Source organism: Streptomyces sp. NBC_00080 (assembly GCF_045041255.1).
Lineage (GTDB): Bacteria > Actinomycetota > Actinomycetes > Streptomycetales > Streptomycetaceae > Streptomyces > Streptomyces coriariae.
Genome location: NZ_CP108235.1, coordinates 7,203,707 through 7,258,976, shown reverse-complemented (window position 1 = coordinate 7,258,976; position 55,270 = coordinate 7,203,707). Strand labels below are relative to the sequence as shown.

Here is a 55,270-nt window from a genome sequence, read left to right as displayed (position 1 = left end):
CGCCACCCGCCAGTCCCAGCACTACCTGCGCCCCTTCACCCGGGTCGGGCGCCGTCTGCCCGCCCACTCCACCTCGCTGGGCAAGGCTCTGCTGAGCACCTACACCGACGAGCAGGTCCGCAAGCTGCTGCCGGAGACGCTGCCCGCGCTGACCGAGCACACGATCACGGACCGCGAGAAGCTCATCGAGGAACTGCACCAGATCCGTGAGCAGGGCTTCTCGGTGGACCGCGAGGAGAACACGCTGGGCCTGCGCTGCTTCGGCGTGGCGATCCCGTACCGCACGCCGGCCCGGGACGCGATCAGCTGCTCGGTGCCGGTGGCGAGGCTCACCCCCGCGCACGAGCAGCTGGTGAAGGACGCGCTGTTCGACGCACGCGACCGGCTCACGCTGGCCACCCGTAGGCTCTGAGACATGCTGATCTCCCTGCGCCAGGTCCACGACAGCGATCTGCCGGTGTTCTTCCGGCAGATGAACGACCCCGAGTCGCTGCGGATGGCCGCGTTCACCGCGAAGGATCCGGCCGACCGGGACGCGTTCGACGCCCACTGGACGAGGATCCGCGCCTCGTCCGCCGTGCCGCGCACGATCCTGGCCGACGGGGACGTCGTCGGCAGCGCGGCGGTGTACGGGGAGCCGGGCGAGCGCGAGGTGACGTACTGGGTGGACCGCGCCTACTGGGGCCGGGGCATCGCCACGCAGGCGTTGCGGGCGCTGGTGTCCGAGGTCGGCGAACGGCCGCTGTTCGCGCGGGCGGCGGCCGACAACGCGGGCTCCCTGCGCGTCCTGGAGAAGTGCGGCTTCCGGGCCACCGCCCGGGCCAGCGGCTACGCGAACGCGCGGGGCGGGGAGATCGAGGAGATCGTGCTGCGGCTGGAGGCCTGAGCCCGGCGGTGGACGGTCCCCGGTGAACCGGTTTCAGATGAACGGTCGATGAGAAAACGGGTGGAAGGGAACGATCTTCCCCCTCCCGCTCGTCTTTCTGTTCGCAATGAACAAGACGATCAGGCGCGCCTCGGTCTTCGCGCTGCTGCTGGTGTTCGCCCTGCTGCTCCGGGCGACCTGGGTGCAGTTCTACGAGGGCCGGGCACTCGCGGACGACAAGGACAACCGGCGCAACGCGATCGAGACGTACGCGGAGCCGCTCGGGAACATCATCGTGGCCGGAAAGGCGATCACCGGCTCGGCCGTCACCACGGGCGGCGACCTCAGATACAAGCGCACGTACACCGACGGCGAGCTGTACGCGGCGGTGACGGGCTACGCCTCGCAGAGCTACGCCCCCACGCAGCTGGAGGGCATCTACGCGGACCTGCTCAACGGCACGGACACCCGCCTGAAGACCGCGCTGGACACGGTCACCGACAAGCGGGCCGACCCGGGCAACGTGATCACCACGATCGACCCGGACGTGCAGAAGGCGGCGTACGACGCGCTCGGCGACAAGAAGGGCGCGGCCGTCGCGGTCGACCCGACGACCGGCCAGATCCTCGCGGTGGTGTCGACCCCGTCGTACGACCCGTCGACGCTGACCGACGCCAACACCGCCGGGACGGCCTGGAAGAAGCTCAACGCGGACTCCGACAAGCCGCTCACCAACCGGGCGCTGCGGCAGCCGCTGGCACCGGGTTCGACGTTCAAGCTGGTCGTGGCGGCGGCCGCGCTGGAGGACGGGCTGTACGCGTCGGTGGACGAGAAGACCGAGAGCGAGGACCCGTACACCCTGCCGGGCACGCGCACGGTCCTGAAGAACGAGAACACGTCCGCGCCCTGCGAGAACGCCACGATCCGGGTCGCGCTCCAGTACTCCTGCAACAACGTGTTCGCGCACATGGCCGTCCAGCTCGGACAGGACAAGCTGAGGGCAACGGCCGAGAAGTTCGGCTTCAACGACGCCGGCCAGGACGTGCCGGTGCGGGCGTACCCGAGCGTGTACCCGTCCGGCATGGACGAGTCGTCCACCGCCCTGACCGGCATCGGCCAGTTCGACGTGACCGCGACGCCGTTGCAGATGGCCATGGTGTCGGCCGCCATCGCCAACGGCGGCAAGCTCGTCTCGCCGCACATGGTCTCGCAGATCACCGACGGCGGCGGCGACGTCCTCGAGGACTACGACGACGAGGCGTCGACCACGCAGATCGTCAGCTCCTCCACCGCCGAGCAGTTGCAGTCGGCGATGCAGACGGTCGTCGAGAAGGGCACCGGCACGAACGCGCTCATCGACGGCGTCACCGTCGGCGGCAAGACGGGCACGGCCCAGAACGGCGAGAACAACAGCAAGGCGCCGTACGCCTGGTTCACGTCGTACGGGAAGTCCGACTCCTCCGGCAAGCAGGTCGCCGTGGCGGTCGTGGTCGAGCAGTCCGACGCCGCGCGGTCCGAGGTCAGCGGGAACGGTCTGGCCGCGCCGGTCGCGAAGGCGATGATGGAAGCGGCGCTGCGGAGCTGAGCACCGGTATCCCCGGCCGGGAACCGCTCCCGGCCGGGGGTCCGGGGTCGCCCCCGGGAACTACACGCCCAGCACCTGCTCGATGGGGTCGATCGCGAAGTACACGACGAACAGCGCCGAGGCCCCCCACAGCAGCCAGTGAACCTCCTTCGCCTTGCCGAGCACCGTCTTGATGACGACATAGGCGAGGAAGCCCGCGCCGATGCCGTTGGTGATCGAGTAGGTGAACGGCATCACGGCGATGGTGAGGAACGCCGGGATCGCGATCTCGTACCTGTCCCAGTCGATGTTCTTGACCTGGGTCATCATCAGGAAGCCGACGGCGACCAGGGCGGGGGCCGCCGCCTGGAGCGGGACGATGGTCAGGAGCGGCGTCAGGAACAGGGCGCACGCGAACAGCGAGCCGGTGACCAGGTTGGAGAAGCCGGTGCGTGACCCCTCGCCGACGCCGGCGGCCGACTCGATGTAGGAGGTCGCGGAGGACGACGAGGCCGCGCCGCCCGCGACCGCCGCCGCGCCGTCGATGAGCAGCACCCGGCCGAGGCCCGGCACGTCGCCCTTCTCGTCCAGCAGTCCGGCCTCCGCGCTGATGCCGACGACGGTGCCCATGGTGTCGAAGAAGTCGGACAGGATCAGGGTGAAGATCAGCAGGACGACGGTGATGACGCTGGTCTCACCGAAGGCGCCGAACAGGCTGAAGTGACCGATCAGCCCGAAGTCGGGGGTGTCGACGATCTTGTCGGGCCACGAGGGCGTGGTCAGGCCCCAGGACTTGATGTCAGCGATCGAGTTGATGACGATCGCGAGGACCGTCATCGTCACGATGCTGATCAGGATCGCGCCCTTGACCTTGCGGGCCAGCAGACCGATCGTCAGCAGCACACCGAGGCAGAAGACCAGCACCGGCCAGCCGGAGAGGGTGCCGGTGCCGCCGAGCTGCACGGGGACGGTCGTGTTCGCGACGTCGGGGATGCGGCTGACGAAGCCGGCGTCGACGAAGCCGATGAAGGCGATGAACAGGCCGATGCCGACGCTGATCGCCTGCTTCAGCGGTTGCGGGATGGCGTGCATGACGGCCTCGCGCAGACCGGTCACCACCAGCACGCAGATCAGCAGGCCTTCGAGCACGATGAGGCCCATCGCGTCGTCCCAGCTCATCAGCGGGGCGATCTGGAAGGCGACGACCGCGTTCAGGCCCAGGCCCGCGGCGAGGGCGAGGGGCAGGTTGCCGCCGACGCCCATGATGATCGTCATCACCGCGGCCACCAGGGCGGTGGCGGTGGTGAGTTGGACGGCGTCGAGCTGGTGCCCGAACTTGTCCTTGGCGCTGCCCAGGATGATGGGATTCAGGACAAGGATGTAGGCCATGGTGAAGAACGTGGCGAAGCCGCCGCGTATCTCCCGGCCGAAGGTGGACCCCCGCTCGGAGATCCTGAAGTACCGGTCGACGCTGTTCGCCGCGGGTGGCGCGGTACCTGGCCGGTCGGCCGTCACTTGCGTCTCGGACATGGCTGGTGCTCCTAGGTGCCTGAATGATCTGGGTGCGGATGCTGGCTGGATTGTTCCCGCGTTGAACCGTCTTCAGGTTTTCGGCGTGTTACGGAATCGGACTCCGGAGTCGTTCGGCCTGCCACTTGACGTTCGAACCCCCGTACCAAGTCGAGTAGTCGATCACTGCTACGCTTCCCGATCTCGCCCCGGCCACCTCCTCGGGGCATCCGCATGTCATTCACATGACACACACAGGCATACCAGTCGTTCCGAGAAGAGGTCACCCGTGGGCACAGTCGTCGACGACGCCGCCTCCGTGGAATTCCATGCCTTCTTCGATCGCCACTACGCCGAACTGTCCCGTCTCGCCCACCTGCTGACCGGTGAGGCGGACGCCGCCGACGATCTCGCGGCGGACGCGCTGCTCGCGCTGTGGAACCGCTGGGACCGGGTGCGCGCGGCCGACCATCCGTTGGCGTACGCCCGCGGCGTCGTCGCCAACCTCGCCCGCACCCGCATCCGCAGCGCCGTCCGGGAGCGCCGCAGGATCGCGCTGTTCTGGTCGCAGCGCGAGGAGAAGACGGAGAACCCCGACATCGCGGGCGTGGTGGACGTCCAGTCGGCGCTGCGTAGACTTCCGTTCCGCAAACGGGCCTGTGTGGTGCTGCGGCACGCCTTCGACCTGTCGGAGAAGGACACGGCGCTCGCCCTGGGGGTCTCGGTCGGTACGGTGAAGAGCCAGACCTCGAAGGGAATGGCCGAGCTCCAGAAACTGCTCGGTGCCAAGGGAGCTCCGCTCAAGATGCCTGCCATGGTGCGCACCGGTGAGGCCTCGGCCTCAGGAAGGGACCGATGACGATGCAGCGGGACGTGCACGACGATCTGCGCGCCCGGCTGCACGAGGCGGCCGAGGCACACGAACCCGACCGGGCGTACATCCTGGCCCGCGTCGAGCGGGGCATGGCGGGACAGGGGCAGGGACAGGAACGGTCCGATCACCGGGCGAGCCGCCCGGTCCTGTGGGGCTGGGCCCGGATCGTGGGCGCCACGGCGGCGGTCGCGGGCATGCTCGCGGTCGGCGGCTACGCGGTAGCGTCCGCCGTGAAGGACGACACCCCGGCGCAGCAGACGGTCTCCGTCTCCCCGCCGCCGGTGGAGTCCCCGGACGCGACGAGCCGCCCGCCGGCCTCCCCGAAGGCCACGCCGAGTTCCGGCGGCGGCGCGAAGGACCCGGCGAAACCGAGCACTTCCCCGTCGCAGAGCTCCGCGGCGAAGCCCTCCGCGCCCGCGGCGGCCACGCTGCTGCCGGCGACGACCGACGACGAGGACGGGCCGCTGTGGTCGGACGGTTCGGTCGACCCGCACAGCAACGACTTCTGGGCGCAGAGCAACATCACGATCAAGACGTCCGAGGCGCTCACCGGACTGACCGTGCAGTTGAAGGTCGCGCAGACCGGCGGGGTCTCGTCGGCGGGCGCCTGGCGCTCACTGCCCGAGGACGACTTCACGTTCTCGGTCGATGAGCGGGACGGCTTCCTGGTCTACACCTGGGTGCTCAAGGAGGGCCGGACGGTCGCCAAGGGCGAGTGGGTGTTCGCCGGGCAGTACGACCACGACCGCGGCGGCCGCGACGCCAAGGACGACACCTACGCGGTCACCGGCCGGTCGGAGCAGCAACAGGGCTCCGTGGGCGGCGACTTCGCCTCCGCCGAGGGCGACGAAGGCGACTCCTGACCCCCAGGGCCCGGCCCACCGCCCGCCCTAGTCCATCGTCGATCCGACGGTGGTCGAGCCCGTGGTCAGGAAGGTCGTCGCGGGCAGCGAGCCGTCCGCCTTCCGGGCGCCGTACGCCGTCGTCGCGTCCGTCGAGGTGAACGCCGGCGTGGACACCCCGCTGTCCCAGCTGTTCGCCGCGGAGACGGCCGACGAACCCCGTTTGTCCGGCCCGCCCTTGTTGCCCACCGAGAGATTCCGGGCGAGCCTGGCCTTGCCGGTGGCGAAGTGGAAGCCCGCCTCGGTGTTGGCGTAGGCGGTGTTGCGGTTCAGCGCGATCGCCCCGGCGTTGGAGTTCTCGGTGAACCCGTTCAGCAAGTTGTCCCAGGCCGCGTTGTTGTTGACGGCATGGGCGACGGCCACGCCCCCGCCGCCCAGCTTGAACCCGTTGCCGTTGCCCTCGAACGCGGCGTCGTTCCACCGGTTCCTGCCGTTGCCGAAGGCCCACGAGTGCTCGATGGTGACCGCCGTGGAGAACTGCCACAGGTCGAGGCCGTCGTCCGAGTTGTTGTACAGCCGGGCGCCGGTGATCCTGTTGCCCGCCCCGGAGCCGAACTTGACGGCGATGCCGTCCGCGTTCTGGCCGTGCCCGGCGGCGTCGTAGTTGCCGAAACTGTCGAGGTTCTGCACGAGGTTGTTCACCGTGTTGTCGCCGCGCAGGGTGAAGCCGGAGTCGCCGTTGTTGCCGGTGACCAGGTTCCTGAAGACGCCGCCGGTCGACGAGGTGACGACGACGCCCTGGGCCGGGGAGGACTGGAAGGTGAGGTTCTGCACGGTCCAGTAGCTGCCGTGGATCCCGGCGAGCCAGGAGCCGGCGGGCAGCTTGGAACCGTCGATCTCCACCTTCTCGGTGCCGTACGCCTGCAGCGTGATCCGGGCCGAACTCGTGCCGCTGGCAGTCGACTTGAGCGTGGCCGTCGGATAGTACGTGCCGCCGCGGACCTGGATGACGGTGCCGGCGAAAGCGTTGCGCACGGCCGTCTCCAGCTGGGCGGTGGTGGAGACGGTGACCGTCGACGAGGCGGCTTCGGCACCGCCGTCGGACAGGCCGAGGTAGACGCCTCCCGCCCCCGCGGAGACCGCCACCGCGGCGGCGATCGAGAGGGTGCGGGTCCCGCGGTGGCGTCCGGTGCTCATGCGCACGGGGGCGTTCCTTCCGGTGAGCGAGTGAGAGCGGAAACGGGCCGGAGGGGCCGCCCCGGCCCGTTTCCGCTCCTCTGTGGTCACCGTGGCCACGACAGGTTGCCGCGCCACCGAAAGGGATCGAAAAAGTTGCGTCAGCTCACGTAGTACGTCGGGTTCGGCAGCTTGTACGTCCGGTCGGCGTAGCCGCCTTCGAGATCGGAGTACTGGTCGCCGAAGTTCGCGATGATCTCGTAGCCGAGGTCGCGCTCGATGTGCTTGCGGGTGCCGGACTTGTACTGGACGGTCGTGCAGGTCCAGGCGCCCGGGGTGGCACAGCCGCTCAGGTACGACGGCGGGGTGGCCGCGTTCTTGAGGAACATGTGGTCGGCGTCGAGGTTGATGTCGGCGCCCACCTTCTTCAGGTTCTCCACGGCGGCGGAGCGCTGCGCCTCGGCGAGGCCCGAGTTGTAGAAGACCTCGACGCCCTTCTTCTCGGCGTACTGCACGAGTTCAGGGCTGCCGAACACCGCCGGGCGGTCGGCCTTGTTCACGTACGCCGCCCAAGTGGCGGAGTTGTACGTGTAGTTGTACCGCTTCTCGTAGTCGAGGCTGAGCAGCAGCGTGTCGTCGACGTCGAAGACGACCGCGGGCTTCTCGCCCTTCCTGACCGCCTTGCGGGCGGCCTGGTCGATGTACTTCTTCGCGGCCTTGTCGATGCTCGCGAGGTCCTTGGCGTACGGGCTGGTCGGCGACGCCTGGTAAACGCCGTTCGCGTCCGGCGCGGTGCCGTAGTAGGTGTCGAGGTCCTTCACCAGGAGCCCGATGTTGTAGGGCTCGTGGGTCGAGTTGGCCGTGGACTGGCCGGCCGTGGCCGCGCCGGCGCCGTACAGGGCGGCGCCGGCGACGGCGCAGGCAGCGGCGACGGCCGCGATGCGCAGTGGCTTATGCATGACACGTTTTCTACGCGCGTCACACGGCCGAGCGCGAGACCCGTTGCCCGATCGATACCCGTTCACGGGCAAAAAACGGGTCAAGCGCTCGAGGCGGGCGATCGGATCAGGCGCCCGGACGGCCCGGTCGGTACCCGGCAGGTCAGTCCATGGTCGCTCCGATGGTCGTCGAACCCGTCGTCAGGAACGTGGTCGTGGGCAGGGTGCCGCTCGAGCCGCGCGCGTTGTACGTGGAGCTCGCGTCGGTGGACCTGAAGGCCGGCGTGGAGATGCCGGAGTCCCAGTTGTTGCCGGCCGAGGTGACCGACGAGCTCTTGCTGACCGCGCCACCGCCGTTGCTGACCGCCAGGTTCTTGCCGAGCTTGGCGGCGCCGGTGGCGAAGTAGTAGCCCCACTTGCTGTTGGCGTAGGCGGTGGTGCGGTTGATGACGATCGCGCCCTTGTTGGAGTTCTCGGTGAAACCGTTTCCGGCGTTGCCCCAGGCGGCCGAGTTGTTGACGACGTGCGCGACCACCTCGCCGTCCCCGCCCAGCTTGTAGCCGTTGCCGTCGCCCGCGAAGGCCGAGTCGGACCAGCGGTTGACGCCGTTGCCGAAGGCCCAGGTGTGCTCGATGGTGACGGGCGAGGAGAAGGACCAGAAGTCGATGCCGTCGTCCGAGTTGTTGTAGAGGCGGGCTCCGGTGATGAGGTTGCCGGTGCCGGAGCCGTACTTCACGGCGACACCGTCGGCGTTCTCGCCGTGGTTGGCGGCGTCGTAGTGGCCGTAGGAGTCGATGTTCCTGACCGTGTTGTTGACCGTGCCGTCTCCGGTGAGGGTGAAGCCGGAGTCGCCGCCGTTGATGGTCTTGATGTTGTTCCAGTTGGTGCCGGTGCAGGACTGGCAGACGACCGCGCTGTCCGGGGAGTTCTGAAAGGTGATGTTGGAGACGTTCCAGTAGTCGGCGGTCAGCTTGAAGATCCAGTCGCCGTCGGGCAGCGACGAGCCGTCGATCTTCACGGTCTCCGAGCCGTACGCCGTGAGGGTGATGGGCGACGAGGAGGTGCCGTTGGCCGTGGACTGGAGGGTGGCCGTCGGGTAGTAGGTGCCGGCGCGGACCTGGATGACCGTGCCGGCGGTGGCGTTCTTGATGGCGTTGGACAGGTCGGTGGAGTTGCTGACCACCACGGTGGCGGCCTGCGCCTGGGTGGGGAGGGCGGCGAGCCCGGCGCCCAGGGTGAGGGCGGCGACGGCCGTGAGAGCGGTACGACGAGACATGGAGTGCGGGTCCTTTCCGTCGTTCAGGGGGATGGGGCGAGGGAGCGGTTCACAGGACGGTGTCGAGCCAGCTGAAGACCTCGTCCTGCATGCGGTCGACGAAGACATGGCCGAGGTCGGGCCAGCTCTTCAGGTGCAACCGCTCCTCGGCGTGACGGGAGCGCCAGACGGCGCGCAGCCGGTCGTGGGCCGCGCGGACGCCGTCGGCGGGGAACAGCGGATCGAGCCCGCCGTCGAAGAACAGCATCGGCCCGGGTGCGGCGATGCTCGCCACGTCGGGGAAGTCGAGGAACCGGGGAAGCCCGGGGTGGAGCATGTAGTACGAGGACTGCCCGCGCAGGGTGTTGTTGCCGGGCACCATCATTTCCTTCAGGCCGGTCATCCAGCAGACGGCCGCCGCGGCGGCGAGGTCGTCGCTGAGCGCGGCCGCCTGCCAGGCGCGGAAGGCGCCCATGGAGAACCCGACGGCCGCGACCCGGCCCCGGTCGACCCGGTCGAGGCCGGCCAGGAATCCGGCGGCCCTTGCGTCCTCGCGGGCCATGAGCCCGGCGAGCGAGGAGCCGAGGTTGAAGAAGTTGGAGGCGAGGGCCTGCTGCTGGTCGTAGGCGAGGGGCCCGCGGTCGCCCCAGCCGAGGGCGTCCGCGCACAGCACGACATACCCCCGCCGGGCCAGCTCGTCGCCGACGAACCGTCCACTGAAGTAACGCTCCGACCAGCCCTGCGCGGAGGCGAGCCGGGTGTCGTCGTACCAGGGCCGGACCAGTTTCTCCTTCCCGATGTCGAACTTCGCCCCGTGGTCGTGCAGGAGCAGTACGGCCGGGAAGGGGCCGGGACCGTCCGGGGTGAGGAGCGCGGCGCGGACGCGTTCGTGACGGGTGAGGGAGAGGGTCACCAACTCGCTCGTGTAACCGTCCTGTCGGCGCCGGTCGGTGAACTCGGGGGCGTACGGCGTCCGGTCCTGTGATCCGACGACCAGCAGCTCCTCGACCTTGGCGCGGGCGGCCCGGCGCCAGGCGCCGAAGTCGCGGATCGGGGACTTTCCCCAGGCCAGGGGAAAGGTCAGCTCGGCTTTGAGCGCGGGGTGGAAGTCCGGCAGCGGCCCGTCCACGACGGCCGTCGGCCCCTCCACGACGGCTGCCGGTCCCTCCACGGCGGCCGCCCGCGCGTCGGCGGGGGCGACGGCCCCGGTCAGGAGCGCGGCTCCGGTGCCGGCCACGAACGCCCGCCGCCCCACCCCCGGGTCACGGGCGCCCATACGGCCTCCAGTCCCCGAGATAGGTCCGCCGGGTGTGGGTGGCCGCCTCCTCGGTGGTCAGCTGCGGCCGGTTCTCCGGCACCGGGACGGCGGCGCCGGGGCCGGAGTTGGCGTGTTCGCGAAAGCGCATGGTCTGCCAGGGATAGGCGTCGCGCATGTTGGTGTACGGGGCGACCGCGTCGATACCGGGGCCGATCCAGGTGTCCCGCACGACCAGCGAGGGCCAGGCGGTCGTCTCGTACGAGGGCACCCAGGGGCGGGCGATCTTGTACGCGGCGTCCTCGGCGCCGGAGGTGATCCGGCCGCGCAGGGCGAGGAAGCCGTAGGGGTTGGCCCGGGCGGTGGCGGGGGCGAAGACCATGCCCTTGGGGGTGAAGGTCACGTCCCGCCGGAGGGTGTGGAAGTGACAGGCGTCGAAGACGGCCCGGCCCCGCCCGAAGACGAAGTCGACGTCCCCCTCGATGTAGCAGCGGTGGAAGTACTGCCGGTCGAAGGCGTCCAGCGCGGTGGTGTCGGCGAACAGGGTGTCCTGGTGGGCCAGCAGGCGCACGTTCTCGAAGTGTGTGCGGTCGCCGGTGACGTAGGCGGCCACCGCCTGGGTGCCGGTGATCTCCGGGTGGTCGGCGCGCAGCCAGTCGTTGGCGAGGGTGAGGTCGCGGACGGTGAGACCGGGCGCGGCGGAGGTGAAGGTGGCCGAGCCCGCGGTGCCGTAGGTTCCGGACCCGTCGGGCTTGGCGGTCCCGTTGGCGTTGTCGTACACGAGGACGGCGGCGCGCGGGTCGCGCAAGGCGCCGCGGATCGTCAGCTCACCTTTCTCCGCAGGCACGTTCACGACTTCCCGGTACGTACCCGGGTGCACGACGATCGTCGCGCCGGGGCCGTCGACGGCGTCCACGGCGGCCTGGAGGGAGTCGCCGGGGCGGACGTGCAGGACGCGGCGGGACCGGGCGTGGGCCGGGGTCGCGGTGATGAGGGCAGCGCCCGTGATGCCCGCGAGGAGGGTGCGTCGGCGCAGCATCTCAGCACTCCCCCTTCCAGGGCTCCCAGTCGCCCAGGTAGGCCCCGCGGGTCGCCGATCGCGCCTGTTCCGGGGTGAGTTGAGGGCGGTTCTCGGGGACGGTGATCCGCGCTCCCGGCCCGGTGTTGCGGTACTCGGCGAACCGCTGGCTCTGCCAGGGGAAGGAGGCCGACATGTTGGTGTAGGGCGCGACGGCGTCGATCCCGGCGTCCAGACGGGTGTCGCGGACGGTGAGGCTCGGGCGGGCGGTGGTGTCGGAGCTGGGGACCCAGGGACGGGCCAGCTTGTAGTAGGCGTCGGGTGCCTCGCTGCTGATCCGGCCCCGGACGACCAGGTAGCCGAGCGGGTTGGCGCCCGCCGTCGAGGGGGCGAAGACGAAGCCGTAGGGGGCCGCGGCCAGGTCGGTGCGGTTCAGGGTGCGGAAGTGGCAGTGCTCGTAGACGGCCGTCGCCCGGCCGAAGACGAAGTCCACGTCCCCCTCGACGTAGCAGTGCGCGTAGTACTGCCGGGCGAAGGCGGTGAGGGCGAGGGAGTCGGCGTACAGGGTGTCCTGGTGGCCGAGGAAGCGGCAGTGGTGGAAGGCGGAGCGGTCGCCCTGGACCTTGATGGCGACGGCCTGGGTGCCGGTGATGTCGGGGTGGTCGGCGCGCAGCCAGTCGTTGGCGAAGGTGATCCAGCGAGCGGTGAAGCCGTCGGCCTGCACGGTGGTGGTGGCCGACCCGGTGGTGCCGTAGGTGCCGCCGCCGGGCTTGGCGGTGCCGGCCGCGTTGTCATGGACGATGACGACGTCACGGGGGTCCTCGGAGGCGCCGATCCAGGTGGCCTCGCTACGGGTGGCGTCCAGGGCGACGGTCTCCCGGTAGGTGCCGGGGGCGAGGACCAGCGTCCAGCCGGTGCCGGTGGTGGCGGCGACGGCGTCCCGGACGGCGGTGAAGTCGCCCCGGCCCAGCGGGTCGACGTACAGGGTCCGCGGGGTGAGCCGGTCGGCCGGCGAGCCGTGGCGGCCGAACGGGCCGCGGCGCGCGGTGGCGGCCCGCGCGGGTGCGGCGGCGAGGCCGAGGGCGGCGAGCGTACCGGCGGTCGCCGTCAGGAATCCTCTTCTGGAGAGCGGGAGTCGGGGGTGGTGGGGGTGGTGGGGGTGTCGGGGCGAGGACATGCGGGTGCTCCTTGGCAGTGCGGCTCTGCTGAGGGGGCCGGGGCGGCGACGGGCGCCGCGCGCCCCGGCCTTCGTAGGAGGGGTCAGCCCAGACGCCCGGCGCCCGCGCCGCAGTCGACGATCCGGGGGACGGCCTTCGCCGGGTCGACCTTGGTGCGCAGGGTCGGCGTCCAGCCCGCGCCGGACTCCAGGACCTCGGCCGGGATCTCCGCGTTGTGCACGGCGATCAGGTCCGTGAGCCTGCCGTTGACGTAGTTGTCGTCGGCGGTGAGCGGCGCCACGTTCCACCGCTTCAGCACCTTGGCCGCGCTGACGCCCGCCGGCAGTGTGAACGCGTTGTGCTGGGCGACGAGTTGGGACTCCTTGCCGATGCCGAAGCTGTAGGCGAAGGCGTCGTCGGCGACGAAGTGGTTGTTGTAGGAGTCGACCTGCCCGAAGCGGACCCGGGGAGCGCGTTCGACCAGGTTCGAGAACTGGTTGTGGTGGAAGGTCACCTTCAGGTGCCCCCGGTCGCCGACGGCCGTCGACTCGCTGTCGCTGTTGCCGATGAGGATCGTCTTGTCGTGGTCGGTGAAGACGTTCCAGGAGGCGGTGACGTAGTCGGCGCCCCGGACGATGTCCAGCTCGCCGTCGTGCTGCTGGTACAGCATGCCGAAGTAGGTCGGCGCGGCACTGTCCGGGTGCGATCCGTCGGTGAACGTGTTGTGGTCCAGCCACACGTGCGTCGAGCCGTAGACGACGGCCGTGTCGTACTCGGAGTTCCAGTTGCCGTTCGTGCCGTCGGTCGGGTCCCACTGCGGGAAGCAGTCGATGGGCGACTCGAAGGCCAGGTTCCGGATGATCACGTTGTCGACGGCCTTGATCTGAAGGCTGACGCCCTTGAGGCCCGCGTTCTTCCCGATGCCGACGATGGTGGTGTTGGCGGGGATGTTCGCCTTGATGGCCGTGTCCTGGGCGGCGGCGGAGGCGCGCCGCAGCCCCTCCGGACTGTCGGCGGGCTCGGCACTCAGGTCGGTGTCGAGGCCCCAGGTCTCGGGCGCGTACTTGGCGAGGTAGGCGTCGAAGTCGTAGCCGGGCGCGGCGAAGGCGTCACAGCCCTCGGCGACGGCGTCGATGACGCCCTTCACCTTGATGATCTTCGGCGCGCTGCCGCCGGCGGCGAGGGCGGCCTTGAACTCGGCCCAGGTGGTGACGGTGTACACATGGGCGGCGTCGGCGGCCGACCCGCCCGTGGTTCCCGTCCCGTGGGCGGCCCAGCCGTCGTTCGCGCCCAGCACCTGCCGGCCGAGGTCGCGGGACGAGGAGCGGGAGTGGGCGTCGGTCTGGGCGGACGCCGTGCCGGTGACGGACAGCACCAGCGCGGTGCAGCCCACCAGGGCAGCTATGACGCGTCCATGACATATCTGTGTACGCACTGTACGGTTCTCCTCTTGTGGCGAAAGGCGTGCGGGTCCTGCGCGAGCGGAAGCGGGTGCAGCGGGTCCTACGCGAGCGGTGCGGGCCAGGTGATCCAGGACGTGGGGATCTCGTCGTGCAGCCGGACCACGTCACGCGGCCCGAGCACCCGCGTCCGCAGCAACTCCCGCACGACGAGCCGCGCGACGGCGATCGCGCCCGGTGGATTGAAGTGCGTGTTGTCCTGCTCGGTCTCGGTCCAGTTGAAGTACGTCTTCGTCTCCTCGACGCCGAGTCGCTGCCACAGCGCGAGCGACAGCGCCTGGACGTCGAGCAGTGCCACCCGCTCCGCCTCGGCGAGCGCGCGCATGGCGGCCGGGTACTCGCCGTGCGTCGGCACGGCGTTCCCCTCGGCGTCGAACCGGCGGCGCTCGACGGGCGTGGCGAACACCGGCCGGGCGCCCTTCGCGCGGGCGCCGTCCACGTACATCCGAAGGTAGTCCTGATAGGTGGTCCAGGGCTCGGTGTAGCGGGTCGGATCGGTGGTCTTCTCGTCGTTGTGCGCGAACTGGACGAGGAGCAGGTCCCCCGGCCGGATCGCGGCGAGGACGGCGTCGAGCCGGCCCTCGTCGATGAAGCTCTTCGAACTGCGGCCGTTCACCGCGTGGTTGGCGACGGGCCGGTCCTTGTGCAGGAAGAAGGGGAGCGCCATTCCCCACCCGGTCTCGGGAGCGGCGTCGGAGTACTTCTGAGCGGCGGTGGAATCACCGGCGATGAAGAGCGTGCGGGGCCGGCGGGCCCCGGCCCGGGCGGGCCCGGCCGCCACCGCGCCGAGCGGTACGGCGGCGAGCGCCGCCGAAGTGACCTGTCTGCGGCTGAGGGACACGAAGTGCACCTTTCAACAGAGGTTCAGGGGATTCCCTAGGAGCGCGGGGAACTGCGCGACCGGACCCGACCGGCCGGCAGCCCCCCGCGATCGAAACCGCGAACTACGCGTGGTTCTTCTTCCAGTCGGCCTGCGCGGCGTTCAGCTGCTCGGCCAGCGTGTCCAGGAAGTCCTTCGGGCTCAGCTTCCCGAGCAGCACCTTCTGGAAGTTCGGCTCGTTGTCCGCCTTGGAGATGGTGTTCCAGTCGGGCAGGTAGTACGGCAGCTGCACGATCTTGGTAGTGGTGCCCGCCAGCGCCTCGGCGGCCAGCTTCGTCGGCTCCGACGCCTGCACCCAGCTGTCCTGCGCGGCCTCGTTGTTCGCCGGCACCTGCCCCGCCGTCTCGTTCCACTTGCTGTTGGACGCGTGCGACGCGGCGAACTCCATGAACTTCCAGGCGGCGGTCTTGTTCTTGCTCGCCTTGAACAGCCCGAGCCCGTCGACCGGGTTGGACACCTGCACCCGGGTGCCGTCGTCCTGCGTGGGCGCCGGGATGCCCTTGAACTTGCCGGCCAGCGCCTTCTCGTGGTCCCCGTAGGAGCCCAGGTTGTGGCTCAGCATGCCGATGGTCCCGGAGTCCCACTGGGCGACCATCTTGGTGAAGTCGTTGTTGACGTCGGCGGACGGGGTGTTCTTCTTGAACAGGCCGACGTACTTCTCCAGCGCGGCCACGTTCTTCGGGTCGTTGACCGTGGTCTTCTCGCCGTTCCAGAACTCGGTGATGCCGCTCTGCCCGTAGGTGGCGTCCAGCGCCTGGGCGATGGACCCCGCGCCACCGCGGATGGTGTAGCCGAACGCGTTCTTGTCCTTGTTCGTGAGCTTGTCGGCGGCCGCGTAGAACTTCGTCCAGGTGGTCGGCGCGTCGAGACCGGCCTGCTGGAACAGATCGGTCCGGTACCAGAGGGTGCCGTTGTTCGCGGAGGTCGGCACCGAGTACGTCTTGCCGTCGATCCCGGCCGCCTTGACGCCGTCCAGGAACTTCTCGTTGAGCTTGCCATTCAGCGCGCTCTCGGAGATCCGGCTGTCCAGCGGTTCGAGGGCGCCCTGCGCGGCGACCTCGGCGAGCATCGCGGTGCCCACGCCGCCGACGTCGGGCAGACCGCCGCCCTGGATGGCGGTGTCGTACTTGGACTGGACGCTGTCGGCCGGCACACCGACGTAGTTGACCTTGATGTCGGGGTTCGCCTTCTCGAAGTCGGCGATGATCTCCTTCCAGACGTCGGTACGCACACCGCCGTTGTTGTCCCAGAAGGTGATCTCCCCCTTGCCGGAGCCCTCGCCTCCCTTGTCCCCCGCGCCGCCGCTGCCGTCGTCGCCGCAGGCGGTGGCGGTCAGCGCGAGCACGGAGCCCAGGGCGACGGCCAGGGCGGCGCGCCTGCTTCTGCGGATGCTGCTCTTCATGTGGTCGGCTCTCTTCTTCTGGATCCCAACGGAGATATGAAGTTGTGGGGGGTCAGTGGGTGGTGCCGGTGCGCGGGCGCGGCGGGGCGCCGATCTGCGCTTGCGGCCCGGAGAACCGGGTGACCAGCGCGGGAACGGCGGCCGCGGGATCCAGCCGGTAGGCGTAGAACTCCCGCGGGTCGAAGGCCGTACCCCACGCGTCGGTCCGCCCGCTCGTGTTCCTCAGGATCGACCCGCGCTGCACCAGCTCGGCGGTGGCGTCGGCCTGGTAGGGGTGCTGGATCCCGTCGAAGTAACTGTTCTCGATGACCATCTTCGTGTGGCCGCGCGACCAGTTCCCGTACGTCCACACCGGGTCCCCGTCGGCCACCTGCGCCGAGAGGTAGTTGTTGTAGAGGTGGGCGTAGGCGCAGTTGTCCGCGGACGGGTTGCGCTGCTTCGTCCCCGTGAACCAGTTGTGGTCGATGGTGATCTGGGTCAGGACGTTCGTCGTCCAGCCGATGCCGAACGCCTTGTTGTGGGTGTCGAACCGGTTGGCGGAGACGGTGATGTACTGGCTGTCCTTGCGGATGTCGAGCAGCCCGTCGCCCATGTGCGTGAAGCGGTTGTGGTCGATCCACACGTGGTCGGCGGTGTCCATCTGGATCGCGTCGAAGTCGGTCGTCTTGCCGTCCCAGTCGCCCTCGACGTACGAGTCCCGGATCGTCAGATTGCGGATGATCACGTTGTGCGTACCGGGGTTGAGGTGCAGCTCCCCGTGCACGATCTCGCCGGTGTCGCCGGCGCCGATGATCGTCTTGTTCGAGGTCACCACGATGTCGGAGCCGAAGGGCTCGACCGCCACCGCGCCCTCGACCCGGATGACGTAGGGCTCCTCGGCCGCCGCGTACCGCACAAGCGAGGCCTGGTCGGTGACGGTGACGACCTCGCCGCCCGCGCCTCCGGTGGTGCCGCCGGCGAGCGAGGCGAAGCCGTGGGCGGTGTCGGTCCAGCGGGACCCCGAAGGGGCAGAGGTGGCGGCCGTCCCCGGCTCACCGGCGGCCTTCGCCTCGCCGACGGCGCCGAGACCCAGAGCCGCCACCAGACCGGCGACGGCCGCCAGGACCACGGCCGGCCGCGGCAAGCGCTTGCTACGGAGGTGCGTCATTGCGTCTCCCAACACGCTTACGGAACAGGTGGGTCAGAGCGTTCTGATCCGGAACTCGCTGAACGAGGCCGCTCCCGCGTGCCCGGTTCCGGGGGGCGCGAGGGCGAAGAGGCCCAGCAGGGCGCCGACCCAGCGCCAGGGCGTGGCGGCGAACACGGGCCCCGACCGGCGCAGGCCGTCACCGATGTCGTACGCGAAACGGCAACGTGCTCCGGTACCGACCTCGATCCGCAGGCGCGCCCGTCCCCCGGGGGCGAGCCGCGGGTGGGCCGCGTCCCGCTCCCGCTCGGCTACCGGTTCGGCAAACCGGTGCACGAGGTGGACGGCCCCGTCGGTGCCCCGCTGGAGCCCTATCCAGCCGAAGGCGTCCCCGAGGACCGCGAGCCCGGCGCGGGCACCCGGCTCCTCGCTGTGCAGCTCCAGCTCCACCTCCACGGCGGACGGGAGCCCGGGCAGCCGTTGCGTGAGGATGCTCGGCAGGGTCCGCAGATCGTGCGCGTCGGCGGTCCGCACACAGGTCAGGCGCAGTCCGTCGGCGGAGTGCTGGGTGGCGAGGCCGTCCTGCGGATTGGCCGTCCACGACCACTGGCGGCCGAAGCGCCCGCCGGGGAAGTCGTCGTCGGTGGCGGGTGCGGCCGGCGGTCCCGCGGGCAGGTCGGGCCGCCGGTGCTCCGCCACCGGAGCGCCCTCGTCGCCGATCACCGGCCAGTTGTCCGGACCCCAGCGCATCGGCTGGAGATGGACGACCCGGCCGTACGCGCCGCGCTGCTGGAAGTGCAGGAACCAGTCCTCGCCGGACCAGGTGCGCACCCAGCCGCCCTGGTGGGGGCCGTTGACCTCGGTGTCCTGCTGCTCCAGAACGATCCGCTCCTCGTACGGGCCGAAGAAGTCCCGGGCCCGGAAGGCGCCCTGCCAGCCGGTCTCCACTCCCCCGGCGGGCGCGAAGATCCAGAACCAGCCGTCGTGCCGGTAGAGCTTCGGCCCTTCGAGGGTGAACCAGCCGGGGATCCGGTCCCCGTCGACGATCACCTTGCCCTCGTCGAGGACGGCCGTCCCCTCCGGGTGCATCCGGTGACCGGTGAGCCGGTTCTTGACGCCCGCACGGGACTTGGCCCAGGCGTGGACCAGATAGGCCTCGCCCGTCTCCTCGTCCCACAGGGGACAGGGGTCGATGAGCCCCTTGCCCTCCTTCACCAGGAGCGGGCGGGACCAAGGCCCCCTGATCTGCGGGGCGTTGATCTGGAAGATGCCCTGGTCGGGGTCGCCCCAGAAGATCCAGAAGCGGTCGTCGTGGTGCCTCAGGGACGGCGCCCACACTCCGCAGTCGTGCCGCGGAGAGCTGAACTCGGCCGCCGGTTCGAGGCGTTCGAGGGCATGGCCGACCAGCGTCCAGTGGACGAGATCGCGCGAGTGCAGCAGGGGCAGGCCGGGGGCGCGGCCGAAGCTGGAGGCGGTGAGGTAGAAGTCGTCGCCGACCCGCACGACGTCCGGGTCGGACCAGTCGGCGTTCAGTACGGGGTTGGTGTACGTCTCGTGCGTCACTGGCTGACCGCCTTCCGTACGAGTGCCGCGGCCTCGTGCCGGTCCAGACGGCCGTCGGCGACGACGGTGACGATCCGGCGTACGGCCGTCTCGCCCGGCGGAACCCGCAGCCTCTCCGAGGAGGCCAGCGAGGAGCCGACACCCGGGTACTCGGCGGTGCGCACGAACCAGGGGTCGCGGCGGGTGGCCCCGGTGGCCCCGGCGAAGACCAGGGTCCAGTGGGCGCCGGCCAGGGCGAGCCAGTCGGCGCGGGCGCCGTGGACGGACGCCTCGCCCTGTGTGTCGGCGGTGAAGACCTCGGGGGCCGCGTCCTCCTTGCGGGCCCGCCAGAAGAAGCCGCCGTAGGCCGCTCCGGGGCGCCCGTTCGTCGCCGGGCTGCCGATGGACAGCGGCCCTGAGGTGACGTTGGTCAGGGAGAAGGTGAAGTCCAGCGCCCAGGCGGTGTCGGTGAGTTCGGTGGCCGCGACGGTACGGCGCTCGCGCAGCAGGTCGGTTCCCGAGGCGACCCAGCGCAGCTCCTCCACGAAGCCGTCCGGGTCGCGGAGCTGGAAGGAACCGTGCCGCTGGGCACCGTGGTTGTCGAGCTCGGTCGGGCCCCGGTCGCGGACGTAGGTGCGTCCGCCCCAGAAGTTGTGCCCCTCGACGTCGGGTACGGCTACACCGACGCCGAGGTGGTGTGTGTGGTCGGCCGGGCTCAGTTCGGTGACCGCCGTGCCGGCCAGGGTGGTGACGGGGTGCAGATAGGGCCGCGGGGAGAGTCGGGCGGGCAGCTCGGGCCGGGTCACGTAGCGGGCGACCGGGCGGCCGGCGACGCGCAGGACGACCGGTGCGTCGGGTGCGGTTGCGGTCATCAGGGGCTCACCTCTTTCGGATGCGCGGTCGTGAACGCCCAGGGGGCGCCCAGTTCGGAGTAGAGGGCGAGGGTGTCGGCTGCGGCCGCGACGAGGCCGTCGATGCCGGGGACGACCCGCCGCTCCTCGTCGGGCAGCCGGCGCCAGGCGTCGTCGGGCACCTGTACCGGGTCGGGGGCGACCCGGATCGCCTCGACGACCCGCATGAACGACTCGGTCGCGGCGGGCGGGACCAGCAGTTCCGTCCCGTCGGCGAGGTGCTCGACGAGGTTCTCCAGCAGGTCGGTGCGGCCGTACTCGAACTCCTCGGGGCCGTGACCGGCCCGCTGGAGCAGGACGCGGTCCTGCTTGTACCAGTAGGTGATCCGGCCGCGGCTGCCGTGCACGATGACGTACGGGTCGTCGGGGTCCTCGGCGCACAGCGTGGCCGCGACGACGATCTCGCGGCCGCCGGCCGTGCGGACGCGGACGCAGGAGGTGTCGTCGGACTCGATGGCGTTGGCGTGCGCCAACTCGGTCTCGATGCCGGTGACGTCGGTGGCGCGGGTGGCGCCGGCCAGCGCGAGGGCGGTGGCGACGGCGTGCGCGAGCGGGTTGGTGAGCGCCCCGTCGATCACGTCGACGCCGTTCAGCCGTCGCCTGCCCGCCCAGGGCGCCCGCCGGAAGTACGCCTCGGGCCGGGCCCAGGCCCCGGCGCCGCCGACACCTGCGACCTCGCCGACCACCCCGTCCTCGATCAGCCGGCGGATCGCGGGCACGGCGTGCGAGCCCAGTGACTGGAAGCCGATCTGGCAGACCACGCCCGCCTCGGCGACCCCGTCCGCCATCCGCCGGAACTCGGCGTAGGAGGGCGCGGGCGGCTTCTCCAGGAGCAGGTGGACCCCCTTGCGCGCCGCGATCAGGGCCAGGTCGGTGTGGGTGGGGATCGGGGTGCACACGACGGCGATCCGGGCGCCGGTCGTGTCCAGCAGCGCGCCGAAGTCGGCGGACTGCTCGGGCGTGCCGAGGCCCTCGGGGATCTCCGCCGGGGTCAGGGGGGTCAGCTCGCAGACGCCCGCCAGGCGGACGATGCCCTTGTCCTGGAGCCGGCGGATGTTGTCCAGGTGCCAGCGGCCGTGGCCGCGCGCGCCCGCGAGGACGATCGGGACCGGGCTGCTCATCGGTTCGGCGGTGCTCATGGGATCCTCCCTGCGCCCGCGCCGCGTGCCACCTCGCGGTCGGCCACCGCGGCGCTGTCGATCTTTGTGTGCAGGGTAGGCGTCCAGCCGACGTCCGCCGTGAGGTCGCGCTCGCTGCCGCTGTTGTAGGCGTTGTAGACGGCGAGGAGGTCCACGGGCCAGCCGTTGAAGAGGGTGCCGCTCTGGTGCAGGGCGGTGCCGTTCCAGCTCTTGACCAGGTCGGCGACCTCCACGTGGCCGGGGGTGTGGAAGGCGTTGTTCTCGGCGTACACGGCCGACTCGGTCGACACGCCCAGCGAGTAGCGGTACTCGGCGCCCTCGGGGACGACGTACCGGTTGTCGTAGACGTGCACCTGTCCGAAGCGGACGCGCGGTGCGCGCTGTACGACGGACTCGAACTGGTTGTGGTGCAGCGTGACCCGGAGCTTCCCGCGGTCGCCGGTGGCCGTGTCGCCGCTGCCGATGAGCATGGCCTTGTCGTGTCCCGCGAACCGGCTCCAGGAGACGGTGACCAGGTCGGAGCCGTTGGTGATGTCCAGCAGTCCGTCGTGGCGCAGGTAGTTGCGGGCGAAGTAGGTGGGTTCGGCGGAGTCGGGGTGACCCCGGTCGGAGGCGGTGACGTGGTCGACCCAGACGTGTGTCGCACCGGTCAGCCAGATGTTGTCGTACGCCGTCTTCCAGTCGCCGAGTCCGCCGGTGTTGGGCTGCCAGACGGGGAAGCAGTCGTAGGCGTCGCGCAGGTCGAGGTTGCGCAGGATGACGTTGTCCGCGTTCTTCACCTGGAGGCTGGCGCCCTTGAGGACGGCGCCGTCGCCGAGGCCCACGATCGTGGTGTGGGAGCCGACGGGGAGCACGATCCGCTCGGCCTGCGCGGCCGCCGACGCCTGGCGGGCCTCCTCCTGCGCGCCGCTCGGCTTGGCGGCGCCCCAGGTGCGCGGGTCGTAGGCGGTCAGGTACCGCTTCAGGCGGTAGCCGTCGGTGGCGTAGTCGGCGCAGTCCAGGTGGTCGCCGTCGTCGTCGGTGTTGGCGTCGATCGTCCCGGCGATCTTGATGATCTTCGGGGTGTCGCTGCCGCCGTCGAGGGCGCGGACGAGTCCGGCGCGGTCGGTGACGGTGGTGACGTGGGCGTCGTCGGCGGCCGCGCCTCCGGTGGTGCCGGTGCCGTAGGCCGCCCAGCCGTCGTCGGCGGCGAGGGTGTCCCGGGAGATGTCCCGGGCCTCGGCCTGCGCGGGCACGCACAGCAGTCCCAACGCGGCGGCGACCACCGTGATCTGACGGAACCTCATCCCTTCACCGCCCCCGCGCTGAAGCCGGTGATCAGCCACTTCTGGATGAAGGCGAAGACGAGCACCACCGGGACGGCGGCGATGATGCCGCCCGCGGCCAGCGCGCCCAGGTCGACGCTGTCCGCGCTCATCAGGGTGTTGAGGCCGACGGGGATCGTCTGCTTGGTCTGGTCGGACAGGAACATCAGGGCGAACAGGAAGTGGTTCCAGGCGTGCACGAAGGCGAAGGAACCGACGGCGATCAGCCCGGGCCGCAGCAGGGGAAGGACGACGATCCGGAAGGCGGTGAGCCGGTTGCAGCCGTCGACCCAGGCGGCCTCCTCCAGGGAGTACGGCACGTTCCGGATGAAGCCGCTGATCAGGATCATCGACAGCGGCAGCTGGAAGACCGTCTCGGCGATGATGACACTGCCGAGCGAGTTGATCATCTTGAGCTCGGCGAAGATCTGGAAGAGCGGCACGAGGAGCAGCGCGCCCGGCACGAACTGGGTGCACAGCAGGGCGAGCATGAACCCGCGTTTGATCCTGAAGTCGAAGCGGGCGAGGGCGTAGCCGCCCGCCAGGGCGACTCCGGTGGTGAGCAGCAGGGTCGCCACGCCGGTGAGCACGCTGTTCTGGAAGTAGACCGCGAAGTCCCGCTCGTTCCAGACCTTTTCGAAGTGGTCGAAGGTCATCGGCCAGGGCACGAGCGAGGTCGAGCCGGCCGGGCGCAGCGCGAACAGGAGGATCCAGTAGAAGGGGACGAGGGTGAAGACCAGGTAGATCGACAGGGGGAGGTAGATCTGCCAGCGGGGGGCCTCGTCCCAGGCACGCTTGTGCCGGGACGGGCGCCGGTCGGGCGCGTCGGTCACGCGCACGGGGACGGGTGTGACCTCGGTGGCCTCCTTGGTGATCACTTGTCGCCTCCTCCGAACTTGCTCAGCCGCAGATAGACCATCGAGCAGAAGAGCAGGATCACGAACGCGACCGTGGTGAGGGCGGACGCGTAGCCGAAGTTGTGTGCGTCGACGCTGGTGTTGGCGATGTAGAGCGGGAGGGTGGTGGTCTCCCCCGCCGGGCCGCCGCCGGTGAGCGTGTAGAGCAGGTCGACGTTGTTGAACTCCCACACCGCGCGCAGCAGCGTGGACAGGACGATGGCGTCCTTCAGGTGGGGCAGGGTGATGTGCCAGAACTGCTTGATCCGGCTCGCGCCGTCGACCTCCGCGGCCTCGTACAGGTCCTTGGAGACGGACTGGAGGTCGGCGAGGATGAGGATCGCGAAGAAGGGGACACCGCGCCACAGGTCGGCGATGATCGCCGCCGGGAAGACGGTGGAGGTGTCCGACAGCCAGCTGGTGCCGTACTCGCCGATCCCCATGTCCGCGAGGTAACGCGTGATGCCGGTCTGGGAGTTGTAGAGCAGCACCCAGATCGCGGAGGTCAGCACTCCGGAGACGGCCCACGGGGAGAAGACCAGCGCCCGGCCGAGCGAGCGCCCCACGAAGGTCTGGTTGACGATCAGCGCGAGCGCCAGGCCGAACAGCAGTTGGAGCCCGACCTCGACGAGGACCCACTTGGCGCTGAAGGTCAGCGTGTCCCAGAACTGCGGGTCGTCGGTGAAGGCGTGGACGAAGTTGTCGAAGCCCGCGAAGCCGTTGCGCCACGGTTTGGTGGGGTTGTAGTTCTGCAGGCTGTAGTAGAAGACGCTGATGACCGGGTAGGCGATGAAGCCCAGCATCAACAGGGCCGCCGGCGCGATCAGCAGGTACGGCAGTCTGCGGGGCGTGGCGGAGGCACGGCGCCGCCGGGGTGGCGCGGGCGGCTTCGCCACGGCTGCGGCTTGGGCCATGACTGTTCTCCGTTCTCGGTACGTCTCTCGGTACGTCTCTCGGTGCGTCTCTCGGTGCGTCTCTCGGCGCGCCGTGCGTTCGTGTGCATCGTGCTTTCGTGCGGGTGAAGCGCTTTCTCTCTGCACAGGGGTGGGCCCGGTCGCGCTGTCGAGGTCAGCCCGCGTACGGGTCCGCGACCTTGCCCGGACGGGCCAGGAACTCGAAGTCGCAGCCGGTGTCGGCCTGGGTGATCTGCTCGTTGTAGAGCGCGCCGTAGCCGCGCTCGTACCGGGCGGGCGGCGGCGTCCACCGAGCCCGACGCCGCTCCAGCTCCTCGTCGTCCACGTCGAGCCGCAGGGAGCGGGCCTCGACGTCGAGGGTGATCGAGTCCCCCGTGCGGACCAGGGCGAGCGGCCCGCCGACGTACGACTCGGGCGCCACGTGCAGGACGCACGCGCCGTAACTCGTCCCGCTCATCCGGGCGTCGGAGATCCGCACCATGTCCCGCACACCCTGCTTGAGCAGATGGTCGGGGATGGGCAGCATGCCGTACTCGGGCATGCCCGGGCCGCCCTTGGGGCCGGAGCCGCGCAGCACCAGGACGGTGTCGGCGGTGATCCCCAGCTCCGGGTCGTTGATGGTGCGCTGCATGGTCCGGTAGTCGTCGAAGACGACCGCGGGGCCGGTGTGCCGGAGCAGGTGGGGCTCGGCGGAGATGTGCTTGATGACGGCGCCGTCCGGGCAGAGGTTGCCGCGCAGGACGGCGACCCCGCCCTCGCTCGCGACCGGGTTGCTCCGGGGACGGATGACGTCCTCGTCGTGCACCTGGGCGCCGGCGAGCTGCTCACGCATCGTGTCGTGGGAGACGGTCGGGCGTTCCAGGTGGAGCAGGTCCGGGATCCGGGAGAGGAAGCCGGGGAGCCCGCCCGCGAAGTGGAAGTCCTCCATGAGGTACTTCTGGCCGCCGGGCCGCACGTTGGCGAGCACGGGGACGGTCCGGGCGATCCGGTCGAAGTCGTCGAGGGTGAGCTTGACGCCCGCGCGGCCCGCCATGGCGATGAGGTGGATCACGGCGTTCGTCGAACCGCCGAGGCCGAGGACGGTCGTCACCGCGTCCTCGAACGCGTCCGCGGTGAGGATCTCGCTCAACCTGCGGTCCCGGTGGACCAGTTCGACGATGCGCAGGCCCGCGGCGGCCGCCATCCGGTCGTGCCCGGAGTCCACGGCCGGGATGCTCGACGCGCCCGGAACCGTCACGCCCAGCGCCTCCGCGGCGGCCGTCAGCGTGGACGCCGTACCCATCGTCATGCAGTGGCCCGGCGAGCGCGCGAGGCCGCTCTCCAGCTCGGCCAGCTCGCAGTCGCCGATGAGGCCGGCCCGCTTGTCGTCCCAGTACTTCCACATGTCGGTGCCCGAGCCGAGGACCTCGTTGCGCCAGTGGCCCGGCAGCATGGGCCCGGCCGGGACGAAGACCGTCGGCAGGTCGACGCTGGCCGCGCCCATGAGCAGCGCGGGTGTCGTCTTGTCGCAGCCGCCCATCAGCACGGCCCCGTCCACGGGATAGGAGCGCAGCAGCTCCTCGGTCTCCATCGCGAGCAGGTTGCGGTAGAGCATCGGGGTCGGCTTCTGGAAGGTCTCGCTGAGCGTGGAGACCGGGAACTCCAGCGGGAAGCCGCCCGCCTGCCACACGCCCCGCTTCACGGCCTGCGCGCGATCGCGCAGGTGGACGTGGCAGGGGTTGATGTCCGACCAGGTGTTGAGGATCGCGACGACCGGCTTGCCGAGGTGCTCCTCGGGGAGGTAGCCGAGCTGGCGGGTGCGGGCGCGGTGGCTGAAGGAGCGCAGGCCCTCGGCGCCGTACCACTGGTGGCTTCTGAGGTCCTCCGGGCGTTTGCGCGCTTGATCGTCGAAGCGCTTCATATGGACCATCCGGCTGCTATGGCGGCGACCTCGGCACGCTCGTCCTCGGGCAGCGGCCGGCTCGGCGGACGGACCTCGCGACGGCACAGGCCAAGGGAGGAGAGGGCTTCCTTGACGACGGTGACGTTGTTGGCGGAGCCGTTGGCGGCGCGGAGCTCCTCGAAGCGCCTGATCTGTTCCCACACCTTCATCGCGGCCGGATAATCCCCTGATCGAAGCGCTTCGATCATGTTCAGCGAAACGGTCGGCGCGACGTTCACGAGCCCTGAGGTGAAGCCGGTGGCGCCCGCGGAGAAGTAGGAGGGGGCGTACGGCTCGGCGAGGCCGGCCACCCAGACGAAACGCTCCAGCCCCGCGTCCCGAGCGAACGCGGCGAAGCGCGAGGCGTCCGGGACGGCGTACTTGACGCCGATGACGTTCGGACAGGCGTCGGCGAGCTCGGCGAGACGGTCGCCGCGCAGCTGCGCGTTGCGGATGTACGGGACGACGCCCAGCTCGGGCACCGCCGCCGCGATCTCCCGGTGGTAGTCGACCCAGCCGCTCTGCGACACGTACGGGTGGACGGGCTGATGGACCATCACCATCTGCGCGCCCAGCTCACGGGCGTGCCGGGCGGAGGCGACGGCGGTCGGTACGTCGTGTCCGACGCCGACCAGGATCGCCGCCCGTCCGCCGGCCACCTCGACGGTCACCTCCGTGACCAGGCGGCGCTCTTCGGGGGTGAGGGCGTAGAACTCGCCGGTGTTGCCGTTGGGGGTGAGGGTGGTGATGCCGCCGTCGAGCAGCCGGCGCAGCAGGGCCCGGTGGGCTTCGCCGTCGACGGAGCCGTCCTCGGCGAACGGGGTCACCGGGATGGCCACCACGTCGGCCAGGGCCGCACGCTGGGTCTCGAACGCCACGCTGCTCATTCCTGACCTTTCTCTGCCCGGGGCCCCTCATGGGCCTCCTGGGCGGTCTCGGGGAACGCCCGGTGCACGAAGGACGCGATGTGGGCGTGCAGGGCGCGGGCCGCTCCGTCGCAGTCGCCGTCCAGGGCGAGCCGCAGGATCTCGCGGTGCTCGCCCGCCTCCCGTTCCCAGGAGGGCGAGGCGGCCCAGGCGACGGCCGAGACCAGGGCGGCCTGGTCGCGCACCTCGTCGAGCATCCGGCCGAGCAGCGGGTTGCCGCACGGCAGGTACAGGGCGCGGTGGAACTCCCGGTTGGCCAGCGACCGTTCGGCGGTGTCGGTCGCCTCGTCGGCCCTGGTCAGCGCCTGGCGCGCGGCGTCGAGGGAAGCGCCTCGCCGTACGGCCCGCCGGAGCGCCTCGGGTTCGAGGAGCAGGCGTACGTCGTAGACCTCGCGCGCCATGTCCGCGTCCACCATGCGCACCGTGACGCCCTTGTACTGGCTCATGACGACCAGTCCGGTGCCGGCCAGGGTCTTGAGCGCCTCGCGCACCGGGGTCTTGGAGACCCCGAACTGCGCGGCGAGCTCGGTCTCGACCAGGGCCTGGCCGGGCGTCAGCCGGCCTGTGAGGATGCGGCGTTTGATCTCCTCCAGCACGTACTGCGTGCGGGACGGGATCGGCGTGGGCACAGAGGTCATGCGCGCCTCTCGGATGTCGCGTATCTGATCTCGGATCTGGCGTATCGCGTCTCATATATGACGTACGAAGTACGACGCGTTGAAGGTAGGAGCGGCCCTGTGTTTCGTCAATGCTTCTGACAGAGGAAGTTGAGGTTGCCGAGGTGAGACTGCCGGGGCGGGAGGGCCCGAACGGGGTCAGAAGGGCAGGGTCTCGCCCTCGCGAGCGGTCCGGGTGGGGCCCCCGAAGGTGACGGCGGCCCGCGCGGTCGCGGCCTTCCGGGTCAGCGTGGGCCCGACATGGGTGATGTACAGCTCGCGCACCCCGGCCCTGCGGGCGGCCTCGCCGGCCTCCTCCGGCGTGAGATGCACCTGTTGCTCCCGTTCGCCTTCGCGATGACTGTCGATGTCCGCCTCGCACAGGAACAGATCGGCTCCGGAGGCGAGTTCGGTGAGGGCCTCGCACGGCCCGGTGTCGCCCGAGTACGCGAGGACGCTCCCCTGGCACTCGGCCCGCAGCCCGTACGCCTCGGTGTCGTGCACCACCCGGCGCGAGCTGAGGCGCAGGTTCCAGTGCCGCACGGTGTGCCCGTCGAACAGCGCCCTGAAGTCGAAGACCCCACTCAGGAACCGCACGTCCGGCCGGCCGAAGAAGCCCGCGAGACGCCGGGCGCAGTCGAGCGGCGCGTAGACCGGGATCGGGGCCGGCGGGGTCATCCCGCCGTAGGCGAGGGCGTAGGCGGCGGCCAGGAGGTCGGCGCTGTGGTCGGCGTGCAGGTGCGAGATCCAGATCGCCGTGAGCCGGTCGGGATCCGTGTGCCGCTGCAACTCCGCGAACGTCCCGGGTCCCGCGTCCACCCACACCTCCGCCCCCGCGCCGCGCAGGAGATAGCCGGAGCAGGGGCGGCCCGGCCCCGGGTGCGGAGAGGCGGTACCGAGGACGGTGAGACTCAGGGGCATGGTGGGGAGCGTACGTTTCGGACCCGCGGGACGCGCTGTGATTCCGTTTGTCCACGGCGACCGCCGGGTGCCGTCCGCACCCGGCCCGCCTGGTGCCCTAGCGCGTCCACCCCGGGTCACGCCCGCTCAGGCCGACGGCCCGGTCGAGCAGCGGGGCGTCGTCCGGGACGGGGACCACGGGGCCGAACACGCCACTCCCGGGCTCACCCTGGGCCGCGGCGGCCGCGAGGAACCCGTGCGCCGCCGACAGCGCGGCCGGGTCGGGCGTGTACTCCTGACCGGTGGCCCGGGCCAGGTCCCAGCCGTGGATCACCAGTTCGTCGGCGACGACGGCGCCCGCGACCTCGCCGGGCAGGTCCACGCCGCCCGCGCGGGTCATGCCGGTCCAGGCGGCCGGGTCGCGCCAGGCGTCGGCGAGCTCGTCGAGGGCCTTGGCGAGTTCCTCGCGCCAGCCGGGGCCGATGTCCGGCGCGGCTGCGTCCGGAGGGGTGTCGGTCGTGGGGCCCAGATCCTTGCGGGCGGCGTCCCGGAAGGCGACGGCGAGGCCCGTGAGGTGGCCGAGCATGTTGCGGACGGCGCAGCCCGGGCAGGGCGTCCCGTCCCCGAGCTGCCCGTCGCGGACGGCCTCCGCGAGGCGCGCCACGATCAGGGTCTGCGGGCCGAGGTCGAATGTGGGTGCGGCTGTCGTGTCGGTCATACGGGGTGGACCGGCGGCGGCGGGCGAACTCATCGGTGTCCCGCCCGGCGATTCCGTTCCGTCCGCGGCGGGCACCGGCGGCCGGCGCACCGGTGACGTGGTTCATCGGCACGGCGCCAGGACCGATGCCTCGGGCGGCCCGGGGACATGACCGACGGGGCCGTAGGGATTCCCGCGGAGTGGGCGGCGCCTACGGGGCATCTGCCCGATGCCCGGGGGGCTGCCTCAGAACCACGATGACCAGGTATGACGAAGAACTGGTCCGTGGCGCGTGTCCTGCGGGACCGCGACGCGGCGCTCTACCTGGCCGCGTCGTCGGTCTCCGGTTTCGGTACCTCGGCGCTCTGGCTGGCGTCCGGTGTGTGGGTCAAGGACCTCACCGGCTCGAACGGGCTCGCGGCGCTGTCCGTGCTCGCCCTCTGGGTGCCCACGCTGCTCGGCCCGCCGCTGGGCACCCTCGCCGATCTCCTCCCCCGCAAGCCCCTGCTCGTCGCGCTCAACCTGGGCCCGGCGGCCCTGCTGCTCAGCGTCCTCGCCGTCGACTCCGCCGGCCGGCTGTGGCTGCTGTGGGCGGTGCTGTTCGTGTACGGCGCCGCCTCGGTGGTCGCCGACGCGGCGGAGTCCGCGCTCGTCGCCACCGCCGTCGCGCCGGAGCTGCTGGGCGACTTCAACGGGCTGCGCATGACGGCCACCGAGGGCATGAAGCTGGTCGCCCCGCTGGCCGGCGCGGGCGTCTACGCGGCCTACGGCGGCCCGGCCGTGGCGCTCCTGGACGCGGCCACCTTCGTGTGCGCGGCGGGGCTGTACGCGTGTGTGCGGGTCCGCGAGGAGCGGCCACGGCCGACCGACGGGCACTGGCGGTCACGGACCGCCGAGGGAGCCCGTTTCCTGTGGGGCCGGCAGGGGGTGCGCCCGCTGGTCCTGGCGGGCGGTGTGACGATGCTGTTCTCGGGTCTCGGCGGCCCGCTGGTCTACGCCGTCGTCGAGGGCCTCGGTCACTCCCCCGCGTACACGGGCACGCTCTACGCCGTCCAGGGCGCCGGTTCGGTCGTGGTGGGGCTGCTCTCGGGGCCCGCCCTGCGGCGGCTGGGGGAACGCCGGTTCGCCGCCTGCGGGATCGCCCTCACGGCCGGCGCGGTCGCCGCGCAGGCCGTCGCCTCGGACCCCGTGGCACTGGTGTGCAGCGCGGCGATCGGGGCGGGGCTGCCCTGTGTGCTGATCGCCGCGCTGACCGCCGTGCAGCGGGAGACGCCGGACGCGCTGCTCGGCCGGGTCACCGCGACGGCCGGCACCCTGATGTACGCGCCGACCGCCGTCGGCCTCGCGGCGGGCGCGGGCCTGGTCGAGCTCGTGCCCTACCGGCCGCTGCTGGTGCTGCTGGCCGTGGCCCGGCTGGCGGTCCTGCCGCTGCTGCGCGGCGGTCAGCGGGCGGCCAGCGCCTCGCGTACGCAGGCCAGGTCCCCGTCCGACGCCAATCCCGCGTGATACAGCCGCAGTTCGGTCGCCCCGAGTGCGCGCGCCCGGGCCAGGTCGACGGTGAGTGTCCCCGGGCTGCCGCCCATGCCGGAGACGACGCCGAGGTTGGCGGCGAGGACCGCGCCCTGGCGGCCCTGCCCGGCGAAGGGGGCCAGCAGGCCGGGCCCGCCCGCGCAGGGCACGACGACCCCGTCCGCGACGGACAGGATGTGCTCGGGGTCGACGCCCGGGTTGGCGCCGACGTGGTACGTCACCGGGTCGGCGTGCAGCAGGACCTGGAAGCCGCCGGGGGCGGCGTCCCGTACCGTCCGCACGGCGGTCTCCTGGAGCGTGCGGGCGGTCTCGTCGCGCCACGCGCGCGTGGCCGCCGCCGCCTCCTCCCCGAGCAGCTTCTCGATCTCCGCCCAGCCTCCCCCGCCGTCCGGTGCCCCCTGCCACAGCGGTTCCAGCGCCTCCCGTACGGCGGCGGCGAGCGCGTCGGCGTCCAGGCCCTGCTCGCCGTAGCCGGCCCGGCAGGCGGGGCAGAAGCAGAGCGCCATCAGGTACTGGCCGGCGTCCCCGAGACCGACGCCGCCGGTCTTGTCGTGGGCGTGCAGATGCTGGAGCCCGTACCAGCCGAGGGACTCCAGTTCGGTGCCGCCCGCGCCGGGGCGTACGGCGGCCTCGGCGGCGAGGTCGACGAGGTACGCGCGCGTGGCGGGCTGGGCGATGCAGGGGGCCCACGGGTAGCGGTCGCCGTAGGCGTTGACGACCGAGGTGTCCGGATGCTCGGCGCCCATCCGTGAGTTGTGCGCGAGGACCACCCAGGTGTGCACGTCGAGACCGGCTCGCGCGAGCGCTTCGGCGGCTTCGCCGTAGGCGTCGCCGGGGGCCCAGTCACCGGCCGGGTACGGGCGCAGGGCGCGGCCCTTCCAGCGGTCGCCGGCCGGATCCGTCGGGTACAGCACGGCCGCGTGCTCGGCGGTGACGATCCGGTGGCGCGGGTGGCGCGGGGTGAGGGCACGGGTGGAGTGGTAGGCGGCGGCGAGGGTCACCTGTTCCACGCCGAGCGCGGCGATCCGGGCCGCCGCCTCGGGGTCGCCGATGATGTCCCAGGGGTAGACGAATGTCGACGCCTTCACTTACCTGTCCTCCTCCAGCAGCGCGTAGCCGCGCTCGATCACCTGGGCGAGCTGCTTGACATGATCCTCGCTCGGTTCGTGCAGCGGCGGGCGCACTTCGCCCACGTCGAGGCCGCGCAGCCGGACCCCGGCCTTGACGAGGGAGACGGCGTACCCGCGGCCCTGGGCCCGCAGTTCGACGAACGGCCGGTAGAAGCCGTCGAGGAGGCGGTGGACGGTGGTGTCGTCGCCGGTGGCGAGGGCCCGGTGGAAGGCGAGGGCGATCTCGGGGGCGAAGCAGAACACGGCCGAGGAGTAGAGGGTGACGCCGAGGGCCCGGTAGGCGAGCTGGGTCTGTTCGGCGGTCGGCAGACCGTTGAAGTAGAGGAAGTCGCCGGGGACCTCGGTGCGGACGGCGCTGACGGTCCGCTGCATCAGGTCGAGGTCGCCGAGGCCGTCCTTGAGGCCGATGATCCCCTCGGTGCGGGCGAGTTCGACGACGGTCCCCGGGGTGAAGACGGCGTTGTCGCGCTGGTAGACGATCACGGGAAGGGCGGTCGCGGCCGCCACCTCCCGGTAGTGGCGCAGCAGCCCTTCCTGGGCGGCGACGACGAGGTAGGGCGGCATGGCGAGCAGGCCGTCCGCACCGGCCGACTCGGCCAGCCTCGCGTAGCGCACGGCGAGCGCGGTCCCGTAGCCGGCGCCCGCGACGACCGGTACCCGGCCGGCGGTCTCGGTCACCGCCGCCCGCACACAGGCCTCGAACTCCTCCGGGGCGAGCGCGTGGAACTCCCCGGTCCCGCAGGCCGCGAAGACGGCGGCGGCACCCGCCTCGACACCGCGCCGGACGTGCGCGCGGTAGGTGTCGAGGTCGAGGGCGCCGTCGGGGCCGTAGGCGGTGACGGGGAAGAACAGGGGTCCGCTGGGGACGCGGAGGCGATCGGCGAGCGGGGCTGACGTCACGGGCTCTCCCGGGTCCATAACGGGTCCATATTCTTGAGCATCGTCCATATTCCTGAACGACCTCACGCTAGGGTGCCCGATCGAGCCGGGTCAAGCGCGGCAACCCCCGAGACACCAGCAGTTTCGTCACTCCTGTAGGACACTTGACGGGCGCCGCCACCGCTCCTTAGCGTGTCCATGCATGTGAACTGTGGCCACACATGCGTCCGCCCCTCATGTGATCCAAGGAGACCCGAGGATGCCCGCTCCGCGCACCGTCCTGCTCACCGGCGCCGCCGGCGGCCTCGGCACCCTGATGCGGGACCTGCTGCCCGCCTACGGCTACGAGCTGCGCCTGCTCGACCTGCGTCCGATCGAGGGCGAGCCGGAGACGATCGTCGCGGACCTGGCCGACAAGGACGCGGTCCGGGAGGCCGTGCGGGGCGTCGACGCGATCGTCCACCTCGCCGGCATCTCGCTGGAAGCCCCCTTCGAGAAGATCCTCGGCGCGAACATCGCGGGCACGTACAACCTGTACGAGGCGGCCCGCGAGGAGGGCGTACAGCGCGTCGTCTTCGCCTCCTCCAACCACGCGGTCGGCTTCACGCCCCGCCCCCGGGACGGCGCGTCGCCCGACGAGGGCGAACTGATCCCGGTCGACACCCCGCACCGCCCGGACACCTTCTACGGCCTGTCCAAGTCCTTCGGCGAGGACCTCGCCCAGCTCTACTGGGACAAGCACGGCCTGGAGAGCGTGTCCGTACGCATCGGCTCCTGCTTCGCCGAGCCCACCAGCGTGCGCATGCTGTCGCTGTGGATGAGCCCGGCCGACGGCGCCCGCCTCTTCCACGCGGCCCTGACCGCCGAGAACGTCGGCCACACCGTCGTCTACGGCTCCTCCGCCAACACCCGGCTGTGGTGGGACCTCGGCACCGCGCGGGCGCTCGGCTACGAGCCGCAGGACGACTCCGAGCCGTACGCCGAGAAGCTGATCGCCGAGCAGGGCGAGCTGGACCCGGAGAACATCGCCCACGCCTACCTGGGCGGGCACTTCGTCAGCGACCCGCCGATCTGGCCGTACTGACCGGGCAACGGACCTCACGGACGGCGGGCGGGCACCGAACGGGCCCGCCCGCCGCCGTATCCGGGCACGCGCCGTGCCCGATCCCACCCGCCGCCCGGCTGCCCCGCAGGTCCGAGCCGGGCAGGCCGCGCCGCAAACGGGCCCACCCGGGCAGTATCGGGCCCGCAACAGGCCTGGTCAGTGCCGCGCACCCGCTGTAGAACTTCCCCCATGGGCCCCACCGGGCCCGAACGGGCAGAACGGCGGAAGAGCGAGGTGAGGACATGACCCCGAGAACGGCGGAGGAGCGCCAGCGCGAGATCGTGCGCGCCGCGCGCGCCACCGGCGCGGTCGACGTGGCCACACTCGCCACCGAACTCGGCGTGGCCAAGGAGACCGTACGGCGGGACCTGCGCGCCCTGGAGGACCACGGCCTGGTGCGCCGTACGCACGGCGGCGCCTATCCCGTGGAGAGCGCCGGTTTCGAGACGACCCTGGCCTTCCGCGCCACCAGTCACGTACCCGAGAAGCGCCGGATCGCCGCCGCGGCGGCCGGGCTGCTCGGGGACGCCGAGACGGTCTTCGTCGACGAGGGCTTCACCCCGCAGCTCATCGCCGAGGCGCTGCCCAGGGACCGGCCGCTGACCGTGGTCACCGCGTCCCTGCCGGTCGCGGGCGCGCTCGCCGAGACCGAGAACACGTCCGTGCTGCTGCTCGGCGGCCGGGTCCGCTCCGGCACCCTGGCCACCGTCGACCACTGGACGACGAAGATGCTGGCCGGCTTCGTCGTGGACCTCGCCTACATCGGCGCCAACGGCATCTCCCGCGAACACGGTCTGACCACGCCGGACCCGGCCGTCGGCGAGGTCAAGACGCAGGCCGTGCGGGCCGCCCGGCGGGTGGTCTTCACCGGTGTGCACTCCAAGTTCGGGGCGGTCAGCTTCTGCCGGTTCGCCGAGGTGGGCGCACTGGAGGCGATCGTGACGAGCACACTGCTGCCGGCGGCCGAGGCCCACCGGTACTCACTGCTGGGGCCTCAGGTCATCCGGGTCTGAACCCCCGAAACACACCCACCCCCAGGGCACCACCACGCCTCGGGGCGCCCGAAACATCCCCCTATGCCCAGGAGCGATCGATGCGCACCCAGAGCCGACGGAGGCCGCGAGCCACGCTCGCCGCGGTCGCCGCAGGGACGCTGCTCGCCCCGCTGCTCTCCGGCTGCTGGGCCGGAGCCGGCGGGGCGGGTTCCGGCGGCGACTCCCTCAACGTCCTCATGGTCAACAACCCCCAGATGGCCGAGTTGCAGAAGCTCACCGCCGACCACTTCACCAAGGAGACCGGCATCAAGGTCAGCTTCACCCTGCTGCCGGAGAACGACGTCCGCGACAAGATCAGCCAGGACTTCGCCAACCAGGCGGGCCAGTACGACGTGGCGACCCTGTCGAACTACGAGATACCGATCTACGCCCGCAACGGCTGGCTGCACGCGATGGACTCGTACGTGGCGGCGGACCCCGCCTACGACGAGAAGGACGTCCTGAAGCCGATGCGCGAGTCCCTCACCGGGGACGACGGAAAGCTCTACGGCCAGCCCTTCTACGGTGAGTCGTCCTTTCTGATGTACCGCAAGGACGTGTTCGCCGCGAAGGGCCTGACCATGCCCGCCCACCCCACCTGGCAGCAGGTGGCCGACCTCGCGGCGAAGACGGACGGGGCCGAGCCCGGCATGAAGGGCATCTGCCTGCGCGGGCTGCCCGGCTGGGGCGAGGTGATGGCACCCCTGACGACCGTCGTGAACACCTTCGGCGGCACCTGGTTCGACCAGGACTGGAAGGCACAGCTCGACTCGCCCGCCTTCGAGAAGGCGACGAAGTTCTATGTCGACCTCGTCCGCGACCACGGCGAGTCCGGAGCCGCCCAGTCCGGCTTCGCCGAGTGCCTCAACAACATGACCCAGGGCAAGGTCGCCATGTGGTACGACGCCACCTCCGCGGCCGGTTCCCTGGAGGCGGCGAAGTCCCCGGTCAAGGGCAGGATGGGCTACGCCCCGGCGCCCGTGGAGCGCACCGGCTCCTCCGGTTGGCTCTACACCTGGGCCTGGGGCATCCAGAAGGCCTCCCGCAACGCCGACAAGGCCTGGAAGTTCGTCTCCTGGGCGTCGAGCAAGGGTTACGAGCAGCTGGTCGGCGAGGAGATCGGCTGGTCGAACGTCCCGGCCGGCAAACGGGCGTCGACGTACGAGAACGCGGACTACCGCGCGGAGGCGTCCGCCTTCCAGGACATGACGAAGCAGGCCATCGAGGCGGCGAAGCCCAACGACCCGGGAGTGCAGCCGCGGCCCGCGCCCGGCATCCAGTTCGTCGGCATCCCCGAGTTCACCGACCTCGGCACCAAGGTCTCCCAGGAGATCAGCGCGGCCATCGCCGGACGCCAGTCCGTCGAGTCGGCCCTGAAGAAGTCGCAAGCGCTCGCCGAGCGGATCTCCGAGGAGTACGAGGGACGATGACCGCGACGACGACGGCCCCCGTGGCCGCACCTCCCGTACCCATCCCGCACGGCCCGAACGCCAGGCTGCGCGCCTGGGCGACCCGGGCCCCGCTGCTCCCCGCCCTGGTCTTCATGATCGTGGTCACCCAGCTCCCGTTCGTGGCCACGGTGGTGATCTCCTTCTTCGACTGGAACGCCCTCTACCCCGACGCCCGCCGCTTCACCGGGTTCGACAACTACCACCAGGTCCTGACCGACGCCGACCTGCGCCACTCGGTGTGGACGACCGTCCTGCTGACGGCGACCGTGGTGCTGGTCAGCCTGCTGCTGGGACTGGCCCTGGCCCTGCTCCTGGACCGTCGGTTCCGGGGCCGGGGCGTGGTCCGCACGCTGCTGATCGCGCCCTTCCTGGTGGTGCCGGTGGCGGCGGCCCTGCTCTGGAAGCACGTCCTCTACAACCCTGAATACGGCCTGCTCAACGGTCTGTTGCACTCTGTGGGCGGCCCCCAGCCGGACTGGATCTCCGACACCCCGCTGCTCGCCGTGGAGGCCTCCCTGGTCTGGCAGTGGACGCCGTTCATGATGCTGATCCTGCTGGCCGGCCTGCAGAGCCGGGACCAGCAGCAGATCGAGGCGGCCCGGGTGGACGGCGCGAGCGACTGGCAGATCTTCCGCCATCTGACCCTTCCGCACCTGCGCCGCTACCTGGAGCTGGGCGCCCTGCTCGGCTCGATCTACATCGTCCAGAACTTCGACGCGGTCTTCACCATCACCTCGGGCGGACTGGGCACGGCGAACCTCCCCTACACCGTCTACCAGAGCTTCTACCAGGCCCATGAGAACGGCCTCGCCTCGGCCGCGGGCGTCCTGGTGGTCATCGGCTCGATCGTCATCGCGACCTTCGCCCTGCGGGTCGTCTCGTCCCTGTTCCGTGAGGAGGTGTCCCGCGCATGAACGTCGTACGCAGAGGCGGCCTCGGGCTGCTGGCCTGGGTGACCGGGATCGTGTTCTTCCTGCCGGTCGCCTGGATGGCCCTGACGTCCTTCCACTCCGAGCAGGACGCGGCCACCAACCCACCGTCCTTCACCGCCGCCCTCACCCTCGACGGCTATCGCGAGTTCTTCGGCACCGGCGGCGGCGCGAGCCCCTGGCCCGCGCTGGTCAACTCGGTCGTGGCCTCGGTCGCGTCGACCCTCTTCGTCCTGCTCCTCGCCCTCCCGGCGGCCTACGCGCTGTCGATCCGGCCGGTGAGGAAGTGGACGGACGTCCTGTTCTTCTTCCTGTCGACCAAGATGCTGCCGGTGGTGGCGGGCCTGCTGCCGATCTACCTGTTCGCGAAGAACGCGGGGATGCTGGACAACATCTGGCTGCTGGTCATCCTCTACACCTCCATGAACCTGCCGATCGCGGTGTGGATGATGCAGTCGTTCCTGGCCGAGGTGCCGGTGGCGATCATCGAGGCCGCGCGGGTGGACGGGGCGCGGCTGCCGACGATCCTCGCGCGCGTGGTCGCCCCGATCGCGCTGCCCGGCATCGCGGCGACGGCCCTGATCTGCTTCATCTTCAGCTGGAACGAACTGCTGTTCGCCCGGGTGCTCACGGGTGTGGTCGCGGAGACCGCCCCCGTCTTCCTGACCGGCTTCATCACCAGCCAGGGCCTGTTCCTGGCGAAGGTGTGCGCCGCGTCGCTCGTCATCTCCCTGCCGGTGCTCGCCGCGGGGTTCGCCGCCCAGGACAAACTGGTCCAGGGCCTGTCCTTGGGAGCCGTGAAATGAAGGCCGCCGTCATCGAGTCCGTGGGCCGCGCCGTCGTCACCGAGGTCCCCGACCCGACTCCAGGGCCGCGCGAGGTGGTCGTGGAGGTCGCCGCCTGCGGACTGTGCGGCACCGATCTGCACATCCTCCAGGGCGAGTTCGCGCCGAAGCTGCCCATCGTGCCGGGGCACGAGTTCGCGGGCGCGGTGGTGGGGGTCGGCACGCAGGTCACGGAGGTGTCGGTGGGCGACCGGGTGGCGGTGGACCCCTCCCTGTACTGCCACGAGTGCCGCTACTGCCGCACCGGGCACAACAACCTGTGCGAGCGCTGGGCCGCGATCGGCGTCACCACGGCGGGGGGCGCGGCCCAGTACGCGGTGGCGCCGGTGGCGAACTGCGTACGGCTGCCCGAGCACATCCGCACCCAGGACGCGGCGCTGATCGAGCCGCTGTCGTGCGCGGTGCGCGGCTACGACGTGCTCCGGTCGCGGCTGGGCGCGCATGTGCTGATCTACGGCTCCGGGACGATGGGGCTGATGATGCTGGAGCTGGCGAAGCGCACGGGCGCGGCGAGCGTGGACGTGGTGGACCTGAATCCGGCGCGGCTGGAGACCGCGCGCCGGCTGGGCGTCTCCGGGGCGGCGGCGAACGCGGACGAGCTGGAGCGGCCGCGGGGCTGGGACCTGGTCGTGGACGCCACGGGCAACGCGGCGGCGATCCAGGACGGTCTGGGGCGGGTGGCGAAGGCCGGGACGTTCCTGCAGTTCGGCGTCGCCGACTACGCGACCCGGGTCACCATCGACCCGTACCGGATCTACAACCAGGAGATCACCATCACCGGCTCGATGGCCGTCCTGCACAGCTTCGAGCGGGCCGCCGAACTGTTCGCGAACGGGGTGCTGGACCCGGAGGTCTTCATCAGCGACCGGATGCCGCTGGAGGAGTACCCGAGGGCGCTGGAACAGTTCGCGGCGGGGGTCGGCCGCAAGATCGTGGTGGTGCCGTAGGCCGGTATGCCTGCCATGTCCCTGCCCGGGCCCGTTCGGCTCCGGGTAAGGGAACGGCAAAGTGGTCTCGCTCGTTCACCCGGCATGACAGCTATGACCCCCGGCTCGAACATCCCTCTCTCCACCGCACGCGTGACGGTGGACGTCGCCGCCCCGGTGCGGCTCGACGTTTCGGGCCTGCTGCTCACCGCCGACGGCAAGGTGCGCTCCGACGACGACTTCATCTTCTACAACCAGCCGAGCGGCCCCGGCGTGACCTACCGCTCCGGCGGCGGTACGGCCCCCGACGCGATCACCGTCGACACGTCCGCGGTCCCGCCGGGCATCGAGAAGATCGTCGTCACCGCCAGCCCGGACGCCGCGGGTCAGACGTTCCAGGGCGTCGAACCGACGGCGACGATCCGCAGCGCGGACGACAACGGCGTGCTGGCCACCTTCACGCCCCCGCAGCTCGGCTCGGAGACGGCTCTGGTCGTCGTGGAGATCTATCTCCGCAACGGCGCCTGGAAGGCGCGCGCGGTCGGCCAGGGGTACTCCAACGGCCTGGCCGGCATCGCCACCGACTTCGGGGTGACGGTGGAGGAACCCGCGCCGGCCGCCGCACCTCGCCAGATGGCCCCGCCGCCCGTGCCGCAGTCCCCGGTGACCCCGGCGGCCCCGCCGATGCCCCCGGCCCCGCCCGCCGCGGCCCCCGCCGCCACCGGGAAGATCAACCTGGACAAGGGCCGGGTCAGCCTCCAGAAGAACCAGACCGTCTCCCTCGTCAAGGGCGGCCGCCCGCTGCTCTCGCAGGTCAAGATGGGCCTGGGCTGGGAGCCCGCGTTCCGCGGCAAGGACATCGACCTCGACGCCTCGGTCATCGCCTACGGCCCCCAGCGCAACCACATCGACAGCTGCTACTTCGGCAAGCTCTCCATCGTGAACGGCGCGATCAAGCACTCCGGCGACAACCTCACCGGCGAGGGCGGCGGGGACGACGAGGTGATCGTCGTCGACCTCGGTCGTCTCCCGCAGGAGGTGACCGGACTGGTCTTCACCGTCAACTCCTTCTCGGGCCAGAAGTTCACGGAGGTCGCCAAGTCCTACTGCCGTCTACTGGACGCCTCGACCGGCGAGGAACTCGTCCGCTTCGACCTCACCGGCGCCGAACCGCAGACGGGCGTGCTGATGGCCAAGCTGATCAAGCAGTTCTCCGGCGAGTGGGAGATGACGGCCATGGGCGACTTCGTGAAGGCCCGCACCGTGCGGAACATGGTGAAGCCGGGCGCCCAGGCCCTGTAACCCGCGCCCGGGCCGGCCCCGGCCCCCAGTCGCTCAGCCACGGGCGCCCGCCACCACGGGGGCGCCCGCTGTCGTCACCGCGCGGGCCGCAGTCCCTCCGTCAGCAGCGACACATAACGGCGGATGGCGCTGCGGTCGCCCTTCGCCAGCTCCGACGCCGTCGCCACCCCGTGCGCGAGGCGCAGTACGTCGATCGGCTCGATGTCCGGCCGCAGGGTGCCCTCCCGCTGCGCCGCCCCCACCAGCCGGGCCGCCGCCTCCTTCATGTTCGTACCGCAGGCGGTGACCGCGGCCGCGCTGCCGTCCGTGACGGCGGAGCCCAGCAGGGCCTTCATTCCGCGGACCTGGATCGTGCCGACGCACAGCTCGTTGAGCCACTCCACCAGCGCCTCGCCCGGCGGGAGTTCGCCGCCGAGTTCGTCGGCCCGCACGGCGAGCGCCTCGATCCGGTCGACGTAGGCCGCCTCCAGCAGCGCCTGGCGCGTGGGGAAGTGCCGGTACAGCGTGCCGGATCCGACGCCCGCCCGCTTGGCGATGTCGTCGAGGGAGGCGCCCTCCCCATGCTCGGCGAAAGCCTCCGCCGCCACTTTGAGCAAGCGCTCGTAGTTGCGGCGCGCGTCCGCACGCATGGGCCTGACCTGCGTCATCCAGTTACTCCTTGCAAACCAGGGACTCTCTCCGTATTTTGGCAGACACTAAACGGAGACAGTCCCCGCTTACTGTGCTCGTCTCTGCGGGTCCACGACCAGGGTCTCTTCGTGCTGCCCGCATGTTCCACCACTTCCCGCGGGGACACCAGACAGGGAGCACCCCATGTCCACGCCGTCCCCTTCCGCCTCGGCAGCCGATGCCTCGACCGCCGACGTCTCGGCCGGTTCCGCCCCGGCCGCTTCTTCCCTTCCCGCCGCGCCACCCGGACCGGCCGCCCGGCCCGGGACCGTCCTGCTCGTGATCGTCACCGCCTATCTCATGGTCGGAGTCGACTCCACGGTCGTCAATGTCGCCCTCCCCGACATCCGGCGCGACCTCGGCTTCTCCCCCACCGGACTGTCCTGGGTACTGAACGCGTACACCCTCGCCTTCGGCGGGCTGCTGCTGCTCGGCGGACGCGTCGGCGATCTCCTCGGCCGCCGGCGCACGCTCACCCTCGGCGTCCTGCTGTTCGCCGGCTCCTCACTGCTCGGCGGCCTGGCCGGCGACGGTGGCTGGCTGCTCGCCGCCCGCGCCCTCCAGGGAGTCGGCGCCGCTCTCACCGCGCCCAGCACCCTCGCCCTGATCACCACCAACTTCCCCGAGGGCCCCCGCCGTCACCACGCCCTCGGCGTCTACTCCTCCACGGCCGGGATCGGCGCCTCCATCGGGCTGGTCCTCGGCGGCATGCTCACCGCCTGGGCGTCCTGGCGCTGGGCCCTGCTGATCAACGTGCCCATCGGGATCGCCGTCGCCCTCGCCCTGCCCCGCTTCGTCACCGAGACCCCCCGCCACGCGGGCCGGTTCGACGCGGCGGGCGCCCTGACCGGCACCGCCGGCACGACCTCGCTGGTGTACGCGTTCATCCGGGTCTCGCAGGAGGGGTGGAGCGACACCCTGGCGCTGCTCGGCTTCACCGGCGCGGCCGCCCTGCTGGTCGGTTTCACACTGATCGAGACCCGCGCCGAACAGCCCATCATGCCGCTCGGGCTCTTCGCCGACCGCGACCGGGCGGGCGCCTACCTCGGCGTCCTGATGCTGCCCGCGGGCATGTTCGGCGCCTTCTACTTCCTCACCCTCATCAGTCAGGAGGTGCTGCGCTACAGCCCGTTGCGCGCCGGTCTCGCGTTCCTGCCGATGACGGCGGTGTTGTTCACGACCGTTCGGTTCGTGCCGCTGCTGCTGGCCCGCCTCGGGGCCAGGCCACTGATCCTGACCGGTATGACACTGCTCGCCGGTTCGGGCTGCTGGCTGTGGCGGCTCGGTCCCGACGACGGTTATGCGGCGGGTCTGCTCGGCCCGCTGCTGCTGTTGGGCGTAGGCGTCGGACTGGCCCTGATGCCACTGAACGCCACCATCCTCGCGAAGGTCGGGCCCGAGGAGGCCGGCGCCGCCTCCGGCCTCCTCCAGAGCTTGCAGTGGCTCGGCGGCACACTCGGTCTGTCCGTGCTGGTCACGGTGTACGGCACGGCCACCCGGAACGCGGTGGGCAGCCCGGCCGAGATCCTCACCCACGGCGCGACCCGGGCGTTCGGGGCGGCCGCCCTGATCGCGCTGGCGGCCCTGCTGACGGCGGCCCTCGCGATCAGGGGCAGGCGGCGGATCCCGCCCGCGGGCGGCTGACGCGGGCCGAGAACGGCCACCGGGCACCGGGCCGCGGCCGGCCCGGCACCGGTGTGCGCCGAGAAGACACCGCGCCGGGGTTCACCTGGGGTGATGCAGCCAGCGCTGGAGTGCGGCGTTGACGCTGCCGGACAGGGCGCTGAGCTGGTCGATGGCGTCGCGGTCCTCGGGGTACGGCGGGATTCCGGCCGCGGTCAGCGCGGCGTGCAGGTCGATGCGTCGCCGGTCGCGCGGGCCGATCGCGAGGTCGAGGCGCTCGGCGGGATTCGGCGGCAGGTGGTCCATCTCCTGGTCCGAGTCGGCCGGGTCCGGCCAGCGGACGTCGGCCGGGTCCGGCCAGCGGACGTCGGCCGCATCGACGGCATAGGGGTCGACGAAGGCATAGGGGTCTACGAAGGCGCGGGGGTCGCTGTGTTCGGGGGCTGTGGTCGTCACGTTGCTCTCCTCACCGGCTTCTTACGGTTCTGCCGGACAGGAAGCGTGCGGAGCCCGCGCCGGTTGCGGTCACGGCCGTACATCACGCTGACGGCGTCATCGGCGGCTCATCCTCTGGTCCGACGAGCGCCACCACGGTCACCTTGATGGAGCCGTGCTGCATCGGCTCACGCGGGACACGGTCCGGGACAGGGCCTGGCGCGGTTCGGGCCCGGCCCGGCCCGGTCCGGTCAGGCCCGATCCGGTCAGGTCAGGGCAGGTCAGGTCAGGAACCGCGCCGGGTCCTCAGAACAGCGCGCTGTACGCGTTCAGTGCCGGCTGTCCGCCCAGATGCGCGTACAGCACGGTGGAGTCGCGGCCGATCTCGCCGCGTGCGACCAGGTCGACGAGTCCGGCCATCGACTTCCCCTCGTAGACGGGGTCGGTGACCATGCCCTCGGTGCGCGCTGCGAGCCGCATCGCCTCCAGGGTCGTCTCGTCCGGGACGCCGTAGACACCGGCGTGGTACCGCTCGTCCAGCTCGATGTCCTCGACGGTCAACTCGCGCTCGAGTCCGATGAGTTGTCCGGTGCGGTGCGCGATGCGGGCGATCTGCCCACGGGTCTCGGTCGGCTTGGCCGAGGCGTCGATCCCGATGACGCGCCGGGACCGCGCGCCCGCCTCCTCCAGCGCGGCGAACCCGGCGACCATGCCGGCCTGGGTCGACCCGGTCACCGAACAGACGATCACGGTGTCGAAGAAGACACCCGACTCCCGCTCCTGCTCGGCGACTTCGTAGGCCCACCCGGCGAAGCCCAGGCCGCCGAGCGGATGGTCGGAGGCCCCGGCGGGGATGGCGTACGGCTTCCCGCCCGACTCCTCGACCTCCCGGAGCGCCAGCTCCCAGCTCTCCTTGAAGCCGATCCCGAACCCGGCCCGGACCAGGCGCACATCGGCCCCGGCCAGCCGGCTGATGAGGATGTTGCCGACCTTGTCGTACACGGAGTCGGGCCACTCCACCCAGCTCTCCTGCACCAGCACGCACTTCAGTCCGGCGCGGGCGGCGACGGCCGCGACCTGACGGGTGTGGTTGGACTGCACCCCGCCGATCGACACGAGTGTGTCGCAGCCCTGCGCGAGGGCGTCGGCGACCAGGTACTCCAGTTTGCGGGTCTTGTTCCCGCCGTACGCGATCCCGGAATTGCAGTCCTCCCGCTTCGCCCAGAGGGCGGCTCCGCCGAGGTGGGCGGTGAGCCGTTCCATCGGGTGCACCGGAGAGGGCCCGAAGAGGAGGGGGTAACGCGCGTACGAGGAGAGGGACATGGGGCCTCCTGGAACAGTGGGTCGAGTGGGTCGCCTGGAGCAGGGGGTCGGTCGGTCACTCGGTTTCTCGGCCGCCCGGCTGCTCGGCCGCCAGGTCGTCGGAGTCGGCGAGGTCCGCGAGGGTGCGCCAGATCTCCGCCGTGACGCGGACCGCCTCGTCCACGTCACCGCCGGCGCAGGCCTCGATCAGCCGGCCGTGCAGTCCGGCCGAACGGCAGGTGCCGCCCTCGCCGAAGCGCCGTCGCTCCAGCCGCCGGATGAGCGGGGTGTAGCGGGCGATGGTGGCGGCGGCCGCGCGGTTGCCGGCGGCCCGGACGAGGACGTCGTGCAGCGCGTCGTCGGCGCGCAGGGCGGCGTCCACGTCCCCGGCCCGTACGGCGGCCGCGAACCGCTCGTTGGCCGCGCGCATCCCCTCGACGTCCGCGGCGAACAGCCGGGGCACCGCCACCCGGGTGGCCAGCTCGTGCATCGCGCCGACCACGGCCGCCGCGTCCCGTACGTCGGCGGCCACCACCGGGGTCACCCGCGTGTAGCTCTGCGGCTTGCTCTCCAGCAGCCCCTCGTCGACCAGCCGGGCGAACGCCTCCCGCACCGGCGCCCGTGACAGCCCGAGCCGCTCGGCGAGATCGGCGTCGCGCACGACCGCGCCGGGGGCGATGTCCCCGGCCACGATGGCGTCCCGGATCGCCGCGTAGGCGCGGTCCCTGAGCAGAGTGCGTGGCACAGCTTCCATGAACTGAAATGTTAGATATCAGTCTGCCGGGGACGCAAGGCTCCGCCGCGGCCGGGAAAGTAGACGACCGGTCGTACACTCGGCCTCATGGGACGGACCAGCGATGCCCGCGAGAAGATCCTCAGCGCCGCGCGGTCACTGATCGAGCTGCGCGGTTACTCCGCGCTGGGTGTGGCCGAGATCTGCAAGACGGCCGGCGTGCCCAAGGGCAGCTTCTACTACTTCTTCGCGTCCAAGGAAGCTCTCGCCCTGGCCGTCGTCGACGAGCAGTGGGCCGGGCAGCGGCGCGCGTGGGAGCGGGTGCTGCACGGCGAGACGGCACCGCTGTCCCGGCTGCGCCTGCTGTTCGAGGAGACCGAGGCCGGGCAGCGCGCGGGACAGCAGAGCTGCGGCACCGTGGCGGGGTGCCTGTTCGGGAACCTCACCCTGGAACTGAGCAATCAGACCGAGGCCGTCCGTGACCGCCTTCAGGGAATCTTCGAGGCGCAGGTCGAGATGGTCGAGTCGGTCGTCGCCGAGGCCCTCGGGCGCGGCGAGGTCTCCGTGACCGACACCCGGGCGGCCGCGCGGGCCGTGGTCGCACAGCTCGAAGGGCAGGTCATGTTCGCCAAGCTCTACAACGACACGGACCGGCTCGGCCCCCTGTGGGCGAACTGCCTGGCACTGCTGGGCGCCCCCGCGCCGCGGGTCGGCGTGGCCGGTGCGGCCGGTGCGGCCGGTACCTGACGGAAGGTCCGGGTGCGGGGCGACCCGCGTCCGAAACAGGGCCGGCACCCGCCGTGCCAGGCACCGCTCCGGTCCCTGACCGCACCGCCGTGCCGGCCGGCACTTCGGCCCCTCAACGGATCCGTGACCCGCGGCTCCAGAGGGTCGTCACGGTGCGCCCTCGGCGCGGTCCGGGCCCGGGTCGTTGGGGTGGGGCTGGAGCGCGGTGACGGTGAGGGTCATCCACGGGCGCAGCGGCAGCGTCCCGAGCACCTTCTCGTGGAGTTCCGCCTCGTCGGCGGCGCGCCAGATACCGATGCTGCGCAGTTCGCCGACCGGCCGCCACAGCCGGGCCAGCCGACCGGAGGCGGCCAGTTCGCGGGCTCGGACGGCTTCGGCGGCGCGCCGTTCGTCGATCTCGTCCTGCCCGGTGCCCTCGGGCACGGTCGTGGTGATCTCGACCAGGAACTCTCGCATGGTCCCGCTCCGCTCGGTGAGGATCGATCGTGATGGATCGCGGCGGGCGGACGCCGTCGCGCTCGCCCACCTCCATCGTCCGCCCGCCGCCGCGCGGTCGACCACGTCCGCCTTTCTCGCTGCTGAGAGGAACAGCCTCCTACCGGCCTTTCCCCGGACGTAGCATGGCGGGCGTGGAGCTGCGCCAGCTGCGGTATTTCGTCGCGGTCGCCGAGGAACTGAACTTCGGACGGGCCGCCGCGCGGCTTCTGATCGCCGGGCCGTCCCTGTCCCAGCAGATCAAGGCCCTCGAGCGCGACCTCGGGGTCCGTCTCTTCGACCGCGACCGCCGGTCGGTCTCGCTCACCCCGGCCGGCGCGGACCTGCTCCCGCACACGCGCGCCCTGCTGGAGCGGGCCGACGACCTCCGCGGCCGCGCCCGTCGGCTGTCCGGTTCGCAGCCGGTACGCCTCGGGTACGTCAACTGGCTCCCGGCGGATCTGACCCGGCGCACCGCCGCGGTGGCCCAGGTCCATGTCGACGCGTGGGTCGCGCCCTCGCACACCCAGGCCGCCCGGGTGGCCGACGGCAGCCTCGACCTCGCCGTGTGCTGGGTACGGAACGAGGACCTGAAGCGGCACGGACTGCGCGCTCGCCTCCTCGGCGCCGACCGGCTGTACGCCGTCGCCAGGAGCACCGACGCCGGCGAACCGTCCGCCGCAACCGCCGCAACCGCCGTGTCCGTCGGGGACACCGACGTCCTGATCGACGACGACGTCACCTCCTGGGCGTCCTGGAACGCGTACGCCGAAGAGCTGACGCGGGCCACCGGGGCCCGAGCCGTGCGCATCTCCGACGGTGCCGTGACCGGTCCCGCCTTCTTCGACCACGTCCGCCGCTGCCGCCGTCCCGTCCTCAACTCGCCCAAGGGGCAGACGACTCCGCTGCCGTCCGACCTGGTCCGCCGCGAGGTCGTCGCGCCGAGGGTGTTCTGGACCTGGTCCCTGGTGCGGCGCGAGTCCGAGGAGCGTGCCGGGGTCCTGGGCGTCGTCGACGCGCTCTGCGACGGCGTCGGGGCCGACGGCCTCGGGATCCACGCCCCGGGCGCCTGGCTGCCCGCCGACGACCCGCACGCACTCCCCCGCTGACCTGCACTGACCTGCGCCGACCTGCGCTGGGAGCCTGTGCCTCCCAGGCCGGAGGAAACAGGTCCCGGGCAGGACCCTCCCGCCCTTTGACGCCGACCGACGACCGGCCTACGTTCTAAATAGTCGACCGGTCGGCTAGTAACCGGTCATCACGTCCCCCTCGGAGAAGATCACCATGAGCGTTCAGCAGCAGAAGGTCGCCGTCGTCACCGGCGCGTCGCAGGGCATCGGCGCCGGGCTGGTCGAGGCCTACCGCAAGCTCGGCTACGCCGTCGTCGCCACCTCACGCACCATCGCCCCCGCCGACGACCTCGACCTGGTCACCGTCCAGGGCGACATCGCCGACCCCGCCACCGCCGAACGCGTCGCCGCGGCGGCCGTGGAACGGTTCGGCCGGATCGACACGCTGGTCAACAACGCGGGCGTGTTCGTCGCGAAGCCCTTCACCGACTACACCCCGGACGACTACGCCACCGTGACCGGCGTGAACCTGGCCGGGTTCTTCCACCTCACCCAGCTCGCCGTCGAGCGGATGCTGGCCCAGGGCGGCGGCCACATCGTCAACATCACCACCAGCCTGGTCGACAACGCCGACGCCAACGTGCCCTCCGTGCTGGCCTCGCTGACCAAGGGCGGTCTGCAGTCCGCCACCAAGTCCCTCGCCATCGAGTACGCCACCCGGGGCATCCGGGCCAACGCCGTCTCGCCGGGCACCATCAAGACGCCGATGCACGCCGAGGAGACGCACGACTTCCTCGCCGCCCTGCACCCCGTCGGCCGGATGGGCGAGCAGAGCGACATCGTCGACGCGGTCGTCTACTTGGAGAACGCCCCGTTCGTCACCGGCGAGATCCTCCACGTCGACGGCGGCATGAGTGCCGGACACTGACCGGCGGACAGGAGCACAGCGATGAGCAGTGCCATGACGGACGACGAAGCGATCCTGCGCGGCGTCCTGGACCGGTGGAAGGCCGCGGTCGACGCGCACGAACCCGAGCGGGTCGCCGCCCTCTTCACCGAGGACGCGATCTTCCAGGGGCTACACCCCTACAGCACGGGAAGGCCGGGAGTCGCGGACTACTACGACTCCCAGCCCCTCGGCATGACGGCCGACTACCGGTTTCTCGAGACCAGGCGCCTCGCCGACGACCTCGTCCTCGGCTACCTGGACGTGGAGTTCTCGTTCACCGACCGGCCCACGATCGCCGTGTACCTCGGTGTTCTGCTCAGGCGCGAGGACGAGGACTGGCACATCGGCCACTACCAGGTCTCACGGCTGGGCTAGCCCTCGCCGGCGCTCAGGCCGCCCACGGCCACCGGGTGTCGTCGGCGGCCTCGAGCAGCGGCACCATCCGGAAGGCCGCGTCCGACAGACCGCCGAAGGTGTGCCGGTTCCCCTTGCCGGACGGTCCGTGGCCCGCGCGGTAGCCGGCCAGGTTCCAGGTGTAGACCGGCACGTTCGCCGGGACCTGGTCGGTCGGGTCGCCGTGGCGGCTCGCCGTGTACTGCTCGTCGGTGACGATCAGCACCCGGTCGTGGCCGCGGTAGTGCCGGCGCACGGCCTCGGTGGTGTCCGTACCACCGAGGTCTCCGAAGCGCTCCAGAATCTTCAGCATCGACTCCTCCTCACGGAACTTGATCGTGTTGCTGCCGGTGCCGAACTCGACGAGGTCGGCGTCGGCCGCCCGCAGCGCGAGCGCCGTGCCGAAGATCGCCGCCGCGTCGGCCCGGTTGAGCTCGGAACGGTCCGACAGCCGTGCGTAGAACATCGAACCGGACCGGTCGACGAGCACCAGCGTCCGGCCGGGCAGCGCGGGCACGTTGGCCAGCGAGTGGCCGAGCGCCCGCTCCAGCGGGTACGCCCAGCGCAGCGACGGCGCGTGCTGGTACGCGGCGAGGTACCGGAAGGGGAACTGCCGCGAGCGCGCGACCTCCGCCGGGTCGCTGATCTTCGCCGCCACCCGCGCGGCGACCTCGTCGGAGACTCCCGCCTCGTCGAAGTTGCGCAGGTTGCGCGTCAGAGCCATCGCCCCCATGGTCGGAATGACCGCCTCCCAGGCCGCCTTGTCCATCGGCCCCTGGAGCCAGCCCGCCAGCGCCTCCCAGGTCATGCCCGCCTCGGCGAGGCGCCGCGCGCCGCCCGCTCCGGTCACGACCCTGCGCCGCTTGGCGGGCCGCAGCGCCATCAGGTCGCGGTGCGCCGTGAGCACGGGCAGCGACTTGGGCACCACGGCCGTGTCGGGGTTGTGCCGGCGGTCGAGGGCGTACCGGAACAGCTCGCCCTGCCACGGCTTGGCCGGGTCCGGCGCGGCGTGCACCAGGTTGAGGATGTCGCCGAAGCGGTAGCCCTTCGAGGCCGTGTCGTACTTCAGCAGCGACTTGCCGTTGTAGAGCCGCCGTACGGCGTCGGCGATCCCGCGCTTGACGGGCTTGGGGATGTTGCGGCCGTACGTCGCCGTCCAGTACGCGAGCAGCTCGCCGGGCTCGTCCGGCCGCTGGAGCACGCGGTCCACGACCTGACGGTTCGAGGGGCCGTCGGTCGCGCCCGCCGTCAGACGGGCGTGCACGTACTCGGCGGCGCCCACGATCGCGGCGGTGCGGACGTTGCCCTCGCCGCGCAGCCAGCCCAGCAGGCCGGCCGTCCAGGACGGATCGCTGACGGCGAGTTCGCGCACCAGCTCGGCGAAGCGGTCGTCGCGGGCCGCGCCGGTCTCGTAGAAGGTCTGCTGGGAGACGAAGTTGGCGATCGCCAGCAGGAAAAGCTCGGAGCGGGCGTCCCGCTCACGGCCTCGGCCGCCCTGGTGGGTTCGGAGCACCCGGCCCGTGGTCGTCACGGGCGATACGGGCTGCGGATTACGGGCACGGAAATTGAAGCGCGCCATGGTGAATTCCCCCGAATTCATTGTTCATTCAGTCGTCCATCGGGAGAGGCGCAGCAAAAGGAAGGTGCCCGAGATCAGGGGTCGGCGACGGACTTAGCCAGATGCTCTACCGACTGAGCTACACCGACCTGAAGCCGATGACGGGACTCGAACCCGCGACCGTCCGATCCAATGAAGTAACCGTTGCCTGCGCACCGGGCACCCACCACATGCTGCGCCTCCCGAGATCAAGTCGGCGGCGGCCAGGATTTCTGTTGCAAAGAAGTAGCCGCAGCCCGCGCACCGGGAGGTGCTGTGAAATTGTGGTGTCCAGAGATCGAAGCCGGCGGAACCGACAAGGTGCTCTAACCCCTGAGCTACACCGGCGCGTTGTGCCGGTGGCGGGACTCGAACCCGCGGCCGCCCCATTATCAGTGGAAGTAGGTCCTGCCTTCGCACCTGGACGTGCACCACTTTAGGAGGGCGGCCGCGGATGGAGCGAGTGAATTAACTACCGCTCGGTGCTCACCGCTTCTGCCGCTTCCACGGCCCCGTGATCGCGAGCATGATGCCAGGGGTCTGGATGTTGGCGAACAGGGTGTGGCCGTCGGGCGAGAAGGTGACGCCGGTGAACTCGCTGTATTCCGGCTCGTCCGCGGTGCCGATGTTCAGCTCGTTGCGGGCGATGGGGTAGGTGCGGCCGCTGTCGGTGGCGCCGAACAGGTGCTGGACGCCCTCGCCGTCCTCGGCGATGACGAGTCCGCCGTACGGGGAGACGGTGATGTTGTCGGGGCCGTCGAGGGCGCCGTCGACGGACGGGTCGGGGTTCACGCCGAGCAGCACCTTCAGGGTCAGCGTGCGGCGCTTGGGGTCGTAGAACCAGACGGCGCCGTCGTGCTGGACGGGGCTCTCGTCACGGGCGTAGGAGGACACGATGTAGGTGCCGCCGTCGCCCCACCACATGCCCTCCAGCTTGCGGGCGCGGGTAACCTGACCGTCGGTGAACTGCTTGCGGACGGGCACCGATCGGGCGTCGCGGTCGGGAACGTCGATCCAGTCCACGCCGTAGACGGTGCCGATCTTCGTGGCGCGGGAGAGGTCGTCGACGAACTTGCCGCCCGAGTCGAAGCACTTGAAGGCCTGGAGGACGCCGGCGTCGTCGGCGAGGGTGCGCAGCTTGCCGCGGCCGTGGCGGAAGCCCGCCGGCGGGGTCCAGCGGAAGAGCAGGCCGTTCGGTCCCGAGGCGTCCTCGGTGAGGTAGGCGTGGCCGCGCTTGGGGTCGATGACGACGGCCTCGTGGGCGTACCGGCCGAACGCCTTGATCGGCTTGGGGTCGCGGTTGGCGCGGCGGTCCTCGGGGTCGACCTCGAAGATGTAGCCGTGGTCCTTGGTCATGCCGTTCTGGCCGGCCTTGTCCTCGGTCTCCTCGCCGGTCAGCCAGGTGTCCCAAGGCGTGGTGCCGCCCGCGCAGTTGGTGGAGGTGCCGGCGATGCCGACCCACTCGGCGACATGCCCGCCGGGGCGCACCTCGACGACGGTGCAGCCGCCGGCCGCCGCCGGGTCGTAGACCAGGCCCTCGGTGAGCGGGACCGGGTACGGCCAGCTCGCGCGCGTGCCCTTCAGCTCGTGGTTGTTGACGAGCAGGGTCGCGCCGCGCGGGCCGCAGAAGGTGGCGGTGCCGTCGTGGTTGGACGGCGTGCTCTCGCCGGACTCCAGCTTGGTCCTGCCGCTGTAGGTGATGACGCGGTACTTGAACCCGGCGGGCAGCGCGAGGATGCCGTCGGGGTCGGGCAGCAGCGGTCCGTAGCCGACCCCGTGGTGCCCGGCAGCCGACGCCTGTTTCGCGTCCGCGGTGTCCGCCGCGGACGCGGTCTCCGTGGACGCGAGGGCGTTCGGCGCGGTGGCGAGGGCGCCTACGCTGCCCGCCAGCGCGACCCCGGCACCGGTGATCGCGGATTGTCTGGCGAAGTCCCTGCGGGTGAGCGACATGATGTCTCCTGAGACGCGGTGAGAGTGCCGTGGAGGGTGGCGGACCTCGGTTCGGCGTCACCGTCCCGCCCATGCCTGAACGGGAGTTGAACGGGGTGCGACTTCAGGGGACCCCGTTCCGTGAATCCGTACGGATCCGGCCACGGGAGCCCCGAGGCGTCCGCGCCGCGGGGGACTCATCCGCCCTGCTGCGACCTCGCCTTGAACGCGGCCTTGCGTGCTTCCTTCGCGATGCGCTTGTCCGGATGCAGACGCCCCATGGCCTCCAGGACGTCCGGGGTCGCCGGGTGGTCGACCCGCCAGGCGGCCGAGAAGAATCCGCTGTGCTGCTGGGCCAGCCCCTCGACGAGGGCCTGGAGTTCCTCGGAGTTGCCCTCGGCGGCGAGTTGCGCCGCCACCGTGTCGATGGTGAGCCAGAAGACCAGGTCCTCGGAGGGCGCCGGTACGTCCGTCGCGCCGAGTTCGCTGAGCCAGACGCGGGCGAGGCCGCCGAGTTCGGCGTCGTCGAGGACCTCACGGACGGCGGGTTCGGCCTGGCCGCCGACGAGGGAGAGAGCCTGCTGGCAGCGCAGCCGGCGCAACGGGGCGCCGGCGTCCGAGCCGCGGGCGGCGGCCAGCAACTCCCGTGCCGCGTCGAGGGGTTCGCGGCGGACCAGCCATTGCTCGGTCTCGGCGAGGGCGGCGCCGGGGCCGTAGCCGGAGCTGCCGTCGAGGAGGACGTCGGCGCCCTTGTCGGCGAGGTCGCCGACGGCCGGGGCCTGGAAACCGGCCTCCAGCAGCCGGGCCCGCAGCCCGTACACGCCGAGGGGGGTGAGCCGGACCATGCCGTAGCGCGAGACGTCGGTCTCGTCGACGGGGGCCGCGGGCTCCTCGTCCGGGTCCGCCATCAGGTCCTCGTCGACGGGCCGGTAGGCGACGATCCCGATCGGTTCCAGGAGCCGGAACTGGTCGTCGAGCCGCATCATCGCGTCGGAGACCTGTTCCAGGACGTCGTTGGTGGGCTCGTCCATGTCACCGGGGATGATCATCGACGCGGCCAGGGCGGGCAGCGGGACCGGGGCGTCGCCGGGGCCGTCCTCGCTGGCGGTGAGCAGGTAGAGGTTGCCGAGGACACCGTCGAGGAACTCGGCCTCGGCCTCGGGGTTCCAGTCGAGCCGGGAGAAGTCGACCTCTCCGCCCTCGTCCATGACCTCCATCAGCTCGTCCAGGTCGGGGACGGACGCGTCGGCGAGCACGGTCTCCAGGACGCCGAGCCAGACGGCGAGGATGTCGTGCGGGGAACCGCCGGTCAGCAGGGCCAGGTCCTCGCCGGCCGTGACGGTGCCGGCCTCCTCGTCGACGACCTCCACGAGCCCGGCGTCCACGGCGACCCGCCAGGCCTCGCTCGCGTAGGCGGCGGCGTCGTCCCCGGTCAGCCCCAGCACCTCGGCGGCGGGCGCCAACTGGTCCTCGACGAGCCCGCCCCCGGCGTCGACCCGGGTGCCGGGACCGGCCCAGCGGGCGAGCAGGGCGGCCCGGGAGAGCAACGGCGTGGACAGCGCGTCGCGCGCCAGCTCCGCTTCGGGGTGCAGCCGCACCGGCGGGAGGGGGGAGCTGTCTGACATCGGCTGGTTCTCCTAGGGCGCGTGGTGCCACCGGCCCGCTGGGGGCACTGGGCCACTCAGCCTAGACGGGTATGGACCCATGCCGCCCGGTTCATCTCCCCGCCGGGCGGCGTACATGGCCGAAACCTTGACAAGTGGCGTGACCAGGCAGGAGATTGACGCGCGTAGAAATCCGATGGACATCTGTTCACTGTATTTTCTACGCGCGTCGCGTCCGCCCCGCAGACCGCGGCCCCCGTTCCACGCTCGACCCTCGTTCCACGCTCCACGCTCCACGCTGCACCCTCGTTCCACGCTGCACCTTCGTCCACGCTCCACCCTCGTCCCGGCGCTCATGTACGTCCCCGGAGGGATTCCGTTGCCGAGCAAGAAGTCCGCGCGTCTCGCCGCGCTCACCGTCGCCGCCGTCTGTTCCGCGGCCTCCACCGTCGCCCTGTCCGCGCCCGCGCACGCGGAGACGGTGGCCATTCACGACATCCAGGGCACGACCCGGCTGTCGCCGTACGCCGGCCAGGCGGTCACGGGTGTGGCCGGAATCGTCACCGGTGTGCGCACCTACGGATCGTCCAGAGGCTTCTGGATCCAGGATCCGAACCCGGACGCCGACCCGGCCACCAGTGAGGGCGTCTTCGTCTTCACCAGCTCCACCCCGAAGGTCGCCGTCGGTGACTCGGTCACGGTCACCGGCACGGTCTCGGAGTTCGTCCCGGGCGGCGCCTCGACCGGCAACCAGACCGTCACGGAGATCACCAAGCCGACGGTGACCGTCCTCTCCAGCGGCAACGCGGTCCCGGCCGCGACGGTCGTGAACGCGAAGTCGGTCCCGGCCGCGTACACCCCGGCCGGTGACACCGCCGCGAGCAACTCGATCAACGCGCTCACCCTGCGGCCCGCCCGGTACGCCCTGGACTACTACGAGTCCCTCGAGGGCATGAGCGTCCAGGTCGCCGACGCCCGCGTGGTCACCGCCACCGACCCGTACACCGAGCTGTGGGTCACGGTGAAGCCGCACGAGAACACCAGCCGCCGCGGTGGCGCGCTGTACGGCTCCTACACCTCGCAGAACACCGGCCGGCTCCAGATCCAGTCGCTCGGCGCGACGGCGGACTTCCCCGTCGCGAACGTCGGCGACTCCCTCACCGGCGTCACCGCGGGCCCGCTCGACTACAACCAGTTCGGCGGCTACACCCTCGTCGCGAACCGGCTCGGCACGCTGAAGAGCGGCGGCCTGGAGCGGGAGACGACGCAGAAGCAGAAGAAGGGCGAGCTGGCGGTCGCGACGTACAACGTCGAGAACCTCGACCCGTCCGACGCCACGTTCGAGGAGCACGCCTCCGCGATCGTGAACAACCTGAAGTCGCCCGACATCGTGTCCCTGGAGGAGATCCAGGACAACAACGGCGCGACCAACGACGGTACCGTCGCCGCCGATGTGACGGTCGGCAGGCTGATCGACGCGATCGTGG

50 protein-coding genes, 1 tRNA gene and 1 pseudogene (2 of these 52 cut by a window edge) are annotated in these 55,270 nt (G+C 71.2%); 19 read left to right on the top strand and 33 right to left on the bottom strand.

Features of this window, described 5'->3' with window-relative positions:
• From OHU34_RS32340 to OHU34_RS32330, 3 genes are all read left to right on the top strand, one after another.
• Positions 1–412: the 3' portion of an IclR family transcriptional regulator gene (locus OHU34_RS32340; protein WP_020130471.1), read on the top strand. Its footprint begins 362 nt before the window's first position; the window shows 412 of its 774 coding nt (coding positions 363–774); its start codon lies beyond the left edge, outside the window; the stop codon is at positions 410–412.
• Between the two features lie 3 nt (positions 413–415).
• Positions 416–886 carry a GNAT family N-acetyltransferase gene (locus tag OHU34_RS32335; protein WP_142269689.1) on the top strand — a complete coding sequence of 157 codons (471 nt, stop codon included), beginning with the start codon at positions 416–418 and terminating at the stop codon, positions 884–886.
• Positions 887–992: 106 nt separating this feature from the next.
• The gene (locus OHU34_RS32330) at positions 993–2,450 is read left to right on the top strand and encodes a penicillin-binding protein 2 (protein WP_142269690.1); all 1,458 of its coding nucleotides are present in this window, start codon (positions 993–995) and stop codon (positions 2,448–2,450) included.
• A 60-nt stretch (positions 2,451–2,510) separates the two neighbouring features.
• Here the strand turns inward: OHU34_RS32330 and OHU34_RS32325 are convergent, their stop codons facing one another.
• Positions 2,511–3,959 carry an NCS2 family permease gene (locus tag OHU34_RS32325; RefSeq protein WP_405769663.1) on the bottom strand — a complete coding sequence of 483 codons (1,449 nt, stop codon included), beginning with the start codon at positions 3,957–3,959 and terminating at the stop codon, positions 2,511–2,513.
• A 268-nt stretch (positions 3,960–4,227) separates the two neighbouring features.
• Here OHU34_RS32325 and OHU34_RS32320 point away from each other — a divergent pair, with 268 nt between their 5' ends.
• Together OHU34_RS32320 and OHU34_RS32315 are read left to right on the top strand one after the other, a co-directional pair.
• Positions 4,228–4,797: a SigE family RNA polymerase sigma factor gene (locus OHU34_RS32320; protein WP_405769660.1), complete on the top strand. Its 570-nt coding sequence runs from the start codon at positions 4,228–4,230 to the stop codon at positions 4,795–4,797.
• Positions 4,794–5,675, top strand: coding sequence for a hypothetical protein (locus OHU34_RS32315; protein ID WP_230196284.1), 882 nt, complete (start codon positions 4,794–4,796; stop codon positions 5,673–5,675). Before OHU34_RS32320 ends, OHU34_RS32315 begins: the two co-directional genes overlap by 4 nt.
• Before the next feature lie 27 nt (positions 5,676–5,702).
• Here the strand turns inward: OHU34_RS32315 and OHU34_RS32310 are convergent, their stop codons facing one another.
• The 21 genes and pseudogenes from OHU34_RS32310 to OHU34_RS32210 form a co-directional block, all read right to left on the bottom strand.
• A complete protein-coding gene (locus OHU34_RS32310) occupies positions 5,703–6,857 on the bottom strand; it encodes a right-handed parallel beta-helix repeat-containing protein (protein ID WP_405769658.1) in 1,155 nt (384 codons plus the stop codon).
• 134 nt (positions 6,858–6,991) lie between these two features.
• A complete protein-coding gene (locus tag OHU34_RS32305; RefSeq protein ID WP_142269694.1) occupies positions 6,992–7,789 on the bottom strand; it encodes an HAD family acid phosphatase in 798 nt (265 codons plus the stop codon).
• Between the two features lie 142 nt (positions 7,790–7,931).
• Positions 7,932–9,044 carry a right-handed parallel beta-helix repeat-containing protein gene (locus OHU34_RS32300; protein WP_405769656.1) on the bottom strand — a complete coding sequence of 371 codons (1,113 nt, stop codon included), beginning with the start codon at positions 9,042–9,044 and terminating at the stop codon, positions 7,932–7,934.
• 49 nt (positions 9,045–9,093) lie between these two features.
• Positions 9,094–10,299, bottom strand: a complete 1,206-nt coding sequence (locus OHU34_RS32295) for a dienelactone hydrolase family protein (protein WP_142269696.1) — start codon at positions 10,297–10,299, stop codon at positions 9,094–9,096.
• Positions 10,286–11,314, bottom strand: coding sequence for a pectinesterase family protein (locus OHU34_RS32290; RefSeq protein WP_142269984.1), 1,029 nt, complete (start codon positions 11,312–11,314; stop codon positions 10,286–10,288). The genes OHU34_RS32295 and OHU34_RS32290 overlap by 14 nt, the downstream gene beginning before the upstream one ends.
• 4 nt (positions 11,315–11,318) lie before the next feature.
• Positions 11,319–12,473, bottom strand: coding sequence for a pectinesterase family protein (locus OHU34_RS32285; protein ID WP_405769653.1), 1,155 nt, complete (start codon positions 12,471–12,473; stop codon positions 11,319–11,321).
• Between the two features lie 83 nt (positions 12,474–12,556).
• Positions 12,557–13,888 (bottom strand): polysaccharide lyase family 1 protein, encoded by a 1,332-nt coding sequence (locus OHU34_RS32280; protein WP_405769650.1) that lies wholly within the window; start codon positions 13,886–13,888, stop codon positions 12,557–12,559.
• Between the two features lie 68 nt (positions 13,889–13,956).
• The gene (locus OHU34_RS32275; protein ID WP_405769647.1) at positions 13,957–14,754 is read right to left on the bottom strand and encodes a rhamnogalacturonan acetylesterase; all 798 of its coding nucleotides are present in this window, start codon (positions 14,752–14,754) and stop codon (positions 13,957–13,959) included.
• 103 nt (positions 14,755–14,857) lie between these two features.
• A complete protein-coding gene (locus OHU34_RS32270; RefSeq protein ID WP_230196279.1) occupies positions 14,858–16,195 on the bottom strand; it encodes a sugar ABC transporter substrate-binding protein in 1,338 nt (445 codons plus the stop codon).
• An 88-nt stretch (positions 16,196–16,283) separates the two neighbouring features.
• Positions 16,284–17,342 (bottom strand): annotated as a pseudogene (locus OHU34_RS32265) (polysaccharide lyase family 1 protein); the annotation flags it as partial.
• Positions 17,343–17,375: 33 nt separating this feature from the next.
• Positions 17,376–18,884 carry a family 43 glycosylhydrolase gene (locus OHU34_RS32260; protein ID WP_405769644.1) on the bottom strand — a complete coding sequence of 503 codons (1,509 nt, stop codon included), beginning with the start codon at positions 18,882–18,884 and terminating at the stop codon, positions 17,376–17,378.
• Positions 18,881–19,735, bottom strand: a complete 855-nt coding sequence (locus OHU34_RS32255) for a PmoA family protein (RefSeq protein ID WP_405769641.1) — start codon at positions 19,733–19,735, stop codon at positions 18,881–18,883. The genes OHU34_RS32260 and OHU34_RS32255 overlap by 4 nt, the downstream gene beginning before the upstream one ends.
• Positions 19,735–20,913, bottom strand: a complete 1,179-nt coding sequence (locus OHU34_RS32250) for a Gfo/Idh/MocA family protein (protein WP_405769639.1) — start codon at positions 20,911–20,913, stop codon at positions 19,735–19,737. Before OHU34_RS32250 ends, OHU34_RS32255 begins: the two co-directional genes overlap by 1 nt.
• Positions 20,910–22,199, bottom strand: a complete 1,290-nt coding sequence (locus tag OHU34_RS32245) for a polysaccharide lyase family 1 protein (RefSeq protein WP_142269705.1) — start codon at positions 22,197–22,199, stop codon at positions 20,910–20,912. Before OHU34_RS32245 ends, OHU34_RS32250 begins: the two co-directional genes overlap by 4 nt.
• The gene (locus OHU34_RS32240; RefSeq protein WP_142269706.1) at positions 22,196–23,095 is read right to left on the bottom strand and encodes a carbohydrate ABC transporter permease; all 900 of its coding nucleotides are present in this window, start codon (positions 23,093–23,095) and stop codon (positions 22,196–22,198) included. Before OHU34_RS32240 ends, OHU34_RS32245 begins: the two co-directional genes overlap by 4 nt.
• Entirely contained in the window at positions 23,092–24,027 is a 936-nt protein-coding gene (locus OHU34_RS32235) for a carbohydrate ABC transporter permease (RefSeq protein WP_230196275.1), read from the bottom strand. The genes OHU34_RS32240 and OHU34_RS32235 overlap by 4 nt, the downstream gene beginning before the upstream one ends.
• A 154-nt stretch (positions 24,028–24,181) precedes the next feature.
• On the bottom strand, positions 24,182–25,927 hold the full coding sequence (araD, locus tag OHU34_RS32230; RefSeq protein WP_142269708.1) for an L-arabinonate dehydratase: 1,746 nt from the start codon (positions 25,925–25,927) through the stop codon (positions 24,182–24,184).
• Complete coding sequence (locus OHU34_RS32225) at positions 25,924–26,835, bottom strand: dihydrodipicolinate synthase family protein (protein WP_142269709.1); 912 nt, start codon at positions 26,833–26,835, stop codon at positions 25,924–25,926. Before OHU34_RS32225 ends, araD begins: the two co-directional genes overlap by 4 nt.
• Complete coding sequence (locus OHU34_RS32220) at positions 26,832–27,512, bottom strand: GntR family transcriptional regulator (protein WP_142269710.1); 681 nt, start codon at positions 27,510–27,512, stop codon at positions 26,832–26,834. The genes OHU34_RS32225 and OHU34_RS32220 overlap by 4 nt, the downstream gene beginning before the upstream one ends.
• A 177-nt stretch (positions 27,513–27,689) precedes the next feature.
• Positions 27,690–28,451, bottom strand: coding sequence for an MBL fold metallo-hydrolase (locus OHU34_RS32215; protein ID WP_142269711.1), 762 nt, complete (start codon positions 28,449–28,451; stop codon positions 27,690–27,692).
• Positions 28,452–28,548: 97 nt separating this feature from the next.
• Positions 28,549–29,148, bottom strand: a complete 600-nt coding sequence (locus OHU34_RS32210) for a TIGR03086 family metal-binding protein (protein ID WP_142269712.1) — start codon at positions 29,146–29,148, stop codon at positions 28,549–28,551.
• A gap of 246 nt (positions 29,149–29,394) precedes the next feature.
• Between OHU34_RS32210 and OHU34_RS32205 the strand changes: the two genes are divergently transcribed.
• Entirely contained in the window at positions 29,395–30,633 is a 1,239-nt protein-coding gene (locus OHU34_RS32205) for an MFS transporter (RefSeq protein WP_405769632.1), read from the top strand.
• Here OHU34_RS32205 and OHU34_RS32200 read toward each other — a convergent pair.
• Both OHU34_RS32200 and OHU34_RS32195 read right to left on the bottom strand, forming a co-directional pair.
• Positions 30,570–31,745 (bottom strand): hypothetical protein, encoded by a 1,176-nt coding sequence (locus OHU34_RS32200; RefSeq protein WP_142269714.1) that lies wholly within the window; start codon positions 31,743–31,745, stop codon positions 30,570–30,572. The two genes, OHU34_RS32205 and OHU34_RS32200, sit on opposite strands and share 64 nt — an antisense overlap.
• The gene (locus OHU34_RS32195) at positions 31,746–32,687 is read right to left on the bottom strand and encodes a 5-dehydro-4-deoxyglucarate dehydratase (protein ID WP_142269715.1); all 942 of its coding nucleotides are present in this window, start codon (positions 32,685–32,687) and stop codon (positions 31,746–31,748) included.
• A gap of 238 nt (positions 32,688–32,925) precedes the next feature.
• On the opposite strand from OHU34_RS32195, the gene OHU34_RS32190 reads away from it, so the two are divergent.
• The 7 genes from OHU34_RS32190 to OHU34_RS32160 all read left to right on the top strand — a co-directional run bounded on the left by OHU34_RS32190 (position 32,926) and on the right by OHU34_RS32160 (position 40,258).
• On the top strand, positions 32,926–33,750 hold the full coding sequence (locus OHU34_RS32190; protein ID WP_405769628.1) for an NAD-dependent epimerase/dehydratase family protein: 825 nt from the start codon (positions 32,926–32,928) through the stop codon (positions 33,748–33,750).
• A gap of 263 nt (positions 33,751–34,013) precedes the next feature.
• A complete protein-coding gene (locus OHU34_RS32185) occupies positions 34,014–34,784 on the top strand; it encodes a DeoR/GlpR family DNA-binding transcription regulator (protein ID WP_142269717.1) in 771 nt (256 codons plus the stop codon).
• A gap of 80 nt (positions 34,785–34,864) precedes the next feature.
• Positions 34,865–36,235, top strand: coding sequence for a sugar ABC transporter substrate-binding protein (locus OHU34_RS32180; protein WP_142269718.1), 1,371 nt, complete (start codon positions 34,865–34,867; stop codon positions 36,233–36,235).
• A complete protein-coding gene (locus OHU34_RS32175) occupies positions 36,232–37,170 on the top strand; it encodes a carbohydrate ABC transporter permease (RefSeq protein WP_142269719.1) in 939 nt (312 codons plus the stop codon). Before OHU34_RS32180 ends, OHU34_RS32175 begins: the two co-directional genes overlap by 4 nt.
• Entirely contained in the window at positions 37,167–37,991 is an 825-nt protein-coding gene (locus tag OHU34_RS32170; RefSeq protein WP_081550212.1) for a carbohydrate ABC transporter permease, read from the top strand. Before OHU34_RS32175 ends, OHU34_RS32170 begins: the two co-directional genes overlap by 4 nt.
• Positions 37,988–38,977 carry a zinc-dependent alcohol dehydrogenase family protein gene (locus OHU34_RS32165; RefSeq protein ID WP_142269720.1) on the top strand — a complete coding sequence of 330 codons (990 nt, stop codon included), beginning with the start codon at positions 37,988–37,990 and terminating at the stop codon, positions 38,975–38,977. Before OHU34_RS32170 ends, OHU34_RS32165 begins: the two co-directional genes overlap by 4 nt.
• 93 nt (positions 38,978–39,070) lie before the next feature.
• Positions 39,071–40,258, top strand: coding sequence for a TerD family protein (locus OHU34_RS32160; protein ID WP_405772448.1), 1,188 nt, complete (start codon positions 39,071–39,073; stop codon positions 40,256–40,258).
• 74 nt (positions 40,259–40,332) lie between these two features.
• Here the strand turns inward: OHU34_RS32160 and OHU34_RS32155 are convergent, their stop codons facing one another.
• On the bottom strand, positions 40,333–40,905 hold the full coding sequence (locus tag OHU34_RS32155) for a TetR/AcrR family transcriptional regulator (protein WP_142269721.1): 573 nt from the start codon (positions 40,903–40,905) through the stop codon (positions 40,333–40,335).
• A gap of 166 nt (positions 40,906–41,071) precedes the next feature.
• Here OHU34_RS32155 and OHU34_RS32150 point away from each other — a divergent pair, with 166 nt between their 5' ends.
• Complete coding sequence (locus OHU34_RS32150) at positions 41,072–42,571, top strand: MFS transporter (RefSeq protein ID WP_405769623.1); 1,500 nt, start codon at positions 41,072–41,074, stop codon at positions 42,569–42,571.
• 81 nt (positions 42,572–42,652) lie between these two features.
• Here OHU34_RS32150 and OHU34_RS32145 read toward each other — a convergent pair whose 3' ends face one another.
• The 3 genes from OHU34_RS32145 to OHU34_RS32135 form a co-directional block, all read right to left on the bottom strand.
• Entirely contained in the window at positions 42,653–43,006 is a 354-nt protein-coding gene (locus tag OHU34_RS32145; protein WP_405769620.1) for a hypothetical protein, read from the bottom strand.
• Positions 43,007–43,291: 285 nt separating this feature from the next.
• Entirely contained in the window at positions 43,292–44,308 is a 1,017-nt protein-coding gene (locus tag OHU34_RS32140; protein WP_142269724.1) for a 1-aminocyclopropane-1-carboxylate deaminase, read from the bottom strand.
• Positions 44,309–44,363: 55 nt separating this feature from the next.
• Positions 44,364–45,041, bottom strand: a complete 678-nt coding sequence (locus OHU34_RS32135; RefSeq protein ID WP_052183832.1) for a GntR family transcriptional regulator — start codon at positions 45,039–45,041, stop codon at positions 44,364–44,366.
• A gap of 87 nt (positions 45,042–45,128) precedes the next feature.
• Here OHU34_RS32135 and OHU34_RS32130 point away from each other — a divergent pair, with 87 nt between their 5' ends.
• Positions 45,129–45,767, top strand: a complete 639-nt coding sequence (locus OHU34_RS32130) for a TetR/AcrR family transcriptional regulator (RefSeq protein ID WP_142269725.1) — start codon at positions 45,129–45,131, stop codon at positions 45,765–45,767.
• Positions 45,768–45,914: 147 nt separating this feature from the next.
• On the opposite strand, the gene OHU34_RS32125 is transcribed toward OHU34_RS32130, so the two are convergent.
• Positions 45,915–46,223, bottom strand: a complete 309-nt coding sequence (locus tag OHU34_RS32125; protein ID WP_405769617.1) for a muconolactone Delta-isomerase family protein — start codon at positions 46,221–46,223, stop codon at positions 45,915–45,917.
• Between the two features lie 164 nt (positions 46,224–46,387).
• Here OHU34_RS32125 and OHU34_RS32120 point away from each other — a divergent pair, with 164 nt between their 5' ends.
• The 3 genes from OHU34_RS32120 to OHU34_RS32110 all read left to right on the top strand — a co-directional run bounded on the left by OHU34_RS32120 (position 46,388) and on the right by OHU34_RS32110 (position 48,635).
• Positions 46,388–47,350 carry a LysR family transcriptional regulator gene (locus OHU34_RS32120; protein ID WP_405769614.1) on the top strand — a complete coding sequence of 321 codons (963 nt, stop codon included), beginning with the start codon at positions 46,388–46,390 and terminating at the stop codon, positions 47,348–47,350.
• Positions 47,351–47,525: 175 nt separating this feature from the next.
• Positions 47,526–48,239 (top strand): SDR family NAD(P)-dependent oxidoreductase, encoded by a 714-nt coding sequence (locus OHU34_RS32115; RefSeq protein ID WP_142269728.1) that lies wholly within the window; start codon positions 47,526–47,528, stop codon positions 48,237–48,239.
• Positions 48,240–48,260: 21 nt separating this feature from the next.
• Entirely contained in the window at positions 48,261–48,635 is a 375-nt protein-coding gene (locus OHU34_RS32110; RefSeq protein ID WP_142269729.1) for an SgcJ/EcaC family oxidoreductase, read from the top strand.
• Positions 48,636–48,648: 13 nt separating this feature from the next.
• Here OHU34_RS32110 and OHU34_RS32105 read toward each other — a convergent pair whose 3' ends face one another.
• From OHU34_RS32105 to OHU34_RS32090, 4 genes are all read right to left on the bottom strand, one after another.
• Positions 48,649–50,232, bottom strand: a complete 1,584-nt coding sequence (locus tag OHU34_RS32105; protein ID WP_142269730.1) for a TROVE domain-containing protein — start codon at positions 50,230–50,232, stop codon at positions 48,649–48,651.
• Positions 50,233–50,607: 375 nt separating this feature from the next.
• A tRNA-Ile gene (locus tag OHU34_RS32100) sits at positions 50,608–50,677 on the bottom strand.
• A 59-nt stretch (positions 50,678–50,736) separates the two neighbouring features.
• Positions 50,737–52,200 carry an alkaline phosphatase PhoX gene (locus OHU34_RS32095; RefSeq protein WP_405769610.1) on the bottom strand — a complete coding sequence of 488 codons (1,464 nt, stop codon included), beginning with the start codon at positions 52,198–52,200 and terminating at the stop codon, positions 50,737–50,739.
• Positions 52,201–52,376: 176 nt separating this feature from the next.
• Positions 52,377–53,804 (bottom strand): hypothetical protein, encoded by a 1,428-nt coding sequence (locus OHU34_RS32090; RefSeq protein WP_405769609.1) that lies wholly within the window; start codon positions 53,802–53,804, stop codon positions 52,377–52,379.
• 358 nt (positions 53,805–54,162) lie between these two features.
• Here OHU34_RS32090 and OHU34_RS32085 point away from each other — a divergent pair, with 358 nt between their 5' ends.
• Positions 54,163–55,270 carry the 5' portion of an endonuclease/exonuclease/phosphatase family protein gene (locus OHU34_RS32085; RefSeq protein WP_405769606.1) on the top strand. 719 nt of this gene lie beyond the right edge of the window, so 1,108 of the gene's 1,827 nt are visible here — the first part of the coding sequence; it begins with the start codon at positions 54,163–54,165; the stop codon falls past the right edge of the window.

What these genes read in the sequence shown, in the direction of transcription:
- OHU34_RS32335 (WP_142269689.1), top strand. Translation starts at nt 416, where the DNA reads ATGCTGATCTCCCTGCGCCAGGTCCACGACAGCGATCTGCCGGTGTTC.
- OHU34_RS32330 (WP_142269690.1), top strand. Translation starts at nt 993, where the DNA reads ATGAACAAGACGATCAGGCGCGCCTCGGTCTTCGCGCTGCTGCTGGTG.
- OHU34_RS32325 (WP_405769663.1), bottom strand. Translation starts at nt 3,959, where the DNA reads ATGTCCGAGACGCAAGTGACGGCCGACCGGCCAGGTACCGCGCCACCC.
- OHU34_RS32315 (WP_230196284.1), top strand. Translation starts at nt 4,794, where the DNA reads ATGACGATGCAGCGGGACGTGCACGACGATCTGCGCGCCCGGCTGCAC.
- OHU34_RS32305 (WP_142269694.1), bottom strand. Translation starts at nt 7,789, where the DNA reads ATGCATAAGCCACTGCGCATCGCGGCCGTCGCCGCTGCCTGCGCCGTC.
- OHU34_RS32300 (WP_405769656.1), bottom strand. Translation starts at nt 9,044, where the DNA reads ATGTCTCGTCGTACCGCTCTCACGGCCGTCGCCGCCCTCACCCTGGGC.
- OHU34_RS32295 (WP_142269696.1), bottom strand. Translation starts at nt 10,299, where the DNA reads ATGGGCGCCCGTGACCCGGGGGTGGGGCGGCGGGCGTTCGTGGCCGGC.
- OHU34_RS32285 (WP_405769653.1), bottom strand. Translation starts at nt 12,473, where the DNA reads ATGTCCTCGCCCCGACACCCCCACCACCCCCACCACCCCCGACTCCCG.
- OHU34_RS32270 (WP_230196279.1), bottom strand. Translation starts at nt 16,195, where the DNA reads ATGAAGAGCAGCATCCGCAGAAGCAGGCGCGCCGCCCTGGCCGTCGCC.
- OHU34_RS32255 (WP_405769641.1), bottom strand. Translation starts at nt 19,735, where the DNA reads ATGACCGCAACCGCACCCGACGCACCGGTCGTCCTGCGCGTCGCCGGC.
- OHU34_RS32250 (WP_405769639.1), bottom strand. Translation starts at nt 20,913, where the DNA reads ATGAGCACCGCCGAACCGATGAGCAGCCCGGTCCCGATCGTCCTCGCG.
- OHU34_RS32245 (WP_142269705.1), bottom strand. Translation starts at nt 22,199, where the DNA reads ATGAGGTTCCGTCAGATCACGGTGGTCGCCGCCGCGTTGGGACTGCTG.
- OHU34_RS32235 (WP_230196275.1), bottom strand. Translation starts at nt 24,027, where the DNA reads ATGGCCCAAGCCGCAGCCGTGGCGAAGCCGCCCGCGCCACCCCGGCGG.
- araD (WP_142269708.1), bottom strand. Translation starts at nt 25,927, where the DNA reads ATGAAGCGCTTCGACGATCAAGCGCGCAAACGCCCGGAGGACCTCAGA.
- OHU34_RS32225 (WP_142269709.1), bottom strand. Translation starts at nt 26,835, where the DNA reads ATGAGCAGCGTGGCGTTCGAGACCCAGCGTGCGGCCCTGGCCGACGTG.
- OHU34_RS32220 (WP_142269710.1), bottom strand. Translation starts at nt 27,512, where the DNA reads ATGACCTCTGTGCCCACGCCGATCCCGTCCCGCACGCAGTACGTGCTG.
- OHU34_RS32215 (WP_142269711.1), bottom strand. Translation starts at nt 28,451, where the DNA reads ATGCCCCTGAGTCTCACCGTCCTCGGTACCGCCTCTCCGCACCCGGGG.
- OHU34_RS32210 (WP_142269712.1), bottom strand. Translation starts at nt 29,148, where the DNA reads ATGACCGACACGACAGCCGCACCCACATTCGACCTCGGCCCGCAGACC.
- OHU34_RS32205 (WP_405769632.1), top strand. Translation starts at nt 29,395, where the DNA reads ATGACGAAGAACTGGTCCGTGGCGCGTGTCCTGCGGGACCGCGACGCG.
- OHU34_RS32190 (WP_405769628.1), top strand. Translation starts at nt 32,926, where the DNA reads ATGCCCGCTCCGCGCACCGTCCTGCTCACCGGCGCCGCCGGCGGCCTC.
- OHU34_RS32185 (WP_142269717.1), top strand. Translation starts at nt 34,014, where the DNA reads ATGACCCCGAGAACGGCGGAGGAGCGCCAGCGCGAGATCGTGCGCGCC.
- OHU34_RS32180 (WP_142269718.1), top strand. Translation starts at nt 34,865, where the DNA reads ATGCGCACCCAGAGCCGACGGAGGCCGCGAGCCACGCTCGCCGCGGTC.
- OHU34_RS32175 (WP_142269719.1), top strand. Translation starts at nt 36,232, where the DNA reads ATGACCGCGACGACGACGGCCCCCGTGGCCGCACCTCCCGTACCCATC.
- OHU34_RS32170 (WP_081550212.1), top strand. Translation starts at nt 37,167, where the DNA reads ATGAACGTCGTACGCAGAGGCGGCCTCGGGCTGCTGGCCTGGGTGACC.
- OHU34_RS32165 (WP_142269720.1), top strand. Translation starts at nt 37,988, where the DNA reads ATGAAGGCCGCCGTCATCGAGTCCGTGGGCCGCGCCGTCGTCACCGAG.
- OHU34_RS32160 (WP_405772448.1), top strand. Translation starts at nt 39,071, where the DNA reads ATGACCCCCGGCTCGAACATCCCTCTCTCCACCGCACGCGTGACGGTG.
- OHU34_RS32155 (WP_142269721.1), bottom strand. Translation starts at nt 40,905, where the DNA reads ATGACGCAGGTCAGGCCCATGCGTGCGGACGCGCGCCGCAACTACGAG.
- OHU34_RS32150 (WP_405769623.1), top strand. Translation starts at nt 41,072, where the DNA reads ATGTCCACGCCGTCCCCTTCCGCCTCGGCAGCCGATGCCTCGACCGCC.
- OHU34_RS32140 (WP_142269724.1), bottom strand. Translation starts at nt 44,308, where the DNA reads ATGTCCCTCTCCTCGTACGCGCGTTACCCCCTCCTCTTCGGGCCCTCT.
- OHU34_RS32135 (WP_052183832.1), bottom strand. Translation starts at nt 45,041, where the DNA reads ATGGAAGCTGTGCCACGCACTCTGCTCAGGGACCGCGCCTACGCGGCG.
- OHU34_RS32130 (WP_142269725.1), top strand. Translation starts at nt 45,129, where the DNA reads ATGGGACGGACCAGCGATGCCCGCGAGAAGATCCTCAGCGCCGCGCGG.
- OHU34_RS32125 (WP_405769617.1), bottom strand. Translation starts at nt 46,223, where the DNA reads ATGCGAGAGTTCCTGGTCGAGATCACCACGACCGTGCCCGAGGGCACC.
- OHU34_RS32120 (WP_405769614.1), top strand. Translation starts at nt 46,388, where the DNA reads ATGGCGGGCGTGGAGCTGCGCCAGCTGCGGTATTTCGTCGCGGTCGCC.
- OHU34_RS32115 (WP_142269728.1), top strand. Translation starts at nt 47,526, where the DNA reads ATGAGCGTTCAGCAGCAGAAGGTCGCCGTCGTCACCGGCGCGTCGCAG.
- OHU34_RS32110 (WP_142269729.1), top strand. Translation starts at nt 48,261, where the DNA reads ATGAGCAGTGCCATGACGGACGACGAAGCGATCCTGCGCGGCGTCCTG.
- OHU34_RS32105 (WP_142269730.1), bottom strand. Translation starts at nt 50,232, where the DNA reads ATGGCGCGCTTCAATTTCCGTGCCCGTAATCCGCAGCCCGTATCGCCC.
- OHU34_RS32095 (WP_405769610.1), bottom strand. Translation starts at nt 52,200, where the DNA reads ATGTCGCTCACCCGCAGGGACTTCGCCAGACAATCCGCGATCACCGGT.
- OHU34_RS32090 (WP_405769609.1), bottom strand. Translation starts at nt 53,804, where the DNA reads ATGTCAGACAGCTCCCCCCTCCCGCCGGTGCGGCTGCACCCCGAAGCG.